Source organism: Kitasatospora herbaricolor (assembly GCF_030813695.1).
In the GTDB taxonomy this organism is placed as follows: domain Bacteria; phylum Actinomycetota; class Actinomycetes; order Streptomycetales; family Streptomycetaceae; genus Kitasatospora; species Kitasatospora herbaricolor.
Genome location: NZ_JAUSVA010000002.1, coordinates 4,965,092 through 5,021,898, shown reverse-complemented (window position 1 = coordinate 5,021,898; position 56,807 = coordinate 4,965,092). Strand labels below are relative to the sequence as shown.

The 56,807-nt window shown below is 74.3% G+C and carries 47 protein-coding genes and 3 tRNA genes (1 of these 50 cut by a window edge); 34 read left to right on the top strand and 16 right to left on the bottom strand.

Annotated features, from left to right (window positions below):
• Window positions 1–38: 38 nt before the first annotated feature.
• The 5 genes from J2S46_RS22330 to crcB (J2S46_RS22310) form a co-directional block, all read right to left on the bottom strand.
• On the bottom strand, window positions 39–2,378 hold the full coding sequence (locus J2S46_RS22330) for a DEAD/DEAH box helicase (protein ID WP_191292585.1): 2,340 nt from the start codon (window positions 2,376–2,378) through the stop codon (window positions 39–41).
• A gap of 194 nt (window positions 2,379–2,572) precedes the next feature.
• Complete coding sequence (locus J2S46_RS22325) at window positions 2,573–3,265, bottom strand: hypothetical protein (RefSeq protein WP_191292586.1); 693 nt, start codon at window positions 3,263–3,265, stop codon at window positions 2,573–2,575.
• 175 nt (window positions 3,266–3,440) lie between these two features.
• Complete coding sequence (gene crcB / locus J2S46_RS22320; protein ID WP_191292587.1) at window positions 3,441–3,815, bottom strand: fluoride efflux transporter CrcB; 375 nt, start codon at window positions 3,813–3,815, stop codon at window positions 3,441–3,443.
• Window positions 3,812–4,189 carry a DUF190 domain-containing protein gene (locus J2S46_RS22315; RefSeq protein ID WP_191292588.1) on the bottom strand — a complete coding sequence of 126 codons (378 nt, stop codon included), beginning with the start codon at window positions 4,187–4,189 and terminating at the stop codon, window positions 3,812–3,814. Before J2S46_RS22315 ends, crcB (J2S46_RS22320) begins: the two co-directional genes overlap by 4 nt.
• A complete protein-coding gene (gene crcB, locus J2S46_RS22310; protein ID WP_191292589.1) occupies window positions 4,186–4,704 on the bottom strand; it encodes a fluoride efflux transporter CrcB in 519 nt (172 codons plus the stop codon). Before crcB (J2S46_RS22310) ends, J2S46_RS22315 begins: the two co-directional genes overlap by 4 nt.
• A gap of 69 nt (window positions 4,705–4,773) precedes the next feature.
• On the opposite strand from crcB (J2S46_RS22310), the gene J2S46_RS22305 reads away from it, so the two are divergent.
• The 4 genes from J2S46_RS22305 to J2S46_RS22290 all read left to right on the top strand — a co-directional run bounded on the left by J2S46_RS22305 (window position 4,774) and on the right by J2S46_RS22290 (window position 5,584).
• Window positions 4,774–5,115 (top strand): metallopeptidase family protein, encoded by a 342-nt coding sequence (locus tag J2S46_RS22305; RefSeq protein ID WP_073925579.1) that lies wholly within the window; start codon window positions 4,774–4,776, stop codon window positions 5,113–5,115.
• 163 nt (window positions 5,116–5,278) lie between these two features.
• A tRNA-Glu gene (locus J2S46_RS22300) sits at window positions 5,279–5,351 on the top strand.
• Between the two features lie 58 nt (window positions 5,352–5,409).
• Window positions 5,410–5,483: transfer RNA gene (locus tag J2S46_RS22295), tRNA-Asp, on the top strand.
• A 27-nt stretch (window positions 5,484–5,510) separates the two neighbouring features.
• Window positions 5,511–5,584: transfer RNA gene (locus tag J2S46_RS22290), tRNA-Phe, on the top strand.
• 218 nt (window positions 5,585–5,802) lie between these two features.
• On the opposite strand, the gene J2S46_RS22285 is transcribed toward J2S46_RS22290, so the two are convergent.
• The 3 genes from J2S46_RS22285 to J2S46_RS22275 all read right to left on the bottom strand — a co-directional run bounded on the left by J2S46_RS22285 (window position 5,803) and on the right by J2S46_RS22275 (window position 8,288).
• A complete protein-coding gene (locus tag J2S46_RS22285) occupies window positions 5,803–6,834 on the bottom strand; it encodes a nucleotidyl transferase AbiEii/AbiGii toxin family protein (RefSeq protein WP_191292590.1) in 1,032 nt (343 codons plus the stop codon).
• Window positions 6,831–7,583: a hypothetical protein gene (locus tag J2S46_RS22280; RefSeq protein ID WP_229913123.1), complete on the bottom strand. Its 753-nt coding sequence runs from the start codon at window positions 7,581–7,583 to the stop codon at window positions 6,831–6,833. Before J2S46_RS22280 ends, J2S46_RS22285 begins: the two co-directional genes overlap by 4 nt.
• A gap of 78 nt (window positions 7,584–7,661) precedes the next feature.
• Window positions 7,662–8,288 (bottom strand): TetR/AcrR family transcriptional regulator, encoded by a 627-nt coding sequence (locus tag J2S46_RS22275; protein ID WP_191292591.1) that lies wholly within the window; start codon window positions 8,286–8,288, stop codon window positions 7,662–7,664.
• An 84-nt stretch (window positions 8,289–8,372) separates the two neighbouring features.
• Between J2S46_RS22275 and J2S46_RS22270 the strand changes: the two genes are divergently transcribed.
• The 4 genes from J2S46_RS22270 to J2S46_RS22255 all read left to right on the top strand — a co-directional run bounded on the left by J2S46_RS22270 (window position 8,373) and on the right by J2S46_RS22255 (window position 12,047).
• Window positions 8,373–9,065: an NAD(P)-dependent oxidoreductase gene (locus J2S46_RS22270; protein WP_191292592.1), complete on the top strand. Its 693-nt coding sequence runs from the start codon at window positions 8,373–8,375 to the stop codon at window positions 9,063–9,065.
• Between the two features lie 103 nt (window positions 9,066–9,168).
• Window positions 9,169–10,557 (top strand): pectate lyase family protein, encoded by a 1,389-nt coding sequence (locus J2S46_RS22265; protein ID WP_191292593.1) that lies wholly within the window; start codon window positions 9,169–9,171, stop codon window positions 10,555–10,557.
• 114 nt (window positions 10,558–10,671) lie between these two features.
• On the top strand, window positions 10,672–11,196 hold the full coding sequence (locus J2S46_RS22260; RefSeq protein ID WP_191292594.1) for a SigE family RNA polymerase sigma factor: 525 nt from the start codon (window positions 10,672–10,674) through the stop codon (window positions 11,194–11,196).
• The gene (locus J2S46_RS22255) at window positions 11,196–12,047 is read left to right on the top strand and encodes a hypothetical protein (protein ID WP_191292595.1); all 852 of its coding nucleotides are present in this window, start codon (window positions 11,196–11,198) and stop codon (window positions 12,045–12,047) included. The genes J2S46_RS22260 and J2S46_RS22255 overlap by 1 nt, the downstream gene beginning before the upstream one ends.
• A 174-nt stretch (window positions 12,048–12,221) precedes the next feature.
• On the opposite strand, the gene J2S46_RS22250 is transcribed toward J2S46_RS22255, so the two are convergent.
• Entirely contained in the window at window positions 12,222–15,089 is a 2,868-nt protein-coding gene (locus J2S46_RS22250) for an AfsR/SARP family transcriptional regulator (RefSeq protein WP_191292596.1), read from the bottom strand.
• Between the two features lie 178 nt (window positions 15,090–15,267).
• Complete coding sequence (locus J2S46_RS22245; RefSeq protein WP_191292597.1) at window positions 15,268–16,422, bottom strand: AfsA-related hotdog domain-containing protein; 1,155 nt, start codon at window positions 16,420–16,422, stop codon at window positions 15,268–15,270.
• Between the two features lie 616 nt (window positions 16,423–17,038).
• Here J2S46_RS22245 and J2S46_RS22240 point away from each other — a divergent pair.
• Window positions 17,039–18,325: an IS701 family transposase gene (locus J2S46_RS22240; protein WP_191292598.1), complete on the top strand. Its 1,287-nt coding sequence runs from the start codon at window positions 17,039–17,041 to the stop codon at window positions 18,323–18,325.
• Window positions 18,326–18,546: 221 nt separating this feature from the next.
• On the opposite strand, the gene J2S46_RS22235 is transcribed toward J2S46_RS22240, so the two are convergent.
• Window positions 18,547–20,460, bottom strand: coding sequence for a helix-turn-helix domain-containing protein (locus J2S46_RS22235; protein ID WP_268255724.1), 1,914 nt, complete (start codon window positions 20,458–20,460; stop codon window positions 18,547–18,549).
• 407 nt (window positions 20,461–20,867) lie between these two features.
• Here J2S46_RS22235 and J2S46_RS22230 point away from each other — a divergent pair, with 407 nt between their 5' ends.
• Together J2S46_RS22230 and pabB are read left to right on the top strand one after the other, a co-directional pair.
• Window positions 20,868–21,575, top strand: a complete 708-nt coding sequence (locus J2S46_RS22230; RefSeq protein ID WP_191292599.1) for a methyltransferase domain-containing protein — start codon at window positions 20,868–20,870, stop codon at window positions 21,573–21,575.
• A 139-nt stretch (window positions 21,576–21,714) separates the two neighbouring features.
• Entirely contained in the window at window positions 21,715–23,907 is a 2,193-nt protein-coding gene (pabB, locus tag J2S46_RS22225) for an aminodeoxychorismate synthase component I (RefSeq protein ID WP_191292600.1), read from the top strand.
• A gap of 83 nt (window positions 23,908–23,990) precedes the next feature.
• Here the strand turns inward: pabB and J2S46_RS22220 are convergent, their stop codons facing one another.
• Window positions 23,991–25,148, bottom strand: a complete 1,158-nt coding sequence (locus tag J2S46_RS22220) for a transaldolase family protein (RefSeq protein ID WP_191292601.1) — start codon at window positions 25,146–25,148, stop codon at window positions 23,991–23,993.
• 365 nt (window positions 25,149–25,513) lie between these two features.
• Between J2S46_RS22220 and J2S46_RS22215 the strand changes: the two genes are divergently transcribed.
• Window positions 25,514–26,260, top strand: coding sequence for a response regulator transcription factor (locus J2S46_RS22215; RefSeq protein ID WP_191292602.1), 747 nt, complete (start codon window positions 25,514–25,516; stop codon window positions 26,258–26,260).
• Between the two features lie 90 nt (window positions 26,261–26,350).
• Here J2S46_RS22215 and J2S46_RS22210 read toward each other — a convergent pair whose 3' ends face one another.
• Genes J2S46_RS22210 through J2S46_RS22195 form a run of 4 tightly spaced genes read right to left on the bottom strand, consistent with a single transcriptional unit; the run spans window position 26,351 to window position 30,261 of the window.
• Window positions 26,351–26,950 carry a TetR/AcrR family transcriptional regulator gene (locus J2S46_RS22210; RefSeq protein ID WP_191292603.1) on the bottom strand — a complete coding sequence of 200 codons (600 nt, stop codon included), beginning with the start codon at window positions 26,948–26,950 and terminating at the stop codon, window positions 26,351–26,353.
• Complete coding sequence (gene fdxA, locus J2S46_RS22205; RefSeq protein WP_191292604.1) at window positions 26,947–27,285, bottom strand: ferredoxin; 339 nt, start codon at window positions 27,283–27,285, stop codon at window positions 26,947–26,949. The genes J2S46_RS22210 and fdxA overlap by 4 nt, the downstream gene beginning before the upstream one ends.
• Window positions 27,282–28,367: a 2-oxoacid:ferredoxin oxidoreductase subunit beta gene (locus J2S46_RS22200; RefSeq protein WP_307350913.1), complete on the bottom strand. Its 1,086-nt coding sequence runs from the start codon at window positions 28,365–28,367 to the stop codon at window positions 27,282–27,284. Before J2S46_RS22200 ends, fdxA begins: the two co-directional genes overlap by 4 nt.
• The gene (locus tag J2S46_RS22195; protein ID WP_307350911.1) at window positions 28,360–30,261 is read right to left on the bottom strand and encodes a 2-oxoacid:acceptor oxidoreductase subunit alpha; all 1,902 of its coding nucleotides are present in this window, start codon (window positions 30,259–30,261) and stop codon (window positions 28,360–28,362) included. The genes J2S46_RS22200 and J2S46_RS22195 overlap by 8 nt, the downstream gene beginning before the upstream one ends.
• A gap of 263 nt (window positions 30,262–30,524) precedes the next feature.
• Here J2S46_RS22195 and J2S46_RS22190 point away from each other — a divergent pair, with 263 nt between their 5' ends.
• From J2S46_RS22190 to J2S46_RS22085, 22 genes are all read left to right on the top strand, one after another.
• Window positions 30,525–31,580, top strand: coding sequence for an alpha/beta fold hydrolase (locus J2S46_RS22190; protein ID WP_370882223.1), 1,056 nt, complete (start codon window positions 30,525–30,527; stop codon window positions 31,578–31,580).
• A gap of 116 nt (window positions 31,581–31,696) precedes the next feature.
• The gene (locus J2S46_RS22185; RefSeq protein WP_229912175.1) at window positions 31,697–32,497 is read left to right on the top strand and encodes a thioesterase II family protein; all 801 of its coding nucleotides are present in this window, start codon (window positions 31,697–31,699) and stop codon (window positions 32,495–32,497) included.
• Window positions 32,498–32,502: 5 nt separating this feature from the next.
• Window positions 32,503–33,732, top strand: a complete 1,230-nt coding sequence (locus J2S46_RS22180; RefSeq protein ID WP_191288674.1) for a cytochrome P450 — start codon at window positions 32,503–32,505, stop codon at window positions 33,730–33,732.
• A 145-nt stretch (window positions 33,733–33,877) separates the two neighbouring features.
• Window positions 33,878–34,924 carry a ketoacyl-ACP synthase III family protein gene (locus J2S46_RS22175; protein WP_073925006.1) on the top strand — a complete coding sequence of 349 codons (1,047 nt, stop codon included), beginning with the start codon at window positions 33,878–33,880 and terminating at the stop codon, window positions 34,922–34,924.
• 86 nt (window positions 34,925–35,010) lie between these two features.
• Window positions 35,011–36,939 carry an HAD-IIIC family phosphatase gene (locus J2S46_RS22170; RefSeq protein ID WP_191288340.1) on the top strand — a complete coding sequence of 643 codons (1,929 nt, stop codon included), beginning with the start codon at window positions 35,011–35,013 and terminating at the stop codon, window positions 36,937–36,939.
• A 92-nt stretch (window positions 36,940–37,031) separates the two neighbouring features.
• The gene (locus tag J2S46_RS22165) at window positions 37,032–37,256 is read left to right on the top strand and encodes an acyl carrier protein (RefSeq protein ID WP_190209031.1); all 225 of its coding nucleotides are present in this window, start codon (window positions 37,032–37,034) and stop codon (window positions 37,254–37,256) included.
• 395 nt (window positions 37,257–37,651) lie between these two features.
• The gene (locus J2S46_RS22160) at window positions 37,652–39,868 is read left to right on the top strand and encodes an MMPL family transporter (protein WP_191288341.1); all 2,217 of its coding nucleotides are present in this window, start codon (window positions 37,652–37,654) and stop codon (window positions 39,866–39,868) included.
• 358 nt (window positions 39,869–40,226) lie between these two features.
• Window positions 40,227–40,481 (top strand): DUF6059 family protein, encoded by a 255-nt coding sequence (locus tag J2S46_RS22155; protein ID WP_073925010.1) that lies wholly within the window; start codon window positions 40,227–40,229, stop codon window positions 40,479–40,481.
• Window positions 40,482–40,655: 174 nt separating this feature from the next.
• Entirely contained in the window at window positions 40,656–42,455 is a 1,800-nt protein-coding gene (locus J2S46_RS22150; protein WP_191288342.1) for a fatty acyl-AMP ligase, read from the top strand.
• Window position 42,456: 1 nt separating this feature from the next.
• Window positions 42,457–44,235, top strand: a complete 1,779-nt coding sequence (locus tag J2S46_RS22145; protein ID WP_191288343.1) for an acyl-CoA dehydrogenase family protein — start codon at window positions 42,457–42,459, stop codon at window positions 44,233–44,235.
• Window positions 44,229–45,992, top strand: a complete 1,764-nt coding sequence (locus tag J2S46_RS22140; RefSeq protein ID WP_191288344.1) for an acyl-CoA dehydrogenase family protein — start codon at window positions 44,229–44,231, stop codon at window positions 45,990–45,992. Before J2S46_RS22145 ends, J2S46_RS22140 begins: the two co-directional genes overlap by 7 nt.
• Window positions 45,993–46,054: 62 nt before the next feature.
• On the top strand, window positions 46,055–46,354 hold the full coding sequence (locus J2S46_RS22135) for an acyl carrier protein (RefSeq protein ID WP_073925013.1): 300 nt from the start codon (window positions 46,055–46,057) through the stop codon (window positions 46,352–46,354).
• A complete protein-coding gene (locus tag J2S46_RS22130; protein WP_191288345.1) occupies window positions 46,351–49,389 on the top strand; it encodes a type I polyketide synthase in 3,039 nt (1,012 codons plus the stop codon). The genes J2S46_RS22135 and J2S46_RS22130 overlap by 4 nt, the downstream gene beginning before the upstream one ends.
• Before the next feature lie 194 nt (window positions 49,390–49,583).
• On the top strand, window positions 49,584–50,606 hold the full coding sequence (locus J2S46_RS22125; protein ID WP_191288346.1) for a 3-oxoacyl-ACP synthase III family protein: 1,023 nt from the start codon (window positions 49,584–49,586) through the stop codon (window positions 50,604–50,606).
• Between the two features lie 98 nt (window positions 50,607–50,704).
• On the top strand, window positions 50,705–50,941 hold the full coding sequence (locus J2S46_RS22120; RefSeq protein ID WP_229912177.1) for an acyl carrier protein: 237 nt from the start codon (window positions 50,705–50,707) through the stop codon (window positions 50,939–50,941).
• On the top strand, window positions 50,938–51,813 hold the full coding sequence (locus J2S46_RS22115; protein ID WP_191288347.1) for a 2-oxo acid dehydrogenase subunit E2: 876 nt from the start codon (window positions 50,938–50,940) through the stop codon (window positions 51,811–51,813). Before J2S46_RS22120 ends, J2S46_RS22115 begins: the two co-directional genes overlap by 4 nt.
• Window positions 51,725–52,600, top strand: a complete 876-nt coding sequence (locus J2S46_RS22110) for a 4'-phosphopantetheinyl transferase family protein (protein WP_191288348.1) — start codon at window positions 51,725–51,727, stop codon at window positions 52,598–52,600. Before J2S46_RS22115 ends, J2S46_RS22110 begins: the two co-directional genes overlap by 89 nt.
• A gap of 183 nt (window positions 52,601–52,783) precedes the next feature.
• A complete protein-coding gene (locus J2S46_RS22105; RefSeq protein ID WP_073925115.1) occupies window positions 52,784–54,046 on the top strand; it encodes an FAD-dependent oxidoreductase in 1,263 nt (420 codons plus the stop codon).
• A 28-nt stretch (window positions 54,047–54,074) separates the two neighbouring features.
• Window positions 54,075–54,548, top strand: a complete 474-nt coding sequence (locus J2S46_RS22100) for a DUF4260 family protein (protein ID WP_079197913.1) — start codon at window positions 54,075–54,077, stop codon at window positions 54,546–54,548.
• A 69-nt stretch (window positions 54,549–54,617) separates the two neighbouring features.
• Entirely contained in the window at window positions 54,618–55,733 is a 1,116-nt protein-coding gene (locus J2S46_RS22095; RefSeq protein WP_191288349.1) for an alpha/beta hydrolase, read from the top strand.
• 167 nt (window positions 55,734–55,900) lie between these two features.
• The gene (locus J2S46_RS22090) at window positions 55,901–56,251 is read left to right on the top strand and encodes a hypothetical protein (protein ID WP_073925018.1); all 351 of its coding nucleotides are present in this window, start codon (window positions 55,901–55,903) and stop codon (window positions 56,249–56,251) included.
• A 360-nt stretch (window positions 56,252–56,611) separates the two neighbouring features.
• Window positions 56,612–56,807: the 5' portion of a DHA2 family efflux MFS transporter permease subunit gene (locus tag J2S46_RS22085; RefSeq protein WP_191288350.1), read on the top strand. The gene runs 1,334 nt beyond the window's last position; only the first 196 of its 1,530 coding nucleotides appear in the window; it begins with the start codon at window positions 56,612–56,614; its stop codon lies off the right edge, out of view.

Genomic DNA, 56,807 nt, shown 5'->3' with positions numbered 1-56,807 from the left:
GCCTTGGTACTACGCGGGTCCCAGGGACCTACGACGCGTCAGTTCTTCCAGCGCGGCTTGCGGTCGCCGCCGTTGAAGCTGCCGCCGCGGTCGTCGCGGTTGAAGCCACCCGAGCGGCCGCCGCGGTCGTCACGGTTGAAGCCGCCGCCGGTGCCCTGCGGGCGGCCACCGGAGCGGTGGTCGTCGCGGCGGGAGAACGGACGGCTGCTGCTGCCACGCTCGTCGCGGTCGCCGAACGGGCGGGCCGGACGGTCGCCGAAGGAGCGGGCCGGACGGTCGTCACGGTTGAAGCCGCCGGAACGGGCCGGACGGTCGTCACGGTTGAAGCCCGAGCCACCACCGCGGTTGTCACGGTCGCCGAAGGAGCGGGCCGGACGGTCGTCGCGGTTGAAGCCGCCGGAACGGGCCGGACGGTCGTCACGGTTGAAGCCCGAGCCACCACCGCGGTTGTCACGGTCGCCGAACGAACGGCCGCCGCGGTCGTCACGGTTGAAGCCGCCCGAGCGGCCGCCACGGTCGTCACGGTTGAAGCCCGAGCCACCACCGCGGTTGTCACGGTCGCCGAAGGGGCGGGCCGGACGGTCGTCACGGTTGAAGCCGCCGGAACGGGCCGGACGGTCGTCACGGTTGAAGCCGCCCGAGCGGCCGCCACGGTCGTCACGGTCACGGTTGAAGCCGCCGGAGCGGCCGCCGCGGTCGTCACGGTCACGGTTGAAGCTGCCCGAGCCACGGCTGTCGCGGCTGTCGCGGTCGCCGTAGGAGGGACGCTCGGTGCGGGCCTCGCGGTAGGCGGGGACGCGCTCCTCCTCGACCGGCGCCGGGGCGGCGGTCTCGGTGCCGGCCTCGGCCGCGGCGTCCTCGGTGACGGCGGCCGGGGCCTCGTCCTCGATGCCCAGCTCGGCCCGCTCGCGCGCCGCGCGGGCGGCCAGGCGGTCGGCCTCCTCGCGCAGCTCGGTGGCGCGGCGCTGCGCGCGCTCCAGCTGGCGGGTCATGTCGGCGAGCTCGCGCTCGGCGGCACCGGCGATGCCGGCCGCGCTCTCGGCCTGGACCTCGACGAGCGAGCGGGCGCCGGTGATCCGGGCCACCTCGGCGTCGAAGGCGTGGTCGAGGATGTGACGGCTGGCGTCGACGCCCGCGTCCTCCATCAAGCGGAACACGCCGCGGCGCTGGTGCGGCAGCACCAGGGTGACGACGGCGCCGGAGCGGCCGGCGCGGGCGGTGCGGCCCGAGCGGTGCAGGTAGTCCTTGTGGTCGCCGGCCGGGTCGACGTTGAGCACCAGGTCGATGTCGTCGACGTGGATGCCGCGCGCGGCGACGTCGGTGGCGACGACGACGTTGAGGTAGCCGTCCTTGAAGTCGCCGAGCACCCGGGTACGGGCGCCCTGGGTCATCCCGCCGTGCAGCGCGTCGGCCTTCACGCCGGCCTCGATCAGCTGCTCGGCGACGCGGTCGGCGCCCATCTGGGTGCGGACGAAGATGATCGTCCGGCCCTTGCGGGCGGCGATGGCGTTGGTGATCGGCGCCTTGTCCTTGGGCTTCACCACGAGGATGTGGTGGCTCATGGTGGTGACCGCGCCCTGGGCCGCGTCGACCTCGTGGGTGACCGGGTTCTTCAGGTAGCGCTTGACCAGGCTGTCGATCTCGTTCTCGAGCGTCGCCGAGAAGAGCAGGCTCTGGCCGCCCGACGGCACCTTGTCGAGGATCTCGGTGACCTCGGGCAGGAAGCCCATGTCGGCCATCTGGTCGGCCTCGTCCAGGACGGTGACCATGACCTCGTCGAGCTTGGCGGTGTTGCGGTTGATCAGGTCGCGCAGACGGCCGGGGGTGGCGACGAGGACGTCGACGCCGCGCTCCAGCGCGTAGATCTGGTTGGACATCGAGGTGCCGCCGCAGACGACCTTGAGCTTGAGGCCGAGCACCGAGCCGAAGGGCTCCAGGGCGTCGGCCACCTGCATGGCCAGCTCGCGGGTCGGGACCAGGATCAGGCCGCGCGGGTGCTTGGGCTTGGTGCGGCCCTCGGCCCCGGCGATGCGGGTGAGCAGCGGGAGGCCGAAGCTCAGGGTCTTGCCGGAGCCGGTGCGGCCACGGCCCAGCACGTCCTTGCCGGCCAGCGCGTCCGGGATGGTCGCGGCCTGGATCGGGAACGGGGTGGTGACGCCGCGCTTGGCGAGGGCCCGCACCACGTCGTCGTGCAGACCGAGGTCGGCGAAGGTGACGGTGGGCTCGGCGGGCTCGACGTCGTCGGCCTCGTCGGTGGCGATCTCGTCGGTGAAGTCGTCGGGACCGGCCAGCTCGGTGAGCTCGGTCTCGGAGGTGGGAACATCGGCGGCGGACTCGTTCGCGGGCATGGCGAAGCGGGCGTCGTCAACGAGAGACATGCAAAACCTTCCGGAAGTGGCACGCGCCTAAGTCCGGGGTTCTGGTCTCAACCGCCTCTATGCGGTCAGCCACGGATCGCCGGAACGCGCCAAGGGCGCCAGATGGGAATAGGGCGCCAAGCAAATGGTTCAAAGTAACGATCTACTACCATAGACGAACCTCGGGATCATAGGCAAATGCCCTGGCCAGGCCGCTAATGGCCGCTCGTCGCCTGGGTCGGCGCCGACGATCCGGAGTTACCGGGCGAGGGCAGCGGGATCAGCGTGGCCGTCGGGGCCGCCGTGGTGCGGTCGGGCGTGGGTGACGGCTGGGACGGGGTGCTGGTGCTCGCCGCCGGGCTGCCGGTGGCCCCGGAGCCGCCCGGGCCGCCGCCCGCCGTGGGCGCGGGCGAGAGCCCGCCGCCGGCCCCGGGGCCGGCCGCCGGAGCCGTCTGCTCCGGCTCGCCCGGCACACCCCCGGGGACGGCCACCACAGCCGCCGGCGCCGCGCCCGGCAGCACCGGCGGCTGCTCGCCCGGCACGGCCGCGGCCGGCGACACCGTCCCGTCCCCCTGCACCGCCGTCGGACGCTCGGTGCGCCCCGCCCCGGCGTGGCCCGCTCCCGCCGCACCACCGGCCGCACCGCTGCGGCCCGCCGTACCGGCCGAGCCGACCGGCAGCGACCCGCTCCGCTGGTCCGAGCTGGGGCCCACCGACATGCAGCCCGTCAGCCCGAGGCCCGCCACCGCCAGCGCGGCCGCCGCCCGGACCGCCCCCGTCCGCAGCCGCCGGGCCCGGGGGGCCAGCACCCGCACCGCCGACACCCGGGGCGCGCGCCCCGGCCGGACCGCACCCGCCTCCACCGCACGAACCGCCTGGACCGAACGCACCGAACGCACCGCAGTCACCGAGCTCCCTCTCCTGCCGCCCCACCGCGGCCGCCCGCTGCGCACGGCCGTTTCCGGTGCCCAACGCGCTCCGGCCGACGGGGACACGGGCGCCCGGCCACGAACGCCGCGCCGGCCATCCGCTCGGCGCAGCCCGGCGCGCCCCACCGGCGCGCCCGCGGGCCGCTGCCCGGTGTCAGCCCCAGAGGGCGTGCGCCAGCCCCGTGCCCGCGTACACCGCCGCCAGCCCGGCCGCGATGCTGCCCGCCACGTTCGCCAGCGCGTACAGCCGGACCCCGCCCTCGGCCAGCCGCAGGGTCTCGTACGAGAAGGTCGAGTACGTGGTCAGCGCCCCGCACAGCCCGGTGCCGAGCAGCAGTTGCAGCCGCGAGGACGCCGCGCCGGCCGCCACCGCGCCGGTCAGCAGTCCGAGCACCAGGCAGCCGGCCACGTTGACCACGAAGGTGCCCCACGGGAACACCGAGTCGTGCCGCGCCTGGACGGCCCGGTCGGTCAGGTACCGCAGCGGCGCGCCGACCACCGCCCCCGCCACCACCAGCAGCCAGTTCATCCGTGCTCCCCCTCGGTCTCCGCCCCCGACCCGCCCACCGCCGGAGGCCGGGGGCGGAGCACCTCGCAGCGCTCCAGTGTGACCAGCCCCTCCGGGGCCAGCTCGTCCAGCTCCGGCAGGAAGGCCCGCACCCGCTCCTCGGTGTCGACCATCACCACCGCCACCGGCAGGTCCTCCCCCAGCGACAGCAGCCGGGAGGTGTGGATCACGGACGAGGCCCCGAACCCCTCGACGCCCCGGAACACGCTCGCCCCGGCCAGGCCGGCCGCGTGCGCCCGGTGGACGATCTCGCTGTACAGCGGCCGGTGGTGCCAGGTGTCGTACTCGCCGACGACCACGGTCAGCCGCAGCGCCGCCCCCACCAGCCGGCTCACCGCGCGCCCCCGCCGTCCAGGCCGGACCGGCCGCGGGCCGGACGGCGGATCAGCCACCGGGTGAGACCGGCGGCGGCCCCGACCGCGCCGAGCGCGGCCAGCAGCGTCAGCCCCAGGTAGCCCACCGCCGCCCCCGGCCGGCCTTCGTCGAACAGCCGGTGGATGTCCACCGCGTACGTCGAGAAAGTCGTGAACCCGCCCAGCACGCCGGTGCCGAAGAACGGACGGACCAGCGGATGCACCGGCCGGCCCTCGGTCACCGCCACCAGGAAGACCCCGATCACCGCGCAGCCGACCACGTTCACCAGCAGCGTCGTCCACGGGAACTGCTCCGCACCGCCGGTCGGCCACCACAGCCCCGCCCCGTAGCGCGCCGACGCCCCGAGCGCGCCGCCCACCGCGACCACGCCCACCGCCGGCCACTGCCCGCGCAGCACCGGTGGCCGGCGCACCGCGCCGCCACCGCTCCCGCTCCCGCTCCCGGCCTTCGGCCGCAAGGTCCGCTCCGAACTCATGACCCCATGAAACACCTGGGCCGATGACCTGGCACCGCGTCACCCCAGAGCCGACAATGAACCGTGGAGATGACCCGGGAAGACTTCGAGCTGCTCGTGAGCGACGCCCTCGACCAGATCCCCCCGAAGCTCGCGGCCATGATGGACAACGTCGCCGTCTTCGTCGAGGACGAGCCCGACCCGACCGCCCCGGACCTCCTCGGCCTCTACGAGGGCACTCCCCTGACCGAACGCGGCGAGTGGTACGCCGGCGTCCTGCCCGACCGGATCATCGTCTACCGCGGCCCGACCCTGCGGCAGTGCGACAGCCGCGAGGACGTGGTGGCCGAGGTCCGCACCACGGTGATCCACGAGGTCGCCCACCACTTCGGCTTCGACGACCACGAGCTGGACGAGCTCGGCTGGTCCTGAGCCACCCCCGACGCCTGCGGGCCCCCGCCCCGGAGGCCCGCGGAGCACGCCGGAACCCGCGCCACGCCTGACCGGACGAAACCGTTTTGGCGATCCGCCCGGCATCCCATATGCTTCTCGACGTCCCCGAACGCTGGAAACTTCAGAACCGGACAGGCCGCAAGCCCTCATCGTCTAGTGGCCCAGGACGCCGCCCTTTCAAGGCGGTAGCACGGGTTCGAATCCCGTTGGGGGCACGTAGTAACGTAGTAAAGTCGGCATCGCAAGAAGCCGAAGCGGATGAGATCCGCACGAGGTCCTGTGGAGCAGTTGGTTAGCTCGCCACCCTGTCAAGGTGGAGGTCGCGGGTTCAAGTCCCGTCAGGATCGCTCGTCTCGCAAGGGACGGCGCAGTACGGCCAGGTAGCTCAGTTGGTACGAGCGTCCGCCTGAAAAGCGGAAGGTCGCCGGTTCGACCCCGGCCCTGGCCACAGCTGCTGAACAGCACAAAGGCCCCACCGAGTCCGCTCGGTGGGGCCTTTTGCATGCCCTCGTGTGCCGAGACCCGGATGCCGACCCGGATGGCAAACGGTGCAGCGAGCGGTGCGCCCGCCCGGGCCGCCGGCCCACCGCTCGGGGCGGGCCGGCAGCGATCGGGCCGCAGGGCGCCGGAGCCCCGGCGGCGGTGCTGCGCCCAGGGCTCCAGCCATCAGCGGCCGAGTCCCGGCCCGTCGGCGGCCGCCCCCTCGCGGAAGGTCGGGGCGAGCGCGGCCGCGAGGCGGCGCACCTGGTCGGCCTCGCCACCCGCGAGGTGCGGGTACTCCGCCTCGAAGTGGTTCCACTCGACCGTTTCCGCCAGGCCGGTCAGGGTCTCCGGCCGCACCCGGCCCAGCGGCTCTCCGGGGAGGCCGTCGACGAAGGTGTCCCGCAGAACCTGGTGGCGCAGCTCGCAGTGCTCGGCCAGCAGCACCGCGTCGTAGAGGTCCTTGCCCTGGGGATGCGCGTCGCAGACCAGCCACATGATCTTCCAGGCCAGTGAGAGCTCGGCGGTCGCCGCGTTCAACAGGGCTTCGCCGGGGCCGCCGGAGAGTCTCGGGAGCAGGACCGGCTCGGGTTCCACCGGCAGCCGCTCGTCGAAGACGAAGTCGAGCTGGACCACGCCGCCGGGCAGTCCGTCCGCGGTCCAGGGCAGGACCAGCCGGCGGCCGGGCACCCGGTCGTACGTCCAGATGTCCTCGCTGACGGCGGCGGAGGCGTCGAAGCCCACGGTGCCGGGGTCATGCCCGGCGGCCCGCACGGTCGCGCGGGCGATGCCGTCCAGCATGGCCGTGGTCCGCTCCTCCTCGATCCTCCAGGTCCGCGGGACGACCACGAAGTCGAGGTCGCCCGGCTCGCGCGCGGCATCGCCGAACCAGGCCCTGAGCAGCACGCTGCCTCGCAGGACGAGATGGTCGACCCACCCGGACTCCGCGATCGCCTCCAGCACCAGGTCCATCGCCAGCCGCCGGGCCGCCACCCAGCGCACCCCCACGGCCGGGTCGGCGAACCGCGGGTCGGCCGCGCGGTAGGCGTTCGGATGCTGCTTCAGGGCCGGGTCGAAGACCGGACGCTGGACCACCCCGGCCCCGGGGACCGGGCGGAGCGTGAGCGGCACGCCGAGGCGGGCGCGCTGCGCCTCCTCCAGGGGGTCCCGGGGCACCTCGGTGCTGCGCCGGTCGAACGAACCCCAGCCGCCGGTCATGACCGTTCCTCCTCCCGGCCGACGACGGACGCGTCGTCGAGCCAGCCGTCGTCGACCGTGATGTCGCTGTCGGACACCACGAACTCCCGCTCCACCGAGACGATCTCGAAGCCCGCGCCGGACACCGCGTCGACCAGCCGGGCCAGCCGCTCGCCGGCCGTGGCCAGGCCGACGCCGTGGCAGCGCTGGGTGACGAAGCGCTCCTGCCGGCCGGCCCGGTCGGTCCGCCGGGCGTTCCAGGAGACGTGCGCGGCGTGGGGGCCGGACACCCCGGCCAGGTCCTCACGGCCGGTGCCGGGGCCGAGCAGCACCTTGAGGTGGTGCTCGAAGTAGAAGGCGGGGCCGAGCCGTGCGGCCGCCGCGTCGGTGGCCGGCACCCCGCTGGTCCACGGGGTCGCCTCGATCTTCACCCGGATCGGCTCGAAGCCCGCGTCCCGCAGTTCCGCCGCCGTGGCCCGGGCGGTCCGCCGCTGTTCCCGGAGGGTGCCGGGGCCGCCCAGGGTGAGCATCGGCTGCGAGGTGGTCCGGCCTCGGGCGAGGACGATGTGAGTGAGCTTCACGCCCCGGTCCACCGCCCACCGGTCGAGCCGCTGCAGCTCCCGGCCTTCGCAGCGGACGGTGACGTGGATCTCGAACTCGCCGGTGAAGAGCGCCTCGGTGCGGTCGGTGGCGTCGAGGCGGGCGTCGAGGCGGGCGTCGGGCGGGGCGGCGGTGGCCGGGCGCCCGGCGGTGGGGGTGGACGGCGGCATGGGTGGATGATCTCAGGGGCTCCCGGCCGCCGGACCGGCCGGTTGGCCCGGAAGCGGCTGGAGCCCGCACCACGGAGGTCAGCGGCGGCCCGCCGGGGCGGGCCGGGCGGCCGGCCGCAGGCCGTGGCGGGGGTGGGTGCGGGGGCGGGGGCGCAGGGCGGCGTGGAGGGTCGGGGCGAGGATCCGGCGGACGTCGGCGGAGGACAGTCGAGCCAGGGTGGGGAGCGGATTGAGGTAGCGGGTGAAGATCAGGCCGCCGATCACCGTGACGGCGGCGGTGGCCCGGTCGGTGGCGTCGGGGCCGCCGAGATATTCAGCGATCCGGGCCAGCACCTCCTGGTCCAGGTACTCCCGGAAGACCCGCATCACGTCCTCGTTCTGGACGGCGAGCCGGTTGAACCCGGTGTCGTCCCAGAGGTCGGTGACGGCCCGCAGGAGGCGCTCCGGCAGGCCGTCCGGGTCGCCCGCCAGGGCCGGGGCCAGGGCCAGCGACCGGGCGCACTGGACCTGCGTGACCACGCCGAACAGGCCCTGCTTGGACCCGAAGTGGTAGCTGATCAGCGCCGAGTCGACACCCGCCTCGGCGGCGATCGCCCGGACGGTGGTACCGCGGTAGCCGTGCCGCAGGAACAGCTCCCGGGCGGCCTCGGTGATCAGGTCCTTGGTGGGCGGGTTGCCGCGCGGGCGGCCTCGTAATTTATTCATCACGGTGGAATATCACGCCACCGGGCGGCAGTGTCAAGGCGTCCACAGGCCCCGGAGCGTCCGGGGCGGGAGAGGAGTGAACCCATGCGCATCGTCGTCCTCGGCGCCACCGGTCCCACCGGCCGCGAACTCGTCGAGCAGGCCCTGGCCGCCGGCCACCAGGTCACCGCGGTGGCGCGCCGGGCCGCGGCGCTGCCGCCCCGGGCCGGACTCACCACCGTCGCCGCGGACGTCACCGCCCCGGGCGCGCTCGACGCGGCGGTCGAGGGCGGCGACGCCGTGGTCTCCGCGCTGGGGGTGCCGCCGGGCCGGCGGCCGGTCGACGTCTACTCGGTCGGGATCCGCAACGCCGCCGAGGCGATGGCGCGGCACGGGGTGAAGCGGCTGGTGGCGGTCGGCTCCAGCGTCACCGATCCGGCCTGGCGGCCGAGCGGCGCCTTCTTCTTCAACCACGTGCTGGATCCGTACGTGAACCGGGTGATCGCCCGGACCGCCCACGAGGACATGCGCCGGATGGAGGCGGTGCTGGAGGCCGGTGAGCTGGACTGGACGGTCGCCCGACCGTCCGGTCTCTTCGACCACCCGGTGGTGACGGACTTCCAGGTCGCCGAGAACAGCGGTGACGGGGTGTTCACCGCGCGGGCCGACCTCGCCGCGGCGATGCTGCGGGAGCTGGCCGAGGGCCGGTTCGTCCGGAAGGCGATGGGCGTGGTGACGACCGAGGTCCGGCCGAGCATCCCCCGGCTGATCTGGCGGGAGGCCACCCGCAAGAAGTAGCGGCGGACCGGGCCCGGAAAAAACCGGGCCCCCGCGGCAACCTTTCCCGTGGCGGCGGCAACTGAGGACCGGACAGGGCCCCTCACCGTTAGGAACACCTCACGTGTCTGCTCCTTCGCACCGCCGCTCCCCCGCCGCCCGGCGGCTCGCCCTGGTGGGCGCCGCCGTCCTGGCCGCCGCCGGCCTGGGCGCGGTACCGCTGGTCATGAGCGCCCAGGCGGCCGTCGCCGACCTCGGCCACGCGGCGCTGCCCGCCAAGGACGGCTGGGCCGCCGCCGGCTCCGGCACCACCGGCGGCTCCGCCGCCGACGCGGCGCACGTCTTCACGGTCACCGACCGGGCCGGGCTGGTGAAGGCTCTGAAGGCCGGCAAGGCCGGCGCGCCGCGGATCATCCAGGTCAAGGGCGTCATCGACGCCAACACCGACGACTCCGGCAAGCCCCTGGACTGCGCGGACTACGCCTCCGGCACCGGCTACTCGCTCGCCGGCTACCTGAAGGCCTACGACCCGGCGACCTGGGGCCGCTCCAAGCTGCCGTCCGGCGCGCAGGAGGACGCCAGGGCGGCCGCCCAGGCCCGGCAGGCGGCCCGGGTGGTGCTGCCGGTGCCGTCCCGCACCACCATCGTGGGGGTGCCCGGGACGGGGGCGACGATCACCGGCGGCAGCCTCCAGCTGAAGGACGCGGACAACGTCATCGTCCGCAACCTGTCCTTCACCGACACCCGGGACTGCTTCCCGCAGTGGGACCCCACCGACGGCTCCTCGGGCAACTGGAACTCGGCCTACGACTCGGTGACCCTGCGCGGCGCCACCCATGTGTGGGCCGACCACAACACCTTCGGCGACGGCCCGCACTACGACCGGTCGAACCCGGCCTACTTCGGGCGCGAGTACCAGGTGCACGACGGCGCGCTCGACATCACCAAGGCCTCGGACCTGGTGACGGTGGAGTACAACCGCTTCACCAACCACGACAAGACCATGCTCATCGGCAGCAGCGACAACGACACCAGGCTGCGGGTGACCCTGCACCACAACGTGTTCCAGGGCATCGTCCAGCGGGCGCCGCTGGCCCGGGTCGGGCAGGTCCACCTGTACAACAACTACTACGAGACGGCGCAGCTGAACGGCTACGGCGCGAGCTACAGCATCAACTCGCGGGCCGGCGCGCAGGTGGTGGCGCAGGGCAACTACTGGGCCCTGTCGGCGGACCGGAAGGTCTCGCAGTTGCTCAGCGGGGACGGCACCGGCGCGGTCGCGGGCAGCGGGAACCTGGTCGACGGGAAGGTCACCGACCTGGTGGCCGCGTACAACGCCGCCAACTCGAAGAAGATCAGGACGACCGTGAACTGGACCCCGACGCTGACCGCCGGCTACCGCGCCGACGCCTCCGGTCTGCCCGGGGAGCTGGCCAGGACCGCGGGCGCGGGCGTGCTCACCGCTGCCGGCACCGTCGCGCCCCGCCCGGCGACCGGGGCCGTCACCGGCTGACGGCCGGGCGCCGCGGGGGCGGGCGGGCCCCCGCGGCGCCCGTCCACCGATTGGTAAGCTGCCGCCCCGCTCCCGCCGGGAAGGGGCGCATCACACGGAGAGGTCACCCACGGCATGGCCGTCGACGACGCATCCGCGGAGTTCCACGACTTCTTCGAGCGCCACTACGCCGAACTCGCCCGCCTCGCGCACCTGCTGACCGGTGAGGCGGACGCCGCCGACGACCTCGCGGCGGACGCGCTGGTCGCCCTCTGGCACCGCTGGGACCGGGTGCGGCGGGCCGGCAGTCCGGTCGCGTACGCCCGGGGCGTGGTCGCCAACATGGCCCGCGGCCGGATCCGCAGCGCCGTGCGCGAGCGCCGCCGGGTCACCCTGTTCTGGGACCGGCGCGCCGAGCACGCCGACGGACCCGACGTGGCGGCCGTGGTGGACGTCCGGGAGGCGCTGCGCCGGCTGCCGTTCCGCAAGCGGACCTGCGTGGTGCTGCGGCACGCCTTCGACCTCTCGGAGAAGGACACCGCCCTGGCCCTGGGGATATCGGTCGGTACGGTGAAGAGCCAGACCTCCAAGGGCCTGGCCGAGCTGGAACGGATGCTCGGCGGGCGCGCCGCCGACGTGCTGGTGGGGAGGAGGAACTGATGGACGAGGACCTGCGCGCGCTGCTGCGCGAGGCGGCGGCCGCGCACCGGCCGGACCGGGCCCGGATGCTGGCCCGGGTGGAGCGCGGCACCGCCCGCGAGGCCCGTCCGGGGCGGGCCCGGGCGCGAACCGGCGCCGCCTCCTGGCCGAGGGTCTGGGTCACCGCCCTGGCCACCGCCGCGACCCTGGTGGCGGGCGGGTTCGCGGTCGCCTCCGTCGTCCGGGAGCAGGCCCCCCGGCCGGCCGGGGTCACCGGCCCGACGGCGCCGAGCCCCTCGCCGAGCCCCTCGCCGCCGCGGTCCGTCGCCCCGCCGTCCCCGGTCGCCACGGCGCCGGCCGTGCCGGACCCCGCGCGGTCCGCGGCCGCCTCGCGCCCCGCGGCCACCGGGTCACCGTCCACGCCGGCCGGCCCGACCGCACCGGCCTCGGCCGCGGCCCCGCCCGCCGGCTCGCACACCGAGGACGGCCCGCTCTGGTCGGACGGCTCGGTCGACCCGGCCGGCACCACGGCCTGGGCGCAGAGCAACGTCACGCTGAAGGCCCGCAAGCCGCTGACCTCGCTGACGGTGGAGCTCCGGATCGCCCGGACCGCCGGTGTCCAGGACGCCGGGAGCCGGCTGAGCCTGCCCGCCGAGGACTTCACCGTGAGCGTGCGGGTGGAGGGCGATGTCCTCGTCTACCGCTGGACCCTCCGGGCGGGCCGGACCGTCCCGGTCGGCCAGCACCTCTTCGCCGGACGGTACGACCACGCGCCGGGCGGCCGGGACGCCAAGGACGACACCTACCGGGCCGATGCCCGGACGGCCGACGCGGGCGTTTCGGTGTGGGGCGACTTCGCCCGCACGCACTGAGGCGGGGCCGGTGGGCCGGACCGGTGAGCCGGGGTCTGCGCCGCCCGGCCCGGGGGTGCCGCCGATCGCCGGCCGGGGGTGCGGCCGATCGCCGGCCGGGGGTGCGGCCGATCGCCGGCCGGGGGTGCGGCCGATCGCCGGCCGCCGGCCGCCGCTCGGGCGGCCGGCGTCCGGTCAGCCGGCGCGCATCGCGTCGGCGCTGGTCGCCCCGGCGTACGGGAGCCCCGGGTAGGTCACCCCGGCGTGCGGGACGCCCACCAGCCAGACGCCCGGGCGGACCTCCAGGGCCTCCAACCGGCGGCCGGTGGCCCAGTCCACCACGTGTTCCTGTATCCGGTCGATGCTCCGGCTGCCGAACTGCGACCAGCGCTTGTCGCCGAGCCGCTGGGCCGCCTCGACGAAGTCGCCGAAGCGGTGCAGCGCCTCCTCGGTGCGGCCTGCGAGCAGGCTCACCAGGGCCAGGCCGCGCAGCACGTCGGCCTGGCCGCGGGCGTGCCCGGGACCGTCGGCCGTGAAGAGCTCGGCGGCCTGCGCGTACAGCTTGCCGGCCAGGCCGGACTCGCCGCTGCTCAGTGCCACGTCGGCCAGTCCGACCAGGCAGCGGGCCTGGCCGGCCAGGTCACCGGCGGCGGCGAACAGGGCGCGGGCGGACTCGTAGCGGTCGGCCGCCGGCCGGGTCCGGCGCTGCTGCCAGGCCAGGTCGCCCAGCGAGTGGAGCACCGCCGCCCGCTCGGCCGGGCGCTCGGCCAGCCGGGTGGCGTCCAGGGCCAGTTCATGGGTGGCGGCCCAGTCGCCCCACAGTGAGCCGGCCTCGAACCAGCCGGTCAGGGCGTCGGCCAGCTCCCAGGTGAGCTGCCAGAGCCCGGCGCCGTGCGCCTGGCGGACGGCGTCGACCAGCCCGGCCGCCTCGTCCTGGAACCAGCGGGCGGGGGTGTCCCCGACCACGGCGGCCGGCTCGGACCCGCCGCCCGCACCGACGGCGGCAGCCCGCGCGGCGGCGGCAGCGGCAGCGGTGGTTCGGGTCTCGGCGAAGCGGCCCTCGACGGCACCGGCCTCGGCCGCACCGGACCAGGCGGCGGACCAGGCAGTACCGGCCTCGGCCGGACGGCCCGGGGCGAGCAGCGCGTCGGCGTACCGGGCGTACCTCAGACAGGCGGTGCCGAGCCGCTCGGTGGCCGACTCGACCTCGCCCGGCAGCTCGTCCGCGAGCAGTTCCAGCGCCAGCTTCCGCAGCAGGCGGTGGAAGCTGTAGCGGTACGCCTGGCCCGAGGCGGCCCGCCGGACCCCGAGCAGCTGGGACTCCACCAGTCGTTCCACCACCTGCTCGGCCTCGGCCGCCGGCAGACCCAGCAGCGCCGCGGCGCTCCACAGCGGGAAGTCCGGGACGGGGGCCAGCGACAGCAGCCGGAAGGCCCGCCGTTCCGCCGGGCCGACCTCGCGGTAGCCGGCCAGCAGGCTGGCCCGGACGTCGAGGTCGCCCGCCACGAAGCGGCTCAGGCCGGCGCTCTCGTCCGCCAGCCGGGCCGCCCAGGCGGCGGCCGTCCAGTGCGGCCGGGCGGCCAGGCCGGTGCCCGCCACCCGTACGGCGAGCGGCAGGTGACCGCAGAGCCGGGCGATCTCCTGGGCGGCGGCCGGGTCGTCGGCCAGCCGGGGCCCGACGATCGACGCCAGCAGCTTCTGCGCCTCGTTGGGGCGCAGCACGTCCAGGGTGAGGTGGCGGGCGCCGTCCAGGCCGGCCAGCGTGCGCCGGCTGGTGACCAGGGTGAAGGCGTCGGGCAGGGCTGCCAGTAGCGGCCTGACCTGCTCCTCCGAGGAGGCGTCGTCCAGGATGACCAGCAGCCTGCGGCCCTGGACGGCGCGGTGCAGCCGCTCGGCCAGCTCCTCCTGGTCGCCGTCGGGGGCGGCGGCCTCCTCCGCGCCGGCGGGCGGCGCCTGGTCGGCGGGCCGCCCCTCGCCGCCCGGGCCGAGCCTGCGCAGCAGGCCGGCCATCGCCTGGCCGGCGTCCATCGCCAGGTCGCGCGGGCCTCGTAGGTGGAGCAGCACCTGGCCGGCGGGGAAGCGGTCGGCGTTGCGCCGGGCCAGCTCCACCGCGAGGGCGCTCTTGCCGACGCCGGCCCGGCCGCTGACCACCAGGACGGGCTGCGGGGCGGGGCCGGTGCCCTCGGGGAGCAGTTTGCCGGCCACCGTGAGGACGTCCTCGCGGCCGGTGAAGTCGGCGGTGGCGGGCGGCAGCCAGAGTGCCGGAGCGGGCTCCTGCCCGGCCTGGGCGACGGGCTCCTGCCAGGCCAGCGTCGGGTCGGAGCGCAGGATCCGGTCATGCAGCTTGCGCAGCCCCGCGCCGGGCTCCACGCCGAGTTCCTCCACCAGCGAGCGCCGGGCCCGGGCGAAGGCGCGCAGCGCGTCGGACTGCCGGTCGGCCCGGAACAGCGCCACCATCAGGTGCGCGTGCAGGGTCTCCCGGTAGGGGTGCCGGCTGACCAGCTCCATCAGCTCGCCGGTGAGTTCGTGGTGCCGGCCGAGGCGCAGGTCGGCGGCGATCCGCTGCTCCAGCGTGACGGTGCGCAGCTCCTCCAGGCGGACCCCGGTGGTGGCGAGCACCGGGCCGTGCGGGACCCCGGACAGGGCCACGCCCGTCCACAGGTCCAGGCTCTCGCGGAGCAGACCGGAGGCGGCGGCGAAGTTGCCGCGCTCGTAGGCCTCCTTGCCGCTGCGGCGCAGGAACTCGAAGCGGCTGAGGTCGAGTTCGTCCTCGCCGACGTGCAGCCGGTAGCCGGGCGGCACGGTGTGCAGGCGGCGGCCGGCGGCGAAGGCGTCGCCGGGGCCGTCGGCGTCGGCCAGCGCCTTGCGGAGCTGGGAGACGTACACCTGGAGGGTGGTGGCGGCGGTCCTGGGCGGGTCGATGTCCCAGAGTTCGTCGATCAGGCTCTCGGTGGACACCACCTCGTTCGCCCGGACCAGCAGGGCCGCGAGCAGCACCCGGACCTTCGCCGCGGTCGGGGTACGGGGGGTCATGCTGACCGGCCCCAGGATCCGGAACCTCATCTCGTTCTCCCCCGGGGCGTGACGGTCGCAACGGTCGTGGTGGTCGTGACAGCCGTGACAGCCGTGACGGCCGGGGCGGCCGGGGCGGCCGGCGGCGCCGGGGTGAACCGGTGCCGCCGGCCGGGGGCGTACGGGGCCGGGCCGTGCGGGGCCGGGCTGCGGAGCGGTCGGCGTGCCATCAGCAGTCCTGCAGGACGGTCGTCTCGACCGAGCCGACCTGGCGGGAGCCCTGGAAGAGGACCAGCGTCACCGGCAGCGCGGGCCGGCCGTCGGCGGCCCGCCCCAGCGGCCCGGCCAGCGCCCGGCACCAGAGCGGCAGGTCGGGCTCGGCGAAACCCTGGAAGCGCGCACTCCAGCGGCTCAGCACGCAGCCTGCCACGGTGAAGCCGTGCAGTTCGCCGGCCAGCAGGAAGGCCGTCTGCCGGGAGGCCTCGACCAGGACGACCGCCGGCACGTGGTCGGCCGCCGCCTCGGCGAAGACCGGGTTGGCCGGGTCGGCGAGCACCTGCACCAGCAGTTCGCCGGCGGCGTTCTGGGCCGGCGTGCCGAGGACGAGGTTCAGCGGGTCGGTACGGCCCACCGCCTTCGGCTCCGGCCGCAGCGGCCAGGGCTCGGCGCCCTCGACCTCGACGGGTCTGGAGCGGCTGGCGGCGCGGCCCCGCTCCCGGTGGTTCTGGTAGACCTTCGGCATCAGGAAGACCAGCCGCGCCCGGGCCGTGCCGCAGCGCACCCCCTCGAAGCTGAGCGCGCTCTCGCACTCCAGCCCACGCGGCACGCCGTTGACCACGTCGGCCGGACGCAGCGTGATGTCCATGGTCAGGTGGGCCGGCCCGGCACCGCGGCGCCACGGCTCCAGCTCGGTGAGCTCGACCTCGGTGGAGGCGAACACCGCGGGCCGCTCCTGCGGCACCCGGAAGTACCGGTGGGCGACGAACAGCGCGGTGCGGCGCAGCGCCTCGGCCGGGGAGTGCAGGTCGTGGAAGGCGTCGGCCCCGTCGTTGAACAGCGGGTGCCGTTCGGGCAGCACGGCGGAGACCGCGAACTCCTGCGTCACCGGCGCGGCGGTGCCGAGCACCACCCCCTCCGGGGTGTTCGGCCGGTGCACCAGGTGGTGGACGAAGCCGGCGGCGGCCGGAGCGGCCGGGGCGAACCTCGGGGGCGCGGCCGGCGGGGCCGCCACCACCATCGGGGCCTGCGCCGGCGCGCCGGACACCAGGGCGGAGATCGAAGGGGCGATCGAGGCGGACATCGCTGCGGACGTGGGCCGTGGCCCCGCCCCCGGCCTGGTGCGGACGGCCTGGGCGAGGGTGAGACCGGGTACTTGCTCTGGCACGGAGAACTCCGCTCGTCGGCGTTCTGGGCAGTCTCGGGCAGCGATGCGGTCCTTCCTGGGCCTGCGGCCGGGGCGTCCCGGCGCCGGCGGCCCGGCGGGCCTGGGTGACGGGTCCGTCCGGCCCTCGCGGAGCGGGTCGGGCGACGGTCCGTGGTGACGGCTCCGGCGGCGGCTCCTCCTGGCGGGTGAGGTCGGCTGCCTGACGCCTCCCCCGTCCTGGCCCAGGCTAGGAACCCGGCCGGCGTGGCCGTTAGGACCGCCGGTACTCGGATCCACCGGCCGGGCGGTACCGGCGGTACCCGCCCGTCGGCCGGCCCGCCGGGCGGCTCGCGCCCACGAGCGAGCGGTCGGCCGGATGTACGGGGGAGTGTGGTCCGGCCACCACCCCCGCGCGGGCCCGGGCGGCCCGCCGGCGGCCTCCGCGGGCCGATGGTTGCCCTGCCAGCACCGGGGGACCCCGAGTGTGTGACGGCCGCACCTGTGCGCGGGCCCGCTCCCCGGGGATGGTGGACTGACCACCCTTCGGGCTCCCGCGGTCCCCCGGGTGGGCTCCACCCACCGGTGCCCGAGCACCGCGGCGGAGCACCGCGAAGCCGACCGGAGAGCAGGGGATCCGATGAGCACAGGTCTGGCACCCGGCAGCCTTCCGCTGCTCGCCGGGGACCTCGACAAGGCGGTGGGCACGCTGTGCTCGACCGTGCTGGCCTCGATGCAGCGCAGCGACCAGCGGGCCAAGGGCGAGCGCTACGTCCGCGGCCTGCTGATGACCGAGGGACGCAAGTCGATGCGCAACATCGCCCTGCACCTCGGCGCCGACGCGGCCGGGCAGAGCATGCACCACTTCATCAGCTGCTCCACCTGGGACTGGCGGCCCGTCCGGGAGGCCCTCGCCCGGCACCTGGAGACGGTGCTCGGCCCGCAGGCCTGGGTGCTGCGCCCGATGACGGTCCCCAAGGCCGGCGAGCACACGGTGGGGGTCGAGCGCCGGGTCGACCCCGATTCCGGACGGGTCGTCAACAGCCAGCGGGCGTACGGCCTCTGGTCGGTCTCGGCACGCGGCAGCAGCCCGGTGAACTGGGGCCTGCACCTGCCGGCCGGCTGGCTGGCCGACCGGGCCAGGCGCAGCCGCGCGAAGATTCCCGAGCGCTGGGGGGAGAGCAGCCCCGGCGAGTGCGCCGGGCGGGCCGTGGTGGAGGCCGCCCGGGGCTGGGGGCTGCCCAGGCGCCCGGTGGTGCTGGACCTGGACGGCCCGGAGTCGGCGGCGGCGGTGGCCGCCTGCCAGGCCGCCGGAATCCCCTTCCTGGCCCGGATCGACGACTCCCTGCTGCTGCCGGCCGGCCCGGCCGGGAGCACGGGACGGCGCGAGGCCCGCGCCCAGCAGGTGCTCACCGCGGCCTCGGCCGGCACCGCACGGGTCCCCGTCCAGTGGTGGGACCCGGTCCTCGGCCGGGCCAGGAACAGCCTGGCGGTGACCGTACGGCTCGCGGAGCGGGCCGAGCGGGCGGGCCAGCGGCCCGGCGGGGCCCCGGCGGGCCGGCCGGGCACCGCGGCGGCGGCCCGGCCGTTGCCGCTGCGGCCGGGCGGTGGCGAGCCGGGCCCGGCCGGCCGGACCGGCGGCCGGGGCGCGCTCACACTGCTGGGCGAATGGAGCGACGGCATGCCCTGGCCCGCCGAGTACTGGCTGACCGACCTGAACGGCCCGCCCGCCGCGCTGCTGCGGCTGGCGAAGCTGGCCCGCCGGGTCGAGCGGGACTTCGAGGACGTCGGCGAGCCCGCCGGGCTGCGGGAGTTCGAGGGCCGGTCCTTCGAGGGGTGGCACCGCCACACCACGCTGGCCTCGGTCGCGCACGCGGCCAGGATCCTGACGGCCGCCGGCGCGCCGGCGCTGGTGCGGTCGGCCTGACCAGGGCTCCCGGACGGTCGGCCCGGGTGGAAGGCCCGGCGGACCGTCCGGGCGGTCGGCGGCGGTCGGCGGCGGAAGGCGGCGGTCGGTGGCGGTCGGTGGCGGTCGGTGGCGGACAGGGGAACGGTGGAGGAACGAGGGGGAGGCGTGGTGCTGCGAGCGGTGCCGGCCCGCGGTCGCTCGGCCGAAGGCCGACCGTCGGACGCTCAGGCGGCGGACGGTCAGTCGGCGGACGGCTGGAGCGCGTCCCGGGTGCGCTGCAGCCGCAGGGCGAGCTGGATCTCCAGCGCCTGGGCGGGCTTCTGCCAGTCCGGGCCGAGCAGTTCGGTGATCCGCTCCAGCCGGCGCGAGACCGTGTTGGGGTGCACGTGAAGGGCCTCGGCCGCGTAGGTGGGGCTGGAGCCCGCCGCGAAGTAGGCCTCCAGGGTGCGGACCAGGGTGCTGAGCCGGCGGGTGTCGTAGTCGAGCACCGGGCCGATGGTGTTGTCGATGAAGCTGGTGGCACTGTGACTGTCGCCCAACAGCACGCCGATGAAGCCGAGTTCGCTGAGCGAGGCGCTGCCGCCGTCGCTCCCGAGCGCGGACAGCGCGCTGAGGCAGCGCTGCGCCTCGTGGTAGATCGGCGCGATCTCCTCGATCCCGGACACCGGGCCGGCCGCGCCGGCCGTGACCTGGTGGCCGAGGATGGGCGACAGCTCGCCGGAGACCGCGCGGGCCGCCGCACTCGCGTCCACGCCGGGCAGCAGCAGCGCGATGCAGCCGCTGCGGATGCTCTTCAGTCCGCTCATCCGCAGGGCGTAGGACGAGGCCCAGACCACCGCGCGGCCCGACGGACCGCCCTCCAGCCGGGCCACCACCACCACGTGCGGACTGCTCAGGTCCAGGCCCAGCCGCCGTGCCCGCTCCCGCAGTTGGGCGACCGGGCGCTGCGGTTCGGCGAGCAGGTCGTCGAAGAACTCGTCGCGCATCAGGCTCTCGGTGGCGGCCGTGGTGCGGTGCATCAGCACCAGCAGGGCCACCGACTTGGCGGTGAGGGCGAGCAGGCGCACCCCGCTCTCGCCGAGCGGGCGCTCCGGGCGGGCCAGCAGGTGGCCGAAGTCCTGGTTGTGGGCGGTCACGGCGGCGACCCAGGTGCCGTCCGGCAGGCAGACCGGCTCCCGGGAGGCGTACGAGTCGAGGGCCGCGCCGACGGCGGCGGCCTCGTCCACGCCCGGGATCTCCCCGCTGAAGGCGAGGATCCGGCTGCTGCCGTCGCGGACGGCGACCGCGCCGCCGAGCGCCTCGGCGGCCATCGTGGTGAGCGCTTGCAGGTCGCCGCCGTCGAGCAGCAGGTCGACCATCCGGGAGTGGCTGTCGTGGGCCCTGCGCAGCGCGCCGAGTTCGCTCTTCGCCCGGGAGGAGTACTGCTCCAGGCTGATGATCTCGGCCAGTGCCTGGCCGGTCAGCTGGGTGCGTTCGATGGCGACCGCGGCGAGGTCGGCCAGCGAGGTCATCAGGGCGACCTCGGCCGGCGTGAAGTGCCGGATGCCCCGGTCGGCGACGTAGAGGACGCCGAAGGCGGAGTCCCCGTAACGCAGCGGAACGGCCAGGATGGCGCGCAGGCCCTCGGCCCGGACCACCTCGTCGATCGGTCCGACGTGCCGGATGCGGTCGTCGGCGAGATAGTCGGCGGTCCAGAAGGGCGCGCCGCCGGATCTGACGTCGCCGCCGAGGCCGGCCGCCCCGGGCACCCGGAAACCCACCGTGAGCGCGGTCGCGTGACCGTCGGCGGCACGGATGTAGGAGTCCTCGGAATCCGAATCATGGAAACTGATGTACGCCATGTCGAGATTGAGCAGAAGGCGGGCTCTTCGCGAGATTACCTTCAGAAGGGCGTCCAGCTCGAACGGGGAGGACAGATCGCGTGCGGTATCGACAAGCGCCGAAAGCTCGGCCTCGCGCTGGCCCTGTCTACCGAGAAGTCCGTGAATTCTCAGTGTCAGGTACTTGACCTGGGTGAGCTTTTCGACCGAGTCGGGGGACAACCCCTGGCGCCTTGCCTCATGGAGCAGATCATCAAAGGCACTGGGTGGGGACTCCGCGGCAAGGAGCTGAAGAGCCGCGAGCGCGCCCGCCTCGACAGAGTCGATACGCAAGTCCCCCCGGACCCTTCTCTGAGATCTTGGTACCGCCGTCCGTAGAGTCGGACTGTATGGGTCTCGCCACTCCGCGTCAAGCACCGGAACCCCCGCCAATTCCCCTGCGGGTCCTGCTGTCTGACCTTTGAACCAGCATTCGGCAACGCCCGGGCGACGGGAACCCAACGGTAGGCAATGCCTTCCGCAATCCGGAATGGAAAACGGACCGCCGATGTCCGGACCGTTACGGGAGCGTTTAGCCCCGAGGTGGGCGAGCCGCTCTGATGACAGGGTGTGATCCGGTCACCACCCGATTGAGGGGTTGTGTGACGGCATCACCTTCTCCCACGCATGCCGGGTTGTGAACACTTGGCGCTCACCGAGGGAGGCCGGCCAGGCCGATCATCGAGACCGGGGGAGCCCACATGCCCGAGATCCAGAGCTACATGAGATCCCTTCGCCGCAGCCACGAGGCCAGGACCCGGGCGGACCGGCCGTCCAGCTTCACCCTGCGCGGCCGCGAATGGGACCTGCTCGACGACGTGTTCGCACCGATCTACTCGCCCAGCACCGGGGTGGCCCTGGACTTCCTGGGCTGGTCGGAGCCGGTCGAGGTGCCGCGTTCCGGCTCGTTCCTGGAGGTGGGCTGCGGCACCGGGGTGATCGCGGTGACCGCCGCCCTCGCCGGCTGCGACCGGGTGGTCGCCACCGACATCAACCCGCAGGCCGCGGCGAACGCCCGGCTCAACGCCAGCCGGCACGGGGTGGCGGAGCGGTTCCGCGCCGTCCAGGGCGACCTGTTCGAGGCCGTCCCCGCCGAGGAGCGCTTCGACCTGGTCTTCTGGAGCTCCAACTACGTTCTCGCGCCCAGCGGTTACCAGTACCGCAGCATGCACGAGCGGGCCTACGTCGACACCGGGTACGCCGCGCACCGCAGGTTCCTCGACCAGGCGACCGGCTGGCTGGCCCCCGGCGGCGCCGCGCTGCTGCACTTCAGCTCCCGCGGGGACCTGGCCGAGCTGCGCCGGGCCGCCGACGAGACCGGCCGTGACCTGCGGGAACTGCGCCGGGTCGTGGTCCAGGAGGGCCAGGACGAGGTCGACCACATGCTGCTGCAGGTCCTCGCCGCCTGAGACCCCGCGCGGCACCCGGGCACCTCCCGGTCCGGCCGGCGGCCCGCCCGCCGGACCGGTGGGCGGCATGCCCCGACGCTGCCGCCGACTGCGGCCCTGTGCTTCAACTCCCCTTCCCCGCCAAGTCTGTGAGGCTGCGGTGCGCATTCTTCTGGTCGACAACTACGATTCCTTCACCTACAACCTGTTCCACTACCTGGCGGAGGCCGGCGCCGAACCGGTCGTCGTCCGCAACGACGAACCCGGCTGGACCGAGGGACCGTTAGCGGCCAGGCTGGCCGGTTTCGACGGTGTGGTGCTCTCCCCCGGCCCCGGTACGCCGGCCCGCGCGGCCGACTTCGGCATCTGCCGCCGGCTCGTCCGGGAGTGCGAACTGCCGATCCTGGGAATCTGCCTCGGCCACCAGGGAATCGGCTGGGAGTTCGGCGCCACGGTCGGCCGCGCCCCGGAGCCCCGGCACGGCCGGACCTCGGCCGTCCGGCACGACGGCACCGGGCTCTTCGCCGGACTGCCGTCCCCGCTGGAGGTGGTGCGCTACCACTCGCTCGCCGTCACCGACCTCCCGGAGGAGATCGAGGCCACCGCCTGGAGCACCGACGGCGTGCTGATGGGCCTGCGCCACCGCGACCGCCCGCTCTGGGGCGTGCAGTTCCACCCCGAATCGGTCTCCACCAGCCACGGCCACCGGTTGCTGGCGAACTTCCTCCGGCTGGCGGCCGAGCACCGCCCGTCCCGGGAGGCGGCCGGGACCGCCCCGGCACCCGCGCCCGTCGAAGCCGGCCGCGGCACGCCCGGTGTGGCGGCGGCACCGTCCGGGCCCGTCCGCCGGCTGCGGGTGTTGGCCGAGACCCTGCCGACCCGGTGGGACGACGAGCTGGTCTTCGACCACCTGTTCCGCGGCGGGAACCACGCGTTCTGGCTCGACAGCAGTGCCCGGGACACCGCACGCGGCCGCTTCTCGATCCTCGGCGACGCCTGCGGCCCGCTCGCCCGGGTGGCCAGGGCCGACGCCTGGAACGACACCGTCACCGTCGAACAGGGTGGCCGCGCCACCACCGTGGCCGGCGAGTTCCTGCCCTGGCTCGACGAGGACCTGCGCTCCTGCCGGACCGAACTGCCGGAACTTCCTTTCGACTTCGCGCTCGGCTGGGTCGGCTACCTCGGCTACGAGCTGAAGTCGCAGACCGGCGGCGACCGGGTGCACCGCGCCGAGGAGGACGACGCCGTCCTGGTCTTCGCCGACCGGGCGGTCGTCCTCGACCACGCCACCGCGACCAGCCACCTGCTCGCCCTGGTCGAGGACGGCGACGGCGGCGCCTCGGAGGCCGCCGCCCGGCAGTGGCTGGCCGACGCCGCCCGGCAGCTGGACACCCTGGCCGGCCGCACCGCCGAGGACCCGCCGGTCGGCCGCGAACCGCAGCTCGACGGACTGCGGCTGCGGCACGACCGGGAGACCTACCTGGACCTGATCGGCGCCTGCCAGCAGGAGATCGCGGCCGGCGAGACGTACGAGGTCTGCCTGACCAACCAGCTGACCGCCAGCGGCACCTTCGACACCTGGCAGGCCTACCGCCGGCTCCGCCGGGCCAGCCCCGCGCCGTTCGCCGCCCTGCTGCAGTTCGGCCGGACGACCGTGCTCAGCACCTCGCCCGAACGGTTCCTGCGGATCGGCCGGGACGGCGTCGCCGAGTCCCGCCCGATCAAGGGCACCAGGCCGCGCGGCGCGACGCCGGCCGAGGACGAGGCGCTGCGGCTGGAGCTCGCCACCAGCGAGAAGGACCGCTCGGAGAACCTGATGATCGTCGATCTGGTCCGCAACGACCTGGGCCGGTGCGCCGAGGTCGGCTCGGTGGAGGCCCGGGAGATCTTCCAGGTGGAGACCTTCGCCCGGGCCCACCAGCTGGTCAGCACCGTGCGGGCCCGGCTGCGCGGCGACGCCAGCGCCGTCGACTGCGTACGGGCGGCGTTCCCCGGCGGCTCGATGACCGGCGCCCCCAAGCGGCGGACGATGCAGCTGATCGACCGGCTGGAGGCCGGCCCCCGCGGCGTCTACTCCGGCGCGGTCGGCTACTTCTCGCTCTCCGGCGCGGCCGACCTGAGCATCGTGATCCGCACCCTGGTCGCCGGACCGGAGCAGGGCCGGGTGCGGTACGGCGTCGGCGGCGCCGTGGTGGCCCTGTCCGACCCGGACGAGGAGTTCGAGGAGACCGCGGTGAAGGCCGCGCCCCTGCTGGGGCTGTGCGCCGAGGGGTTCCCCGGGCGCGTACCGGCCGGCCCTGCCACCGCCGCGCGGCCCGCACTCGCCGCCCGGCCCGCCGGCACCGCCCGCTAGGACGGCCCGGCGCGGCGGCCCGGCAGCGGGGCCGGGGTTCGTCCGGCCCACCGGGACGGACCCGGCCCCCGCGCCCACCGGCCTCACCCCTCCGCGGGCCGCAGCCCGGCGGTGGTCGCCGCCAGCAGCCGCGACCAGGCCCGGGCGAAGTCCGCGGGGTACCGGACGCCCAGCTCGTCGGTCACCTCGGCCAGCGGCACCCCGGCCGCCACCAGGCCCTCCAGGTCACGCTGGGCGCTGACGAACCGGCCCGACAGCATGTCCCCGAAGAGCGGCACCTCCTCCTCCAGGCCGGCCAGCAGGTCGGCCGGGAGGACGTGCACGACCCCCTCCGCCAGCAGCGCGCCGAGGTAGCGGCCGCCCGAGCCGGCCGGCTGTTCCGGCGGGGTGCCGCAGGCCAGCCAGGCGAGCCGGTGCGGCCGGGCTCCCGCGGCGGCCAGCGAACGCCAGCGGGCACGGTCCAGGTGCTCCTCCCGCAGGCGGTAGACCACCCGGGCCAGCGCCGGTCCGGTCCGGCCGCGCAGGGCGGCGGAGTTGGTGCCGGGCAGCGCGGCGAGGCGGGCGTCGACCTCGGTGTCCACCTTCCGTACGGCGAACGAGGTCAGGGCGGCGATCCGGTCCAGCCGGCGGCCGGCCGCCCGGGCCCGCTCCAGCCCGTCGTCGAAGGCGTCCAGCACCCGGCGGTAGCTCTCGACGGTGACCAGCGGAGCGACGTCCACCCCGATCCCGTCCGCCAGGCAGCCGACGATCGCGGCCAGCCCGGCCTCCGTCGCCGGGATCCGCACCAGCAGGTTCGGCCGGTCCACCAGCCACCACAGGGTGCGGGCCTCGGCCAGCAGCACCGCCGGATCCGCCGGGGACCACACCGGCAGGTCGACCGAGACGTACCCGTCCAAGCCGCCGGTCTCCTCGTACACCCGGCCGAGCAGGTCGCACGCCTCCCGTGCGCGGTGCGCGGACAGCCGCCGGACCGCGCCCTGCGGGGTGACCTCAAGACTCGCCAGGTCCCGCAGGAGCGCCCGCTGGGAGGGGGAGCCCACGCTGTCCGTCAGCGCCTCGGGCCCGAGCACCAGGCCGGTGACCCAGCCCCCGGCGACCAGCTCCTCGGCGGACCGGGGGGCCGGCGCCCGGCCCGGACCGCCCGGAGCCGCGCCGCCGGGGCCGGCCGGCGGCCGGACCGAACCGTCCAGCCAGACGGAGGCCCCCTCGGCGGCCAGCTGCTTCCAGGTGGCACCCCTCATCCCGGCTCTCCCCTGCTGCGCATCGGTGGTCACCCGCCCGAACGTACCTGACGGATCCTCAATATCTTTACGCGGCACGCGAGATGTCCAGGTCTCGCGGACCCCGGCGAATCGCCGGGCGCGCACCGGGTGCGCGGCCGCGGCAGCCGTGCCGACACGGACAGTCTGCGCGGGGCCCGGAACGGGCGCAATGATCGTCCTCGTACTTTGTCACCTCCCGGATCGCCGCTGGCCTGGCTGCTCTCCCGCACTTGCGAAACAAGTCCGGCCCGCGTTGACCGGCCGCTCGCCCGGTCCTGACAATCGGCATGTCATCAGGGGGGATCGGGTCGGACCACCGGTCACGGGGAAGGATGGTGAGAGGCATGGAGGAGAACGGGGGCACGTCGGTGCCTTGGGACCCGCAGGAATGGACGGCGCACCCACGGGCTCTCGTCGTCGACCACTGGCCGCTGGCGCGCACCGCGCTCTCGGCCCTGCTGCGGGAGTCGGGCGCGGTCGGCACGGTGACCACGGCGAGGAGCGCCGAGGCCGCCTGGCTGGACCACCGCGAGACCCGCGCCGACATCGTGATCACCGACTGCGACCTGCGCAAGCCGCGGGACGGCCTGCGGCTCGGCCGCCACCTCAAGGACTCCCGGCGGCCGCCGATGGTGCTCGTCTACTCCGAGCACAACGACCCGGACGTCGTCTTCGAATGCCTGGAGGGCGCCGCCGACAGCTTCGTCCACCGCTCCGTCGAACCGGAGACCCTGGTCGAGGCGGTGCGCCGGCTCGCGACCGGCCGGCCGACCTGGATCACCTCGGACCAGAACGCGCTGGACGGCCTCGGCGCCGCCGCGCACCCGGCCTGGCCGGCGGGCGACGCGCAGCCGGGCCGGGACATGCTGACGGAGTCCATGACCGTCCGCGAACGCGAGGTCCTGGAGCTGCTGCTCCGCCGCTACTCCAACGACGAGATCGCCACCCACCTGCACCTGGCCCGGCAGACCGTGAAGAACTACGTGAGCACCGTCATGCAGAAACTGGAGGTCTCCTCCCGCCGCGAACTGCACGGCTGGGCCCGCCGGACCGACCCGTGGCCGCGGATGAGCCAGGTCGGCGCGCGCTGAACCGCACGGAGGGGCCCGGTCCGGGCGGACCGGGCCCCTCTCGTCGTGCCCGGGGCCGCTGTCGCGCTGGACCGGGCCCGGACCGCCGGCTCAGGCCGCCACCCAGGCCCGGCTCCCGGTGAGGAAGGCCTGGCTCGGCCGCAGGCCCCAGGAGAGCAGCGTGGTCAGCCGGGCATGGGTGGCACCGGCGTCCACGGCCGGGCCGAAGCCCCCGGTGGTCTCCAGCGAGGCGAACCCGTGGGCGACCGCCCGCAGGCAGCGGGCCGCGTGCAGCAGTTCCTCGCCGGCCAGGCCGTGCCCGGCCAGGGCGGCGGCGAACACGTCGGGCTCGCCCTCCGCCGGCGCCGCCCGGTCCACGGCCTCCTCGGCCGCGGTGAGCACCGCGTAGCGGTGCGGGTGGCCCAGGGCGTACGCCCGGTACGAACCCAGCAGGGCCGCGACCGCGTCGTCGCCGCCGAGCCCGCGCACCGACCGCCGCAGGACCGCGGTGAGTTCGGCCCGGACCTGGCGCCGGACCAGGGCCCGCAGGTCGGGCAGGCCGCCGGGCACGTGCTTGTAGAGCGAGGGGACGGCCACCCCCGCCCGGCCGGCCACCGCGGTGAGGGTGAGGGCGGCCGGCCCGCCGCCGTCGACGACCAGCAGCGCCGTCGCGACCACGCGGGCCGGGGTGAGCGCCGCCCGCCCGGTCACCGCGCGCCCTCGGCCACCGGCCCACCCGCCGGCAGGGCGGCCACCAGCGGGTGGTCGGCCGCCAGCACGGGGAGCCCGGAGGCCCCGCCGGGCGAGCCCAGCGGGATAAATACCTCCGCGTTGGCCCGGGCGAAGTCGCTCCAGCGGTCCGGCAGTTCGGATTCGAAGTAGATCGCCTCGACCGGGCAGACCGGTTCGCAGGCACCGCAGTCCACGCACTCGTCGGGGTGGATGTACTGGGAGCGCGGGCCCTCGTAGATGCAGTCCACCGGGCACTCGTCGAGACAGGCCTTGTCCTTGACGTCGACGCAGCCTCCGGCGATGACGTAGGTCATGAGTCGCTCCGTTCGGTGGTGGGCCGGTCGGCCATGGTCCAGGTGTCGGTGCCGGCGAGGAGGGTGGCCAGGTCGCCGGGGCCCTGCTCGGCGGTGGCGGTGGCCAGTTGTTCGGCCATCAGCACGTCGTAGACCGGCCGCCGGACGCTGCGCAGGACCCCGACGGGGGTGTGGTGGAGGGTGTCGGCGTCGGCGATGCGGGACAGGGCGAAGGCCGTCGAGGGGCCGGGCGCGTGGGCGTCGTGGACCAGCACGGAGGCCTCGTTGTCCGCCGTCACCGGCGCCACCCGCAGCTCGCCCGAGGCCGGGTCGCGGAAGACGCCCTGGCCCCGGTCGGCGCCGAAGCGCACCGGCTGTCCGTGCTCCAGGCGGATCAGCGCCTCGTCACGGCTGCCCGGCTCCTTCAGGACCTCGAAGGCGCCGTCGTTGAAGATGTTGCAGTTCTGGTAGATCTCCACCAGCGCGGTGCCCTCGTGCTCGGCGGCCGCCCGCAGCACCGAGGTGAGGTGCTGGCGGTCGGAGTCGATGGTGCGGGCCACGAAGGTCGCCTCGGCGCCGATCGCCAGCGACAGCGGGTTGAAGGGCGCGTCCAGCGAGCCCATCGGCGTCGACTTGGTGATCTTCCCGATCTCGCTGGTCGGCGAGTACTGGCCCTTCGTCAGCCCGTAGATCCGGTTGTTGAACAGCAGGATCTTCAGGTTCACGTTGCGCCGCAGCGCGTGGATCAGGTGGTTGCCGCCGATCGACAGGGCGTCGCCGTCACCGGTCACCACCCACACCGACAGGTCCTGACGGGAGGTCGCCAGCCCCGTCGCGATCGCCGGTGCCCGGCCGTGGATCGAATGCATCCCGTAGGTGTTCATGTAGTACGGGAACCGCGAGGAACAGCCGATCCCCGACACGAACACCGTGTTCTCCCGCCGGATCCCGAGCTCCGGCATGAACGCCTGCACCGCCGCCAGGATCGCGTAGTCCCCGCACCCCGGGCACCACCGCACCTCCTGATCCGTCTTGAAGTCCTTGGTGCTCAAGGGGCCTTCGGCGAGCGGGACGAGCTTCAGCGACTGGAAGCGCTCAGACATCGCGGGGTTCTCCGTCCGGGAGGGCGGCCTGAACGGCCTGGGCGAGTTGCTCGGCCTTGAAGGGCATCCCGTTGACCTGCGTGAAGGGCTGTACGTCGACGAGGTACTTGGCGCGGAGCAGGAGGGCGAGCTGGCCGAGGTTCATCTCGGGGACGATCACCCGGTCGTAGCCCTTCAGGACGGCCCCGAGGTTGGCCGGGAAGGGATTGAGGTTGCGCAGGTGCGCCTGCGCCACCCGGCCCCCGTCCGCCCGCACCCGCCGCACCGCCGCCGCGATCGGCCCGTACGTCGAACCCCACCCCAGCACCAGCACCCGCGCATCCCCACCGGGATCGTCCACCACCAACGGCGCCACCTCGATCCCGTCGACCTTCGCCTGCCGGGTACGCACCATCAGATCGTGATTCGCCGGATCGTAGGAAATGCTCCCCGACCCGTCCTGCTTCTCGATCCCACCGATCCGGTGCTCCAACCCCGCCGTCCCCGGCACCGCCCACGGCCGCGCCAACGTCAACGGATCCCGCTTGTACGGCCAGAACACCTCCGACCCGTCCTCCAGCACATGATTGGGCCCCGACGCGAACCCCGGATCGATCACCGGCAACTCCTCCACCACCGGAATCCGCCACGGCTCCGACCCGTTCGCCAGATACCCGTCCGACAACAGGAACACCGGCGTCCGGTACCGCACCGCGATCCGCACCGCCTCCAACGCCGCGTCGAAACACTCCGCCGGCGTCGCCGGCGCCACCACCGGCACCGGCGCCTCACCGTTACGACCGAACATCGCCTGCAACAGATCCGCCTGCTCCGTCTTGGTCGGCAACCCCGTCGACGGACCACCACGCTGAATGTCCACCACCACCAACGGCAACTCCAACGACACCGCCAACCCGATCGCCTCCGACTTCAACGCCACCCCCGGACCCGACGTCGTCGTCACCCCCAACGCCCCACCGAACGACGCCCCCAACGCCGCCCCCACCCCCGCGATCTCGTCCTCCGCCTGAAACGTCCGCACACCGAAACCCTTGTGCCGCGACAACTCATGCAAAATGTCCGACGCCGGCGTGATCGGATACGACCCCAGGAACAACGGCAACCCCGACCGCACCCCCGCCGCCACCAACCCGTACGACAACGCCAGATTCCCCGAAATGTTCCGGTACCGCCCCACCGGCAACGCCGCCGGCGCGATCTCGTACGAAACCGCGAAATCCTCCGTCGTCTCCCCGAAATTCCACCCCGCCCGGAACGCCACCACATTCGCCTCGGCCACCGCAGGACGCTTCGCGAACTTCGACCGCAAAAACGCCTCCGTCCCCTCCGTCGGCCGGTGATACATCCACGACAACAACCCCAGAGCGAACATGTTCTTCGCCCGCTCCGCATCCTTACGCGCCAGACCGCTGTCCCTCAACGCCTCCAACGTCAACGTCGTCAACGGCACCCGATGCAGGTGATACGCCTCCAACGACCCGTCCCCCAACGGATCGACCACCCACCCCACCTTCGCCAACGCCCGCTTCGTGAACTCGTCCGTGTTCACGATCACCTCAGCACCCCGCGGCAGATCCCCCAGATTCGCCTTCAACGCCGCCGGATTCATCGCCACCAACACATCCGGCGCATCACCCGGCGTCAAAATGTCATGATCCGCAAAATGCAACTGAAAACTCGACACACCCGGCAACGTCCCCGCAGGCGCCCGAATCTCCGCCGGAAAATTCGGCAACGTCGACAGATCATTACCGAACGACGCCGTCTCCGACGTGAACCGGTCACCCGTCAGCTGCATCCCGTCACCCGAGTCACCCGCAAAGCGGATGACCACCCGGTCCAGCCGCTTTACCGACTTCGCGGGCGCAACGGCCCCTACCGCCTCTGTCGTCATGCTCGAAGACCCGCTCTCCGCTCGGCACTTCCGGTCGTCACGTCCCGGTCGCGTGCTTCTTCCGACCCAAGCACGGAGTAAACAGCCGTACCCCTGTCGGCCACTTGTGCGGCACTGAGCGCGCGCTAAAGCCCGGCGCCGCGGCCCCCGGTGCTTTAGGGGGCCGCAAGCCTGCGGCAACACCCTGGGCCGGCGGCGCCCGGCAACCCAGCCGACCGGCCGGCCGCAGGAGGCTCCGACCGGGGGCCAGGAACGGAGGCGACGTGGCAACCAGGATCACGGCCGGCACGACGACGGCCACCCGCACGGGGCCGGGGACGGGCCAGGCCGCCCGGCTGCGCTACCGCACCATCCACGGCTACCGGCGGGCGTTCCGGATGGCGGGCAAGGGGCCGGCCGTCCTGCTGATCCACGGCATCGGCGACTCCTCCGAGACCTGGAACGACATCGTCCCGGGCCTCGCCCAGCGCTACCGGGTGATCGTGCCGGACCTGCTCGGCCACGGCGCCTCGGACAAGCCGCGCGCGGACTACTCGGTCGGCGGCTACGCCAACGGGATGCGCGACCTGCTGTCGGTGCTCGGCGTCGAGCGGGTCACCCTGGTCGGGCACTCGCTCGGCGGCGGGGTCGCGATGCAGTTCGCGTACCAGTTCCCGGAGCGGACCGAGCGGCTGGTGCTGGTGAGCAGCGGCGGGGTCGGCCGGCAGGTCACCCCGGTGCTCCGGGCCGCCTCCCTGCCGGGCGCCGAACTGGCCCTGGCGGCGCTGAGGCTGCCCACCATGCGGTGGCAACTCGGGGCCTTCGTGAAGGTCATGCAGACGCTGGACACCGGGCTCGGCCTGGACGCCCCCGACCTGCTGCGGGTGGTGGACGCGCTGCCCGACGCACAGGCCCGCAGCGCCTTCATCCGCACCCTGCGGGCGGTGGTCGACTGGCGCGGCCAGGTCGGGACGCTGATGGACCGCTGCTACCTCGCCCAGGGCATGCCGAGCATGCTCGTCTGGGGCGAGCGGGACCAGGTGGTGCCGGCCATACACGGCGGGATGGCGCACGTCTCGATGCCCGGCAGCCGGCTCGAACTCTTCGAGAACGCCGGGCACTTCCCGTTCCGCACCGACCCGCAGCGGTTCGTGTCGGTGCTGCACGACTTCATCGCCTCCACCGAGCCGGCGCACTTCAGCGCGGAGGAATGGCGCCAGATGCTGCGCACCCGCCGCCCGCACGCCCGGGTGACCGGCGCGCGCCCGGCCCCGACTCCGGCCCCGACACCGGCCCCGGTCGGCGGTACCCGGCTGCCGGCGCCCCCGGCCGCCGCCTGAACCACCGGCCGCCGGCCCGCGACCGCGCCGGCGGCCCCGCACGCGCGGACGAACCACAGCGACAGGAAGCAACCACAGCACAGGGGCCCCGGCCCCGGGTTAAAGGGGGAGCACCAATGACGCGCTATCTGTCGGACCGGCACATCGACCTGCCCACGGGCGCCCTGCGGATGTTCTGCTTCCCCTTCGCGGGCGGCGGCGCATCCTCCTACGTCGGCTGGCAGCGCAGGCTCGGGCCGCAGGTGCAGGTCGTCCCGGTGCGGCTGCCCGGCCGGGAGGACCGGCTCGCGGAGCCGCGGTTCACCGACCTGGACGCCCTCGTGACGGAGCTGGACGAGCAGCTCGGCCCCGAACTGGACCACCCGCACGTCTTCTTCGGCCACAGCATGGGCGCGCTGATCGCCTTCTCGCTCGCCGAGCGCCGGCACGCCCGGGGCCGGCGGCTGCCCGAGGCGCTGCTGCTCAGCGGCTACCGGGCCCGGCACCTGCCGGCCCCGCGGATCGCCGACCGCAACGCCTCCGACGAGGAGCTGGCCGCGGTGCTGGCCGCGCTCGGCGGCATCCCGCAGCGACTGCTGGAGCACCCCGAGTGGCTCTCCGCGCTGCTGCCGGTCGCCCGCGACGACCTGCTGCTCTGCGCCGGCCCGTTGAGCCGGGCGATCGCCCCGCTGCCGGTGCCGCTGTACGTCTTCGCGGGCTCCGAGGACCGGCTGGTGGCGCCGGAGGCGATCCGGCTCTGGGAGCAGCACACCACCGGCCCGTTCGAGATGGACACCTTCGCCGGTGGCCACTTCTTCATCCGGGACTGCGACACCGAGTTCCTCGCCCGGGTGGCGCAGCTGCTGCACCGCCACGGGACGACGGGGGCGGCGTCCGAATCCCGGCCGCCGCGACTGCTGGAAGGCGTCTCCTCGTGACCGACATGCTGCCCGTGGACACCGTCACCGCGCCCGGACCGGAGCCCGAGGAGCCGCCCGCGCTGCCCTTCCACCGCCCCGGGCCGCTGGATCCGGCCCCCGAGTACGCCCGGATGCGCGCCGGGTGCCCGGTCGCGCCGGTCCGGCTGCCGAGCGGCGACCGGGCCTACCTGGCCGCCTCCTACGAGGCCGCCAGGACGGTGCTCTCGGACCCGCGGTTCAGCCGGGCCGCGACCACCAGGCCGGGCGCGCCCCGGGTGGGGCCGGCGCCGCAGACCTTCCCCAGCCTGCTCAACATGGACCCGCCGGAGCACACCAGGGTCCGCCGGATCGTCTCCCGGGAGTTCACAGCCCGCCGGGTGGAGGCGCTGCGCCCGCTGATCCAGCAGCACACCGACGCGCTGCTGGACCGGCTGGACACCCGCAACCCGCCGGTGGACCTGGTGCCGGAGTTCACCCTGCGGCTGCCCGTCCTGGTGATCTGCGACCTGCTCGGCGTGCCCAGCTCCGACCAGGACCGCTTCGCCGCGTTCTCCAGCGGCTGGCTGTCCACCGGCGCCGGCTCGGCCGAGGAGATGCTGGCCGCCCAGGCCGGGCTGCGCGGCTACCTGGTGGAGCTGGTGGCGGCCAAGCGGGAGCGGCCGGGCGACGACCTGCTGTCGGCCCTGGTCGCCGTCGGCGACGCCGAGGACGGCCGGCTGTCGGAGGAGGAGCTGCTCTTCCTCGGGGTGAGCCTGCTGGTCAACGGCCACGAGACGACCGCCAAGCAGATCGCGAACGGCCTGCTGGCGCTGCTCACCCACCCGCGCGGGAAGGACTGGGCCGCCCAGGGGCCGGAGGTGCTGAACCGGACGGTCGAGGAGCTGCTGCGGCTCTACCCGCCGGGCGACGAGGGCCTGCTCCGGATCGCCCTGGAGGACGTCGAGCTGGACGGCACCCGGATCCCGGCCGGCAGCGCGGTGCTGCCGGGCATCGGGTCGGCCAACCGGGACGGCTGCCCGTTCCCGCGGCCGGAGCAGCTCGACCCGCAGCGCCCGGCCAACCCGCACCTGACCTTCGGGCACGGCGCCCACTACTGCCTGGGCGGCTCGCTGGCCCGGGCCGAGCTCCAGATCGCGCTGGGATCGCTGCTGCGGCGGTTCCCGGGGCTGCGGCTGACCGTGCCGCTCGCCGAGATCCCCCGGGCCGCCGGGCTGCTGGTGCACGGCGTCAGCGCGCTGCCGGTGACCTGGTGATGGCGGCGACGGCGGGCGCGGGCCGGCCGCCCGGTGGCCGTCCCCGGACCGGGACGCGTCCGGCGGCCAGCACAAGAAGGCCTTTAGCGCCGGCTGGAAACCTCGGCAGGGAAGTCAAAAACGTTTCTCATCAGGGGAGTTGAAGATGCGCTGGGACAATCTGTACCTGGCGGGCCTTGGTGCCTACCTGCCCGAGGCCGTCGAGACCGCCGAGCAGGCGATCGAGGCCGGCCGCTACACCCTGGACGAGCACCTCGCCAACGGCATCCGCGGCGTGCACGTCGCCCGCCTGGAGGACGAGAGCCCGGTGGAGATGGCCTCGGCCGCCGCCCGGCAGGCCTTCGAGCGCTCGGGCCACACCACCGAGGAGATCGGCCTGGTCGTCCACGGCCACAACAGCCACCAGGGGCAGGAGTTCTGGACCCCGGCGTCCTACGTCCAGAACAACTCGGTCGGCGGCAACGGCGCCACCGCCGAGATCCGCCAGGGCTCCAACAGCGGCCTGGCCGCCTTCGAGCTCGCGGCCTCCTGGGTGGCGGCCCGTACCGACACCGCCGCGCTGGTCAGCGCCGGTGACTCCTTCCACCTGCCGTACTTCGACCGCTGGAACACCGACGACCAGCAGGTCTTCGGTGACGGCGCCGGCGCGCTGATCCTCTCCAGCCGGACCGGCTTCGCCAAGGTGGTGGCCAGCGCCTCCTTCTCGGACTCCACCCTGGAGCCGATCTACCGCGGCGGCGCCTGGACCACCGGCCCGTTCGCCGAGGGCAAGACCGTCTCCCTGCGCGCCCGCAAGCGCGCCTACCTGCAGACCGGCGAGAACCTCTACGAGGAGACCGTCGAGCGGATGACCAAGAGCCTGTTCGCGGTGGTCGGCCAGGTCTTCGAGGACGCCGGCACGGACATCAGCCAGATCAAGTACCTGATCCACGCCAACACCGGCCAGACCATCGTCGACTGGGGCTTCTACCACCCGCTGGGCGTCGACGTCTCGCAGACCGTCTACGACTGGGGCCGCGACTACGGCCACATGGGCGCCGCCGACCACCTGGTCAACCTGAACCACCTGGTGGAGACCCGGCCGCTGAGCCCCGGCGACAAGGTCCTGACCATCGGCGTCGGCACCGGCTTCATGTGGACGGCCTTCATCATCGAGATCCTCGAAACCCCCTCCTGGAACACCGCCTCCTGACCCACCGCGCCCTCGCGCACCGCGCAGCACCCCACCCGCGCCCGCCCGGCCGGACCGGTGAACGGACCCCCGAGGAGAGAAGAAGCATGTCCACGGTCGTGAACACCCCGCGCCCCACGAGCGCGGCAGACCCGTCGGGGCCGGCCGCCCCGCTGGACCGGCTGCGCGCCCTGCAGTCCGAGGGCCGGCTCGTCACCGAGTACCCGTCCGTCGCGCCGCTGCTCGCGGAGCTCGCGCACGGCGACAAGGGCGCCGCCGACCTCGTCCGGGCCGGGCAGCTGCTCTCCCGGCTCGACCCCGAGGAGGTCGCCGCCGCCAACCCCGGGACGCTCACCGTGTCGGTGGCGGTGGCCGGCCACTCCACCGTCGGCGCGCTCGCCGCGCCGCTGACCGCCGAACTGGCCCGGCACGGCATCCTGCTCCGGCTCGCCCTCGGCGACTTCGACGGCTACCTGCGCGAGCTGCAGGACACCGGCAGCCAGCTCTACGCCCCCGGGCTGGACCTGGCGCTGGTCGTCCTGGACGCGCAGGCGGTCTTCGACGAACTGCCCGTCGTCTGGCGGGTGGAGGACCTGGAGAAGGCGGCCGGCACCAAGCTCGCCCAGCTCGCCAAGCTGGTCGAGCGGTACGTCGAGCACGGCACCGGCACCCTGGTGCTGAACACCCTGCCGCTGCACCGGCTGCACACCCACCAGCTGGTGGACCTCCGCTCGCGGGCCGCGCTCGGCGTCGCCTGGCGCGAGTTCAACGCCGGCCTGCTCCGGCTGGCCGCCGTCCACGAGCGGGTCGTGGTGATCGACCTGGACCCGCTGGTGGCCCTCGGCGGGGCGCTCAACGAGCCCCGGATGGCGTCCTACGCCAAGGCCAACCTGGGGGACGAGCTGCTGGGCCGGTACGCCCGGGAGATCGGCCACCTGGCCCGCACCCTGCGTGGGCGGGCCAAGAAGGTCCTGGTGCTGGACCTGGACAACACCCTCTGGGACGGGGTCCTCGGCGACGACGGCGCGGACGGCATCGCCGCCGCGACCACCTTCCGCGGCGAGGCCTTCGGGAACTTCCAGAAGATCGCGAAGCAGATCGGCTCCCAGGGCGTGCTGCTCGCCGTGAGCAGCAAGAACGACCAGGAGCCGGTGCTCGAAGTCCTGCGCACCCACCCGGACATGGTGCTTCGCGACACCGACTTCGTCCGGGTGAACGCCAACTGGAACCCCAAGGACGGCAACCTGCGGGACATCGCGGCGAAGCTCAACCTCGGGGTGGACAGCTTCGTGTTCGCCGACGACTCGCCCTTCGAGACCGGCCTGGTGGCGTCCAGCCTGCCCGAGGTCGCGGTGGTCCGCCTCGACGAGGAGCCGGCCCTGCACGTCGAGCGGCTGCTCGCCGACGGCTGGTTCGACGTCCGCGAGCTGACCGCGGAGGACCGCGCCCGGGCCGCGCTGTACCGGGTCGAGTCCGACCGGCAGGACCTGCTGGACAGCAGCGGGTCGCTGGAGGAGTACCTGGAGCAGCTGGGCGTCCAGGTGAAGGTGGCCGCCGTGGGCGAGGCCGATCTCGCCCGGGTCGCCCAACTGACCCTGCGGACGAACCAGTTCAACCTGACCACGGAGCGGCTGCAGCCGGCCGAGGTCCGGGAGCGGATCGAGGACCCGGACCACCTGGTGCTCTCCGTCCGCTCGGGCGACCGGTTCGGCGACAACGGTGTGGTCGGCGCCCTGTTCGCCCACCGCACCCCGCAGGGCCTGCACATCGACAACCTGCTGCTGAGCTGCCGGGTGTTCTCCCGCGGCATCGAGCAGGCGACGGTGACCTCGGTGCTGGCGTACGCCGTCGCCCAGGGCCTGGGGCCGGTGACGGCCGCGTACCGCCCGACCAAGAAGAACCACCGGGTCCGGGACTTCTGGCCCTCGCTGGGCTTCGAGCCGAACGGCGGCGACGAGGAGGAGCTCTCCTTCTCGCACCCGCTGGCCGAGCTGCCGGCCGTCCCGTCCCACCTCCGGCTCGACACCGACTTCTGAACCGCCCCGCGGGGCCCGGACCTCCCGGGCGGGCCCCGCGGCCGGCGCCCCACCGCGACGCGAAACCCCGACACCCGAAAGAGGCCGTAGGCATGATCACCGAGACCGCCTTCATCCAGATCGTCCGTGACGAGCTCGCCCTCCCGCTGGCCGAGACCGACCTTGAGAACGACTTCGACAAGGTCGTCTCCTGGGACTCCCTGCACCTGCTGCGCCTGATCGCCGCGGTGGAGAAGGAGACCGGGAAGCGGGTGTCGGTCGGCAAGCTGCTCTCCGAGCGCAGCCTGCGCGGCATCTACACGCTGCTGGCCGCCTGAGACCGGCCCGGGTGTGCGGCGCTCCCCCTCGCCGCGCACCCGGGCCCGTACGTCCCCGCCGCGCCGACGCTCCCCGCTCCCCGTTCCCGGGGAGCGGGCCGGGCCCGGCCATCGTCGGCCGGCCCCGCCACCCCGGGCCGGTCGACCGGCTGCCGTTGCGGGCCGAGATTCCCCCCGGATGTCATGTACCGAACATCAACCGCCCACCGGGAAGCCCCACCTTCCCCCGCATCGCAGGACCCGTTCCAACCACCCTCCGCCGGACCGCCACCCCCGCGACCCGGCACCCGGAGCCCGGCCCCTCCCCGGAGCCCAGCAGCCCGCACCGCAGCGTCGCGGCCGGCCTGCCGCACCACCGCCGAACCACCAGACCCACCGACGAAAGCGCTGAGGCCATGTTCAAAGCACTCGCATCCCTCCTCCACCAGAGGCGGCGGCTGGTCCTGCTGGCATCGCTGGTACTGCTGGTCGTCGCGGGAGCCATCGGTTCCTCGCTCCAGCAGCACCTGACCAACGGGGCCTCCGACTACGACGACCCCGGAGGCGGCAACGTCACCGCCCGCAAGGTGATCCAGCAGGCCACCGGGATCGACCCGCAGCAGGGCTACGTCCTGCTGGTCCGCACCGACGTCCCGCTGACCGCCGACTCGCCCGTCCCGCCGGAGGTCGCCGCCGCGGTCGGCCTGCTGAAGGGCCGGCCCGAGGTCAAGCGGGTGCTGGACTACTCCGGCGCCCACCTGCCGGCGCTGATCGCCGAGGACGGCCGCAGCACCGTCGTGCTGGCCGACCTGGGCACCCTCAGCTCGCCCTCCGACGTCGACGCCGTGAAGGCGCTGGAGCACGACGTCGCCGCCGACCCGCTGCTGAAGGACCGCACGCTGCTCGGCGGCGCGACCGTCGGCCACGTCCAGGTCGGCGAGGTGTCCGAGAAGGACCTGGGGATGGCCGAGACGCTCTCGCTGCCGATCCTGCTGGTCCTGCTGGTGATCGTCTTCCGCGGCCTGGTCGCCGGCCTGATCCCGCTGCTCGGCGGGGTCTTCGCGATGATGCTGGCGATGCTCGGCACCCGGGTGCTCACGCTGTTCACCAACGTCTCCACCAGCGCGATGAACCTGATCTTCGCACTCGGGCTCGGGCTCTGCATCGACTTCAGCCTGCTGATGGTCTCCCGCTTCCGCGAGGAGTACGCGGCCGGCGTCGAGGCCGGGGTCGAGGGCACCGCCCGGGCCGTCCGCCGCACGGTGCTGACCGCCGGGCGGACCGTCGCGTTCAGCGCCTTCACCGTCGCCGTGGCGCTCTCCGCGCTGCTCATCTTCCCGCTGCCGTACCTGCGTTCGCTCGGCAGCTCGGGCATCCTCACGGTGCTGTCGGCCGCCTTCTTCGCGCTGGTCGTGCTGCCCGCGGTGCTCGCCGTGCTCGGCCCGAAGATCGACGCGCTGTCCTTCCGCCGCGGCCGCGCCGAGGGCGCGGCCCGGGTGGTCCGCCGCTGGGAGCGCCTCGCGCACGGCGTGATGCGCCGCCCGCTGCTGTACGCGGTGACCGGTGTGGTCGTCCTGCTCGGCATCGCGGCCCCGGTGACCGGCATCAAGTTCACCGGCGTCGACCAGTCGGTGCTGCCGCGCTCGGTCTCCGCCGGGCAGGTCGCCGAGGAGCTCGGCACCGAGTACGCCCAGCAGCCCGCCTCGGTGCGGATCGTGCTGGACGCCCCGGCCGACGCGAGCGCCGCGCTCGACGAGTACGGCACCCGGGTCGGCCGGGTGCCGGGCGTGCAGCGCGTCGCCGCCCCCGTCCAGCTGGACGCCGGCCACTGGCAGATCGACGCCTCGGTGGCGGGCGAGCCGCTGCAGGCCGCGGCCCTGGACACCGTCCAGCAGGTGCAGCGCACCGCGGCGCCGTTCCAGGCCCGGTTCACCGGCGCCAGCGCCGACTTCCTGGCCCAGCGCGCCAGCATCGGCGACCACCTGCTGCCCGCCGGCCTGGTGCTGGCCGGGCTGACCGTCCTGCTGCTCTTCCTGTTCACCGGCTCGGTCTGGCTGGCCTTCCAGGGCCTGCTGATGAACGCGCTGTCGGTCGCCGCCGCGTTCGGCATGCTGGTCTGGGTCTTCCAGCAGGGCCACCTGTCCGGCCTGCTGGACTTCACCGCCACCGGCGCGCTGGAGGAGACCTCGCCGGTGGTGCTGTTCGCGCTCGCCTTCGGGCTCTCCACCGACTACAACGTCTTCCTGCTGGGCCGGATCAAGGAGGCCCGCGGCACCGGCCTGGACGAGCGCTCGGCCGTCGCGGTCGGCATCTCCCGCACCGGCGGCATCGTCACCTCGGCCGCCCTGCTGTTCTTCGTCGCGATCGGCGCGCTCGGCCTGTCCCGGCTGGCCTTCATCAAGGAGCTCGGCCTGGGCGCCGCCTTCGCGGTGCTGATCGACGCGGCCGTGGTGCGCACCCTGCTCGTCCCGGCCGTGATGGCCATGCTCGGCAAGGCCGCCTGGTGGGCCCCGGGCCCGCTGAAGCGGCTGCACGAGCGGTTCGGCGTGGACGAGGGCGGCGCCGGCGACGAGGAGGAGCCGGCCCCGGCCGGTGCCCGGACGGCGGCACCGAAGCTGGTCACCACCGCCTGACCCGAGGCAGGGCACCGCCGGGCCCGGTCGGCGACGACCGGGGCCGGACAACCGAGCAGTACGCGGACCGGGGCTCCCCGGGGCGGCGTCCCGCCGGGCCACCACGGCCCGGCGGGACGCCCTGCCTCGTTCCCCGGCCCCGTTCCCCCGGCCGGGCGCTCATGGAACGGCGTCCGGACGCCGACAGCCAGGACGGGCGGACGGACCGGCCGGAGGTCCGGGGCCGTACCACCCGAGAAAGCTCCCGGCAGCACCCGGCAGCGCCCGGCAGGGGCCAGCAGCACCAGGGCAGCACCCGGCGAGCAGTGCCCGGCGCAACGCACGTACGGAACACCCATGGATCAAGCGGGAGGACGAGATGGCCGATCGGCTGTGGTGGCGGGTACCCAGATTCCTCCACCTGATGATGCATCAGATCTGGGCTGGCCTGGTGGCGACGGGGAGCATGGCCGGGCTGGTGCCGCCGGCCCGTGCGCTGGAGCTCATCATCGAGGGCGAGCGGCCGCCGGAGCTGCCCACCGGGCACCCCGAGCGGCTCGTCCCCGACCTGCCGCCGACCGCCCAGGAGGCGGAACTGTGGCGGCAGTTGGAGTTCCTGGACCGCCTGGTCTGACGCCGTCCGGCCTGGCCCGGCCTCGCCCCGTCGTACCCGGACCGTCCCGTGCGGCCCCGCCCGGGGGCGCACCGGCGGCGCGCAAGAGCCGCTAAAGCGCCCCCGGTCACGATGGCCTCATCCCATCGACCGGCCCCTCGGGTCCAGGTCCACGATCGAGGCGAGGGAAAGACGTTGACGAGGTTCGAGACCTTCACGGAACTGGTTCTCGCGCGCACCGGCGCCCTGGGGGCCAAGGACGCGTTCATCTTCCTGCGGGACGGCGCGACCGGCTCCGAGGCCGACCACCTGACCTACGCCGACCTCGACACCGAGGCCAAGCGGGTGGCGTCCTGGCTGCAGAGCAAGGGCACCTTCGGCAAGCAGGTGCTGCTGCTGTTCCCGTCCAGCATGGCGTTCGTCAAGGCGTTCGTCGGCTGCCTGTACGCCGGCGCGGTGGCCGTTCCCGCGCCGCTGCCCGGCGACCAGGGCCACCACTTCCAGCGGGTGGCCGGCATCCTGCACGACGCCGAGGTGCGCGCGGTGCTCACCGACGCCGCCAACGAGCCGCAGATCTCGGCCTGGCTGGCCGCCGAGGGGCTCGACCACATCTCCTGCCTCGCCGTCGACGGCGTGGACGAGCACGGCGAGCCGGCCTACGGCGACCCCGAGGCGTGGACCAGGCCGAGCTTCGGCCCCGACCACCTGGCCTTCCTGCAGTACACCTCCGGCTCGACCAGCGCCCCCAAGGGCGTGATGGTCTCGCACCGCAACCTGCTCGCCAACGAGGCCGCCATCCAGCGCTCGGTCGGCTCCGACTCCGAGTCCCGGTTCGGCGGTTGGCTGCCCTTCTACCACGACATGGGCCTGATCGGGCACATCCTGCAGCCGCTCTGGCTGGGCGGCTCGGCGGTGCTGATGTCCCCGGTGTCCTTCCTGAAGCGGCCGTTCCGCTGGCTGCAGATGATCGACCAGTACAAGGTCACCGTCGGCGGCGGCCCCAACTTCGCCTACGACCTCTGCCTGCGCCGGGTCACCGACGAGCAGCTCGCCACCCTGGACCTCTCCAGCTGGGTGGCCGCCTGCAACGGCGCCGAGCCGATCCGGGCCGAGACCCTGCGCGCCTTCGCCGAGCGCTTCGCGCCGGCCGGGTTCCGCGCCGAGTCCTTCTTCCCCTGCTACGGCATGGCGGAGACCACCCTGCTGGTCTCCGGGACCCCGCTCGGCCAGGCCCCGGTCGAACGGACCGCCGACGCGGTGGCGCTGGAGCGCGGCGAGCTGCTCGCCGCCGCCGAGGGCAGCGCGTCCCGCACCCTGGTCAGCAGCGGCATCGTCGAGGACTTCGACGTCCGGATCGTCGAGCCGCAGTCGCTCACCCAGCAGCCGGACGGCCACGTCGGCGAGATCTGGATCAAGGGCGACAGCGTGGCCCCCGGCTACTGGGCCCGCCCGGAGACCAACAAGGAGATCTTCGACGCCGGCATCGCGGGCACCGAGGGCCCGGACGCCGCCGGCTGGCTGCGCACCGGCGACCTGGGCGTGCTCGACGAGGGCCAGCTCTACGTCACCGGCCGGCTCAAGGAAATGGTCATCATCAACGGCCGCAACCTCTACCCGCACGACGTGGAGCGCGCCGTCCAGGCGATGGACCCGGCGCTCGGCGCCGGCGCCGGCTCGGTCTTCGCGGTGGACACCGACCGCGAGCACCTGGTGGTCGTCCAGGAGGTGCGCGCCACCGCGGCGAGCACCGACCTGCCGACCCTGCTGGCCGGCATCCGGCAGCTGGTCGGCAAGGAGTTCAACGTCCCGGCGGGCAACGTGCTGCTGGTGCGCCCCGGCACCATCCGCAAGACCACCTCCGGCAAGATCCAGCGGACCCTGATGCGCAAGCTGTTCCTGGACGGCGCCATCACGGCGCTGCACTCCTCGCTGGACACCGAGGTCGCCGCGCTGCTCCGGGCCTCCGCCGAGCCCGTGCTGGAACCGGTGGCCTGACATGGACCACGCCCCCTACCGGCTCGCCGAGCGCCTGGAGGCCCACCTCGGCGACCCGGCCGACCCCGCCACCCTGTTCTCCGCGGCCCGCTGCGTGGAACTCGACGAGCGGGAGCAGTTCCCGGCCGAGCTGTGCGAGCAGCTGGAGGCCTGGGGCATCCAGGACTACTACGTCCCCGTCGCGCACGGCGGCCGGCTGGAGAGCTACGAGCAGTTGCTCCAGCTGATCCGCACGGTCGCCCGGCGCGATCTCACGGTGGCGATAGGGCACGGCAAGACGTACCTCGGGGGCGTCTGCGTCTGGACCTCCGGCTCGGCCGGCCAGGCCGCCGCGCTCGCGGCGGACATCGAGGCCTGCGTCCCCGTCTCGCTCGGCCTCACCGAGCGGGCGCACGGCAGCGACCTGCTGGCCGGCGAGCTGGTGGCCGAGCCGGACGGCACCGGCGGCTACCTGGTCTCGGGCGAGAAGTGGCTGATCAACAACGCCACCCGGGGCAGCGTGCTGTCCCTGCTCACCCGGACCGCCGAGGCCGGCGGCCCGCGCGGGTTCAGCGTGCTGCTGGTCGACAAGCGGACCCTCGGCCCGGAGCACTACCGCTGCCTGGACAAGATCCCCACCCACGGGATCCGGGGCGCCGACATCAGCGGCATCGCCTTCGACCGCGCCCCGGTGCCCGCCTCCGCCGTGGTCGGCACCGTCGGCGGCGGCGTGGAGACCGTCCTCAAGGCCCTCCAGCTGACCCGGACGATGTGCGCCGCGCTCTCGCTCGGCGCCGCCGACCACGCGCTCACCCTGGCCCTGGACTTCGCCGAGCAGCGCGAGCTGTACGGCCGCCGGCTGATCGACCTGCCCAAGGCCCGCCGGACCCTGGCGGACGCCGCCGCCGACGTGCTGGTCGGCGAGGCGCTCGCGCTGGTGGCCTCCCGCTCGGTGCACACCCTGACCGGCGAGCTGAGCATCACCGCGGCGGTCACCAAGTACCTGGTGCCGACCGGCACCGAGGGCGTGATCGCCGAGCTGACCAGACTGCTCGGCGCCCGGGCCTTCCTCAAGGACGTGTACGCGGGCGGCATGTTCCAGAAGATCGACCGCGACCACCGGATCGTCGGCCTGTTCGACGGCAACACCCTGGTGAACCTGAACTCGCTGATCAGCCAGTTCCGTTCACTGGTCCGGGCGTACCGCCGCGGGCTGGGTGACCCGGCCGGCGCCGAGGCCGCCTTCCGGCTGGCCGCCCCGCAGTCCGAGCTGGACCCGGCGCGCCTGTCCCTGGTCGCCCGGCACGGCAGCTCGGTGATCGCCTCGCTGCCCGGCACCGTGGCGGCGCTCCGCGCGGCCGCCGCCACCGAGCCCGCGCTGAAGGGCGCGCTGGCCTCGGCCGAGCGGCTGCAGGACCGCACCGCTCAGGTGCACGACGCCATGGAGCGGCACCAGAACGCCGTCGGCGACGTCCCCGTGGAGGCCTTCGAGACGGCCAAGCGGTACGCGCTCTGCTTCGCCGGCGCGGCCTGCCTCGGCCTGTGGGCGCACAACCGCGAGGAGGCCGCCGCCGGCCGCACCGGGCGGCTCTGGCAGGACGGCCGCTGGCTGCGTCCCGCGCTGGACCGGGTGCTGCGCCGGCTCGGCGAGAGCACCCCGGACGATCCCGAGGGCTACGAGGAACTCCTCGGTCTGCTCCGCGGGGCGAGAGCCGGCGGCGAGCTCTTCTCGCTGCTTCCGCTCGCCCTGGCCGGGGCCCGCACCACCGCAGGTACCACCATCGAGGGGGCGTCATGCTGAGCGAGACCGTCGACCCGGCCCGGCCGGCCACGGCGGCCACCGGCCAGGAGCAGGAGGCCCGGGCCCGGGTCGCCGAGCTGGAGGCCCGGTTCGGGGACCCGCACGACCAGGCCAATCCGATGGGCCAGCACCAGCTGCTGGCCGCCGACGAGGCGGGCGAGATCTCCGCGGCCGGCGAGGCCGTGCTGGACGGGCTCAACCTCAACGCGGACTTCGTGCCGCGCGCGCTCGGCGGGCGCCTGGACCGGCTGGACACGCTGGTCCGGGTGATGCGCCAGGTCTTCCGCCGCGACGTCACGCTCGGGCTCGGCTACGGCGCCACCACCTTCATGGCCGCCGTCAACGTCTGGACCACCGGCGACGCCGCGCAGCAGCGCCGGCTCGCCGAGGTCCTGCTCGCCAACCGCAAGGCCGCGGTGGCGTACCACGAGCTGGCGCACGGCAACGACTTCGTCCGCAACGAGTTCGCGGCCACCCCGGACGGCACCGGCGGGTTCCGGCTGAACGGCAGCAAGCAGGTGATCAACAACGCCGGACGGGCGGACGTGCTCACCCTCTTCAGCCGCACCTCCGACGCGCCGGGCAGCCGCAGCCACTCCGTCCTGATGGTCGAACGCGAACTCCTCGACCAGGCCCGGGTGGAGGTGCTGCCCCGCTACAGCAGCGTCGGGGTGCGCGGCTGCCACCTGGCCGGACTCTCCTTCACCGACTGCCCGGTGCCCGGCTCGGCGCTGGTCGGCGAACTCGGCCAGGGCGTCGAACTCGCCCTGCGGTCCTTCCAGATGACCCGCAGCGCCGTCCCCGGGATGGCGATGGGGGCGGCCGACACCGCCCTGCGCACGGTGGTGCGCTTCGCCCTCGGCCGGCAGCTCTACAAGCGCTCGGTGATGGACATCCCGCACGCCCGGGAGACCCTGTCGGCGGCCTTCCTGGACCTGCTGATCTCCGACAGCCTCTCGCTGACCGCGACCCGCGCCGTGCACCTGCTGCCCGAGGAGACCAGCGTCTACGCCTCCGCGGTGAAGTACCTGGTGCCGCGGATGCTCAACGACGCGATGCACGACCTGTCGATCGTGCTGGGCGCCCGGTTCTACGTCCGCGAGGGCGAGTTCGGCGTCTTCCAGAAGCACGTCCGGGACCTCCCGGTGCTGAGCCTGGGCCACGCCGGGTCGGCCGCCTGCCAGGCGACCATCATCCCGCAGCTGCCCCGGCTGGCCCGGCGGGCCTGGTTCAGCGGCGAACCCGCCCCGGACACCCTGTTCCGCCCCGGCGACGACCTGCCCGAGCTGCCCTTCGGCCGGCTCACCCTGGCCAGCGGCCGGGACGGCCTGAGCGCCTCGCTGATCGCCGCCGTGGACCAGCTCCCCAGCGGCAACCCGGTGGAGCTCTCGGTGCACGGCGCCGCCCTGCGCTTCATGGACGAGCTGCGCCAGCTGCAGGAGGACGCCCTGGCGCTCTCCCCGCAGGACCGCACCGCGCTCGCCAGCCCGGCCAGCTTCGCGCTCGCCGACCGCTACGCCGTGCTGCTCGCCGCCGCCTCCGTGATCGGCGTCTGGCGCCAGGCCCGCGGCGGCGAGGACCCCTTCCTGGCGGACCCGTCCTGGGCGGCCGCCGCGCTGCACCGGCTCGGCCGGCGGCTCGGCATGCGCCAGCCGGACCTGCCGGACGGCTGCGAGGAGCGGGTGCGCGAGGAGGTGCTCCGGCGCTTCCACGACCGGCGCAGCTACGACCTGTACGACAGCCCGCTCGCGGGCTGAGGGCCCGCCGAGGCGCCCTCGGCCCCGGAACCGTCCCGACCACTGTTCACGAGGAGTCAGCCATGACCACCGAGATCCACGACCTCCCGGCCGAGTCGGCCGTACACACCTCCGAGAGCCTCACCGTGTGGCTCGTCGACCGGATCGCCGTGTACCTGCGCCGCTCGCCGGGCGAGATCGACCCGACGGTGCCGCTCGCCGAGTACGGCCTGGACTCGGTCGCCGCGCTCAGCCTCTGCGGTGACGTCGAGGAGGACTTCGACCTGGTGCTGGAGCCCACCGTCGCGTGGGACTACCCGACCGTCGAGGCCCTCGCCGCGCACCTGCTGGAGGATCTGGCCGGGGAGGTCGGCCGTCGATGAAGCCGATCGCCATCGTCGGCCTGGACTGCCGGTTCCCCGGCGCGCCCGACCCGGGCGCGTACTGGGACCTGCTCACCAGGTCGGCCGACGGAGTCCGGCAGGTGCCGGAACTGCGCTGGAGAGCCTCCGACTTCTACGACCGGGCGGGCGGTGAGGGGCGCAGCAACACCACCCAGGGCGGCTTCATCGACGACGTGGACGCCTTCGACAACGAGTTCTTCACCGTCTCGCCGCGCGAGGCCGCCGCCCTGGACCCGCAGCAGCGGCTGCTGCTCCAGACCTCCTGGCGGGCCCTGGAGGACGCCGGGATCTCCCCCAAGCAGCTGGCCGGCAGCAACACCGGCGTGTTCGTCGGCATCATGGGCAACGAGTGGGCCCAGGTGCACATGACGGACTACCCGAACGTCACCGCCCAGGTCGGCTCCGGGAACGGCTACTGCATGACCGCCAACCGGGTGTCGTACCACCTCGACCTCAAGGGCCCCAGCCTGGCGGTCGACACCGCCTGCTCGTCCTCGCTGGTCGCCGTCCACCTGGCCTGCAACGCGCTGCTCGCCGAGGAGTGCGACTACGCGCTGGCGGGCGGCGTCAACGTGGCCGTCACCCCCGGGCTGAGCATCTTCTACACCCAGGCCGGGCTCTCCGCGCCGGACGGCCGTTGCAAGCCGTTCAGCGCGGAGGCCGACGGCATCGGCCGGGCCGAGGGCGTCGGCGTGGTGGTGCTGCGCCGCCTGGAGGACGCGATAGCCGACGGCCAGCAGGTGTACGCGGTGATCCGCGGCAGCGCCGTCAACCAGGACGGCCGCAGCAACGGCATCACCGCGCCCAACCGCTGGTCGCAGCAGGAGGTGCTGGCCGCCGCGTACCGCCGGGCCGGCGTGGAGCCGGCCGAGGTCTCCTTCATGGAGGCGCACGGCACCGGCACCGCGCTGGGCGACATGATCGAGGTGAAGGCGCTCGGGCACCTGCACGCCGGCCGGTCCGGGCAGCCGCTGGCGATCGGCTCGGTCAAGGGCAACCTGGGTCACGCCGAAGGCGCGGCGGGCATCGCCGGCCTGATCAAGGTCGCGCTGTCGCTGCACCACCGGGTGGTGCCGGCCAGCCGGTTCGCCGCCAAGGAGAACCCCAAGCTGCAGCTGGCCAGGAACGGCCTGCGGCTGCTCAAGGCCCCGCTGCGGCTGCCCGCCGGGGCCACCGTGGCCGGGCTGAGCAGCTTCGGCATGGGCGGCACCAACGTGCACACCGTGCTGGAGTCCGCCCCGGGCTCGGGCGCCCGGACGGCCGCCGGGCGCGGCCGGGGCGCGGCGCACGGCGGCGGTGTCTTCACGCTGACCGCACCCTCCCCCGAGGCGCTGCGCCGCAACCTGCTCGCGCAGGCCGGCGCGCTGCCGCGCGGGCGCGGCCCGGCGGCGGGCCTGTGCCGGACCAGCAACCAGGTGAAGACCGGCCACCGGTACCGGTTCGCGCTGCCCGCCCGGGACGTGCGGGAGCTGGAGGAGGGCCTGCGCTCGGCGGTGGCCGACGACGAACTGCTCGCCGGACTGGCCGAGGAGCCGGTGGCCCGTCCGCGGATCGCCTTCCTGTTCACCGGCCAGGGTGCCCAGTTCGAGGGCATGACGGCCGGCCTGTACCGCGACTGGCCGCTGTACCGCCGGTTCCTGGACGAGGCGGACGAGGCCCTGGCGCCGCACCTCGGCGAGTCCGTCCGGGACCTGATCCTCGGCGGGGACCCGCGGATCCACCGCACCGCCTTCGCCCAGCCGGCCCTGTTCGCGGTCGGCTACGCGCAGGCCCGCGCCCTGGACGCGCTCGGGGTCCGGCCGGACGTCCTGCTCGGCCACAGCGTCGGGGAGTTCGCGGCGGCCGTGGTGGCGGGCGCGCTCGGCCTGGCCGACGCGGCCCGGCTGATCACCGCCCGCGGCGCGCTGATGCAGGAACTCCCGGCCGGCGGCGGGATGCTGTCGGCCCGGGCCACCCCGCAGGAGCTGGCGGAGCTGCTGGCGGCCGAGCCGCTGGTCGGCGTGGCGGCCCTGAACGGCCCCCGGGCCACCGTGCTCTCGGGTGACCTGGCGGCGCTCGGCCGGATCGCCGACACACTGGCCGGCCGCGGCACGGCGGTGCGCCGGCTGCAGGTCTCGCACGCCTTCCACTCGCCGCTGATGGCGCCGATGCTGGACCGCTTCGCCGAGGTGGCGCGGCAGGCCGCGACGGGCCGGGCCACCGTGCCGGTGCTGTCCACGGTGACCGGCGGCGAGCCGGCCACGCTGGACGCCGACTACTGGGTACGGCACGTGAGCGCCCCGGTACGGTTCGCCGAGGCCGCCGAACGGCTGATCGCGAGCGGCCCGACGCACCTGGTGGAGATCGGCCCGCGTCCGGTGCTGACCTCCCTGGTGCGACGGCTGCGCCCGCCGGCCGGGGTCCGCTCGGTGCACCTGACGCCGACCGAGGAGAGCGGCGGCCCCGAGCTGGACGCGGCCGTCGCCGAGCTGTTCCGCGGCGGCGTCGACCCGGTCTGGGAGGCCCTGTACGAGGGCCGGGAGCCGGCTCCGCAGCGGCTGTCCCCGTACGCCTTCTCCACCGCGCACCGCTACTGGAGCCGCAATCCGGTGACCGCTCCCGGGCAGGCCGGGCCGGCCCGCCCCGCGGTCGCCGCGGTCGCCGCCGTGCCGGCGGCCGACCCGGCGCCGGAGGCCGGCGCCCGGGTGGTCGACATCGACCGCTCGGTCAAGGTGACGGACGCGCTCGCGCACGCGGTGCTGGGCGCGGTCGCCGGGGTGGGCGGGTACCCGCCCGAGGAGATCTCGGTGCGCTCGCGGCTGTACCAGGACCTGGGCTTCGACTCGGTGATGGTGATGGAGCTGAAGAGCCGGATCGAGGCCCAGCTGCCGGCCGTCGGCGAGCTGTCCGTGCAGGAGCTGCTGCCCCGGCTCGCGACCGTCGGCGAGCTGGTCGGCCACCTGCGGGAACTGACCGGCGGGGCGTGCGGCCCGGCCGGCGTGGCCGAGGAGCAGCGGCGGATGACCTCCGCCTGAGCGGGCGGGGCCGGTCCCACCCCGGCCCCGCCCGGCCCGCCCGGCCCGCCCGGCCCGTGCATCCCTCCCGTACCGCCCGTACCGCCCGCACGCCCCTAGCACCCGTAGCACCCGAGCCGCACCGCCCGACCTTCGACCGCCTGACCCGAGAACCGCCCGAGAACGCGTCCGACGAGCGCACCCAAGGAGTAGAGATGGCATCGACCGAGGCGTACCTCACGGGAGTCGGCACCTTCCTGCCCGGCCCGCCCGTGGACAACGCGACGCTGGCCAAGATGCTCGGCGTCAGCGAGGAGTGGATCGAGGTCTTCATCGGCACCCGGACCAGGCACTTCGCCCGGGACGTCGGCACCGGCGAGATCCAGTGGTCGCTGGCCGACCTGTGCGCCCAGGCGGCGGAGCAGGCGCTGGAGGACGCGGGGGTGGACCGGTCCGAGATCGAGTTCATCGTGATGGGCACGGCCACCCCCGACACCCTGATGCCGGCCACCGTCAACCACGTCGCCGACCAGCTCGGCCTCAACCACCTGCCCACCTACCAGCTGCAGTCCGGCTGCGCGGGCGCCGTCCAGGCCCTCGACCTGGGCCGCACCCTCGTCCTGGCCGGCCGCCACCGCACCGGCCTGGTGATCGGCGGGGACGTCAGCAGCAAGCACCTCGACCCCAGCCTGGACTTCAGCGGCAAGGCCCCGAGCGAGCTGGTCAACTTCGTCCTCTTCGGGGACGGCGCGGGCGCCGCCGTGATCAGCGCCGAGCCGGCCGGGCGCCGGCTGGCGCTGGTCCGGGTGCTGAACCAGCTGACGGGCCTCGGCCGGGAGCCGGGCCAGGTGATCGAGTGGTTCGGCATGGCCGACCGGGACAGTGACCGGCAGGCCCTGGTGGAGGACTACAAGGCGATCGAGGAGGCCGTCCCGGTGATGGCTGTGGAGATCCTCTGGGAGCTGCTCGGCGACCTCGGCTGGTCGGCCGAGGACCTGGACTTCCTGCTGCCGCCGCAGCTCTCCGGCCGGATGACCGCCAAGATCACCGCGCAGCTGGACGTCCCCGGGGCCGAGGAGATCTCCTGCGTGGCCGAGACCGGCAACAACGGGAACGCGCTGCCGTTCCTGCAGCTGGAGCGGCTCGCCCAGCGGATCGAACCGGGTCAGCGCGCGCTCGCCGTCGCGGTCGAGTCCAGCAAGTGGATCAAGGCCGGCTTCGCCGTCGAGGCCTTCTGACCCGCCCGCGCGCCGTCCTGCTCGTCCCGTCCTGCTCGCGCCGGCCCCGCCACCCCCGCGGGGCCACCTCACCGAACCGACCACCGGAAAGGCCACTCATGACCGCCGTGCTGACCCTGGAAGACTTCACCGTCCTGGTCCGCGACGAGCTCGGACTGCCGCTCACCGACAGCGAGCTCGACCACGACCTGGACCGCGTACCCGGCTGGGACTCGCTGCAACTGCTGCGACTGGTCAGCGCGTTGGAGCGGCACACCGGGCAGCGGGTGGCGCTCGGCAGCCTGCTGGAGGCCCGCAGCCTGAGCGCGATCCACCGGCTGGCGGCGCAATCATGACCAAGACACCCGGACAGCCCGGCGCCACCGTCCTGGTCGAGCGCCGCCGCCGGCACACCCTGTACTTCCTGGAGTACGCCGAGGCGCTGCGCCCGGTCCACCTGGACACCGAGATCGACATGACCCGGGTGCTGGCCCACCGGGCCGCGGCCCGCGAGCAGGGCGTGCGCTACTCGGTGGTCAGTTACCTGCTGCACAGCGCCGGTCGGGCGCTGGCCCGCCACCCCGAGGCCAACGCCGTCACCCTGCCGAGCTGGCCGAGCCGGTGGCGGGCCCCGCGCACCGCCCGCTTCGACGGCGTCACCGCCAAGCTGGCCCTGGACCGCACGGTGGACGGCGAGCGCACCGTGCTCTCCGCCCTGCTGCCCGGCCTCCAGGACGCCGCGATGGCCGACATCCAGCGGCAGATCGACCGCTACCGCGACGGCGACCTCTCCGACCTGCCGGAGTTCCGCGGCCCGCGGCTGCTCGGCCGGCTGCCCGTCCCGCTCGGCCGGCTGCTGTTCGGCGCCGTGCTGCGCAGCCCGGCCCGCCGGCCGGGGATCTTCGGCACCGTGTCGGTCAGCTCGCTCGGCCACCGGCCGGTGGACGGCTTCTACTCCACCGGGGGCACCGCGGTGACGCTGTGCCTCGGCCGGATCACCGACCGCCCGGTGGTCCGCGACGGCGCGGTCGCCGTGGCGCCGGTGATGCGGCTCAGCCTGACGTTCGACCACCGGGTGATCGACGGCGGGGCCGCCGCCGACCTGCTCGGAGAGCTCAAAAGGACCTTGGAGGGTTTCGATGACGGGGAAGGCAGTGCGGGGTCCGACCTACGGGGAGCTGATCAGGATCTCCGAGCGGGACGGCCGGTGGCAGCAGGTACGCGTTGACCTGACCCGCCACGGCGTCGCCGTGCTCTACGCCAGGCTCGCGGACTGGCGGCCCGACCGTGCCGCCGGTCCGCGCCTGCGCGCGCTGCTGGGCCGGGACTGGGCCCGCTACCTGGACCTCACCCACCCTGACGTCCGCCGCCGCTTCGCGGCCTCCCGGGTGCTGCTGAAGTACGCGGCCGGCCAGGTGCTGGACGTCCCCCCGGACAGCGTCGAGCTGGGCTACGGCGCCACCGGGCGGCCGTACCTGCGCGGCTACGACGCCGTCGACATCAGCCTCAGCCACACCGACGACCTGCTGCTGGTGGGCCTGACCACCCGCGGCGTGATCGGCGTGGACGCCGAGCGCGCCGACCGGCCGATGTACTCCACCGGCCTCGGCAAGCACGTCTGCACCCCGCACGAACTCGACCTCCTGGAGGGCCTGGACCCGGCCGAGCGCGACGACGCGCTGGTCCGGGTCTGGACCCTCAAGGAGGCGTACAGCAAGGCCCGCGGGCTCGGCATGCAGTTCCGCTTCACCGAGTTCGGCTTCCGGCCCGGCTCCGACCCGACCGGACTGGACCGGCCGGACGGCGAGCCGGGCACCGGCACCGAATGGTCGTTCCGCACCTACGTCGTCGACGAGGACTACATCGTCAGCGTCGCGGTCGGCGACGCCGGCTTCGGCGGCACCGACGACACCGCCGCCAGCTCCATGCTGGACGGCGGCTTCGTCGACATGCTGACCGAGGTGCTGGGCGGGGACGACCCGCAGGACGAGGAGGACCCCTGGGACACCTGGTGATCCCACCGGCCCGGCGGGCCCGAGCACGCGACCGGACGCGTGCGCGGGCCCCGCACGCGTGCCCGCGCGCGGGCCGCCCGGCCGCAAGCCGGGCTTAAGCGGCGGCGCCCACGCTGGTGCGGTACGACGGGCCACCCGCACCGGCAGGCGGCCCTTGGCCGGCTTCGGGCGCTAGGGGAGATGATGGCTGAGGAATTGTCCGCTCAGGTGTGCGTGGTCGGCGGTGGCCCGGCCGGCCTGACACTGGGTCTGGAACTCGCCCGCCGCGGTACCCGGGTGGTGGTGGTCGAGCAGAGCGGCCACTTCAACCGCTCGTTCCGCGGCGAGTCGGTCTCGCCGGACTCCGTCTGGCTGCTGGACCAGCTCGGACTGCTCGACCAACTGCGCGGCTCCTTCCTGGAGATGCGCAACATGGAGATCACCGACGGCGGCCGCACCGTGTTGACCGCCGACTTCTCCACCTTCCCCTACCCGCACCCGTACCCGGTGGAGCTGCCGCAGCCGGCGCTGCTCACCGTGCTGGCCGAGGAGGGTGCCCGGCACGAGGGCTTCACCCTGCTGCGCCGCGCCACCGCCGTCGAACTGCTGCGTGACGGCGACACCGTGACCGGGGTGCGCTGCTCGGGCCCGGACGGACCGGTCGACATCCACGCCGCGCTCACCGTCGCGGCCGACGGCCGGTTCAGCAAGGTCCGCGAGATGTCCGGGCTCAGTTACACCAAGATCCCGCTCGACCGGGACGTGGTCTGGCTCAAGCTGCCGTTCCCCGCGGAGTGGGACGACACCACCTACCGGGTCCGGATCAAGGGCGAGCACCACGGCCTGTTCATCCCCACCCACCCCGACGACGTCCGGGTGGGCTTCAACATCCCCAAGGGCGGGCTCAAGGCGCTGCGCGCCGAGGGCATCGGCGCCCTGCACCGCCGGCTGGACGAGCTGGCGCCCGAACTCTCCGACGCCGTCCGGGCCGAGATCCGCGGCTGGTCCGACACCTCGATGCTGGACATCTTCACCACCCTCGTCCCCGAGTGGTCCATGCCGGGCCTGCTGCTGATCGGCGACTCCGCGCACACCCTGTCGCCGATCCTCGGCCAGGGCGTCAACCACGCCATCATCGACGCCGTCACCCTCGCCCCGATGATCGCCCCGGTGCTCGGCGACGGCCCGGCCGACCACGCCGCGCTGATGCCCGTGCTGCGGGACTTCCAGCAGCGCCGGGAGGGCTCGATAGCCCGCTCGCGCGGCCTCCAGCTGCGCCAGGAGCGGATGTTCGCCCTCTCCGGGACGATGGCCGTGGCCGGCCGCCGCGCCCTCTACCGGCTCGTCGACCGCAGCCCCGCGCTCAAGCAGAAGATCCTGGCCGGCGCCTACTTCCAGTTGCAGGAGCCGCTCACCGCGGCCGGCCGCCCCGCCGACCGGCCGACGCCCACCAAGGCCGGGGTCTGAGCCCCTCCCGTACGGAAGGAACACCCGCATGCCCGAGTACTCCGCCACGCGTACGGCGCCCCGCCCCGACCCGGTCGACCGACTGCTGGACGAGGCCTTCCCGCCGGCGCCGGCCCCCGACCGGCTGCCCTGGGACTCCTGGACCTGGCGGCACCCGGTCGGCCGGGTGCTCAGCGCCGGCCTCGGGCTGGGCGCCCTCGCCCTGGGCGCCGCCCTGGGCGGGCTCACCACCTGGACCTACTGGGTGGCCCTGCTCGCCCCCGACACGGCGCTCTTCTACGACCTCGCCAACGCCGGCCCGGAGATGGGGCAGTTGAGCCCCAAGGCGGCCCGGCTCTACAACCTGCTGCACCACCCCGCGCTGCCCGCGGCGGTCATCACCCTGGGTGTCACCACCTTCGGGCAGCCGCTGGTCGTCGGCGGGCTGGCCTGGCTCGCGCACGTCGCCCTCGACCGGTCCTTCGGCTACGGCAAGCGACTGCCCGACGGCCGCCGCTGCTGATCCGCCGACCCCCCGGAAGACCTGCCGCCCGGCGGACCGGCCGGCCACCCCGACTTGGAGAAGCCCGACGTGGAACACCTCGAAGAACTCAAGGAGTTCGCCCGGCTGCACGCGCGCGGCCAAGGCCTCGCCGAGGGCCCGGTGGCCGCCCTGCTCGCCCGGATCGGCAACGACGACCCCGGCGCGGCCGGCTCCTGGGCCAAGGTCTGGAACGCGCAGGCCGACGCCCTGCTCGCCCGCGGCCGCCCGCTGGAGGCGTGCCGGCACTACGCCCTGGCCCGCTTCCCGCACCCCGGCGGCTCCGAGCCGGACCCGGAGCGGCAGCGCGCGCAGACCGCCTCGGTGGCCGCCTTCGACCGCTGGCGGCGCACCCAGCCGGGTATCGAGCGCCTCGAACTCACCCACCCCGAAGGCACCCTGGCCTGCTGGACGATCGGCCTGGACGCCCCCGAGCCCAAGCCGCTGCTGGTGGTGATGGGCGGCATCGTCAGCGTCAAGGAGCAGTGGGCGCAGCTGCTGCCGAAGTTCGCCAAGCTCGGCTTCGCCGCCGTGGTCACCGAGCTGCCCGGCGTCGGCGAGAACACCGTGCCGTACGACGAGCGCTCCTGGCGGCTGCTGCCCCACCTGCTGGACCGGCTCACCGGCCGGGCCCAGGTGGACGACACCTCGCTGCTCACGCTCAGCTTCAGCGGCCACCTCGCGCTGCGCGCGGCGGTCGAGGACCCCCGCATCCGCAGCATCCACACCGTCGGGGCGCCGGTCTCCCGGTTCTTCACCGACGCCGCCTGGTGGGAGCGGGTGCCGGCGGTCACCAAGGAGACCCTGCGCCGCCTCACCGGCACGGCCGGCCACGACGAACTCTTCGCGCGGCTGCGGAGTTGGGCGCTCACCCCGGAGCAGCTCTCCGCGGTGAAGGTCCCGGTCGGCTACGTGGTCAGCACCCGGGACGAGATCATCCCGCCGGCCGAGCGCGCCCTGCTCGGCGCGAACCTGGGCAAGGTCCGGTTCAAGGAGTTCGACGACGTGCACGGCTCCCCGGCCCACCTCGGGGAGATGCGGCTGTGGCTGCTGCACGGCCTGCTGCGGGCCCGGGGCGTGGACGACAGACGCACCGCTGCGCTGGGCCTGGTGCTCGGCGTGCAGGGTGTGGTCTCCCGGTTGCGGAAGACGCCCGTCCACCACTGACCGAAATGACGTGAGGGAACCCCATGAAGTGGGTACGTTTCGCCAAGTTGCCGTCCGGCCGGGGGATTTCGCTGCTGCGTGCCGCCGGAGCAGGGCGTCCGTCGCTGGCCGCGCCGCTGCGGTCGGCGGTTGTCCGGGCCTCGCGCCCGCGCGCTGAGAGGAAGACCGTGACCGCCCTGATCTGGATCCTGTCGATCCTGCTGATCCTTGAGTTCGTTTTCGCCCCCGTCAATCTGATCACCGGTCGCAACGCGCCCCTGTTCACCGAGTTCACCGGCATCGAGAGCCGTACCGCGATGCTCGTGGTGGCCGGCCTGGACGCGCTGGGCGCCCTGCTGGTGGCCATCGGCCTGTTCGCGCCGAAGGTGAGCGTGGCGGGCGCCGTGCTGCTCACCGCCCTGTGCGGCTGGTACATCGTGATGATGGTCCTGAACGGCCACTTCGGGATGGGCATGATCGGCTTCCTGCTGTTCGGCAGCTGGGCGGTCGGGCTGCTCTGGGCCCAGCTCGCCCGCTGAGCCCGGGGCCGGCCGGCCTCCCGCACCCGCTCGACCCCTCGGTCCCCCGTCCCCTTCCCCGTCGCAACCGCGGTCCCGGCGGACCGAGGTTCCGCACAGCGACCAGCCCCGGCGGCCCGTCCGCCGGGGCCGGCGCGTTTCCCGGCCCCGGGGCCGCCCTACGGCCCGTCCACCGCGCGGCCCGCCCGCCGGGTGACCCGCGCGCGGCCCCGCCGGGGCGACCCGCGCCGGCGGCGGCAGGCCTGCGACCTCGGACCCAACCGAGCCTTAAGCGCCTCCCGCCACCGTCGAGGCGGGGGACGCGCCCCCGGCCGGATCTCGGAAACCCACGCTCGATTCGGTAGGCGAAAGGATGGAGACATGGCAGACGAGACTCTGCTGAGTGGCGCCGGGGAGACCCGCGGCGACCCGACCCGCACCGCGGTGATGACCGGCGCCGCCCTGTTCATGGTGTCCCTGGACAACCTGGTCGTGACCACGGCACTGCCCAAGATCCGCGAGTCGCTGCACACCGGCCTTTCCGGGCTGGAGTGGACTGTCAACTCCTACACCCTCA

Excerpts from the sequence above, each read along its gene's own strand:
- J2S46_RS22115 (WP_191288347.1), top strand. The coding sequence starts at position 50,938 with ATGACCAAGACACCCGGACAGCCCGGCGCCACCGTCCTGGTCGAGCGC.
- J2S46_RS22145 (WP_191288343.1), top strand. The coding sequence starts at position 42,457 with ATGGACCACGCCCCCTACCGGCTCGCCGAGCGCCTGGAGGCCCACCTC.
- J2S46_RS22135 (WP_073925013.1), top strand. The coding sequence starts at position 46,055 with ATGACCACCGAGATCCACGACCTCCCGGCCGAGTCGGCCGTACACACC.
- J2S46_RS22270 (WP_191292592.1), top strand. The coding sequence starts at position 8,373 with ATGCGCATCGTCGTCCTCGGCGCCACCGGTCCCACCGGCCGCGAACTC.
- J2S46_RS22260 (WP_191292594.1), top strand. The coding sequence starts at position 10,672 with ATGGCCGTCGACGACGCATCCGCGGAGTTCCACGACTTCTTCGAGCGC.
- J2S46_RS22230 (WP_191292599.1), top strand. The coding sequence starts at position 20,868 with ATGCCCGAGATCCAGAGCTACATGAGATCCCTTCGCCGCAGCCACGAG.
- J2S46_RS22105 (WP_073925115.1), top strand. The coding sequence starts at position 52,784 with ATGGCTGAGGAATTGTCCGCTCAGGTGTGCGTGGTCGGCGGTGGCCCG.
- J2S46_RS22185 (WP_229912175.1), top strand. The coding sequence starts at position 31,697 with ATGACGCGCTATCTGTCGGACCGGCACATCGACCTGCCCACGGGCGCC.
- J2S46_RS22165 (WP_190209031.1), top strand. The coding sequence starts at position 37,032 with ATGATCACCGAGACCGCCTTCATCCAGATCGTCCGTGACGAGCTCGCC.
- J2S46_RS22140 (WP_191288344.1), top strand. The coding sequence starts at position 44,229 with ATGCTGAGCGAGACCGTCGACCCGGCCCGGCCGGCCACGGCGGCCACC.
- J2S46_RS22160 (WP_191288341.1), top strand. The coding sequence starts at position 37,652 with ATGTTCAAAGCACTCGCATCCCTCCTCCACCAGAGGCGGCGGCTGGTC.
- J2S46_RS22275 (WP_191292591.1), bottom strand. The coding sequence starts at position 8,288 with ATGAATAAATTACGAGGCCGCCCGCGCGGCAACCCGCCCACCAAGGAC.
- J2S46_RS22100 (WP_079197913.1), top strand. The coding sequence starts at position 54,075 with ATGCCCGAGTACTCCGCCACGCGTACGGCGCCCCGCCCCGACCCGGTC.
- fdxA (WP_191292604.1), bottom strand. The coding sequence starts at position 27,285 with ATGACCTACGTCATCGCCGGAGGCTGCGTCGACGTCAAGGACAAGGCC.
- J2S46_RS22195 (WP_307350911.1), bottom strand. The coding sequence starts at position 30,261 with ATGACGACAGAGGCGGTAGGGGCCGTTGCGCCCGCGAAGTCGGTAAAG.
- J2S46_RS22110 (WP_191288348.1), top strand. The coding sequence starts at position 51,725 with ATGACGGGGAAGGCAGTGCGGGGTCCGACCTACGGGGAGCTGATCAGG.
- J2S46_RS22170 (WP_191288340.1), top strand. The coding sequence starts at position 35,011 with ATGTCCACGGTCGTGAACACCCCGCGCCCCACGAGCGCGGCAGACCCG.
- J2S46_RS22305 (WP_073925579.1), top strand. The coding sequence starts at position 4,774 with ATGACCCGGGAAGACTTCGAGCTGCTCGTGAGCGACGCCCTCGACCAG.
- J2S46_RS22120 (WP_229912177.1), top strand. The coding sequence starts at position 50,705 with ATGACCGCCGTGCTGACCCTGGAAGACTTCACCGTCCTGGTCCGCGAC.
- J2S46_RS22130 (WP_191288345.1), top strand. The coding sequence starts at position 46,351 with ATGAAGCCGATCGCCATCGTCGGCCTGGACTGCCGGTTCCCCGGCGCG.
- J2S46_RS22220 (WP_191292601.1), bottom strand. The coding sequence starts at position 25,148 with ATGAGGGGTGCCACCTGGAAGCAGCTGGCCGCCGAGGGGGCCTCCGTC.
- J2S46_RS22240 (WP_191292598.1), top strand. The coding sequence starts at position 17,039 with ATGAGCACAGGTCTGGCACCCGGCAGCCTTCCGCTGCTCGCCGGGGAC.
- J2S46_RS22215 (WP_191292602.1), top strand. The coding sequence starts at position 25,514 with ATGGAGGAGAACGGGGGCACGTCGGTGCCTTGGGACCCGCAGGAATGG.
- J2S46_RS22175 (WP_073925006.1), top strand. The coding sequence starts at position 33,878 with ATGCGCTGGGACAATCTGTACCTGGCGGGCCTTGGTGCCTACCTGCCC.
- J2S46_RS22200 (WP_307350913.1), bottom strand. The coding sequence starts at position 28,367 with ATGTCTGAGCGCTTCCAGTCGCTGAAGCTCGTCCCGCTCGCCGAAGGC.
- J2S46_RS22180 (WP_191288674.1), top strand. The coding sequence starts at position 32,503 with ATGCTGCCCGTGGACACCGTCACCGCGCCCGGACCGGAGCCCGAGGAG.
- J2S46_RS22250 (WP_191292596.1), bottom strand. The coding sequence starts at position 15,089 with ATGAGGTTCCGGATCCTGGGGCCGGTCAGCATGACCCCCCGTACCCCG.
- J2S46_RS22280 (WP_229913123.1), bottom strand. The coding sequence starts at position 7,583 with ATGCCGCCGTCCACCCCCACCGCCGGGCGCCCGGCCACCGCCGCCCCG.
- J2S46_RS22330 (WP_191292585.1), bottom strand. The coding sequence starts at position 2,378 with ATGTCTCTCGTTGACGACGCCCGCTTCGCCATGCCCGCGAACGAGTCC.
- J2S46_RS22155 (WP_073925010.1), top strand. The coding sequence starts at position 40,227 with ATGGCCGATCGGCTGTGGTGGCGGGTACCCAGATTCCTCCACCTGATG.
- J2S46_RS22125 (WP_191288346.1), top strand. The coding sequence starts at position 49,584 with ATGGCATCGACCGAGGCGTACCTCACGGGAGTCGGCACCTTCCTGCCC.
- crcB (WP_191292587.1), bottom strand. The coding sequence starts at position 3,815 with ATGAACTGGCTGCTGGTGGTGGCGGGGGCGGTGGTCGGCGCGCCGCTG.
- crcB (WP_191292589.1), bottom strand. The coding sequence starts at position 4,704 with ATGAGTTCGGAGCGGACCTTGCGGCCGAAGGCCGGGAGCGGGAGCGGG.
- J2S46_RS22285 (WP_191292590.1), bottom strand. The coding sequence starts at position 6,834 with ATGACCGGCGGCTGGGGTTCGTTCGACCGGCGCAGCACCGAGGTGCCC.
- J2S46_RS22255 (WP_191292595.1), top strand. The coding sequence starts at position 11,196 with ATGGACGAGGACCTGCGCGCGCTGCTGCGCGAGGCGGCGGCCGCGCAC.